Origin of the sequence: Bacillus sp. 220_BSPC, from assembly GCF_001054655.1 — a bacterium.
Taxonomy (GTDB): Bacteria; Bacillota; Bacilli; order Bacillales; family DSM-1321; genus Peribacillus; species Peribacillus frigoritolerans.
Window position 1 is genome coordinate 1 of the sequence record NZ_JVPL01000183.1, and the last position, 54,853, is coordinate 54,853.

A 54,853-nucleotide genomic window follows, 5' to 3' on the forward strand; every position below is an offset into this window, starting at 1 on the left:
AGGTGACAATGGAAAAAAAACAAATAAATTTCGAGCAGATGATTGAGGAGGACTTTATTTTTTATATAGATTTACAACAAATTCAACAAGTGCTTCTTAACTTGGTGTTGAATTCGATTCATGCCGTTGAAGAAACAAAGGAAAAGACCATTAAAATCACCATTGATAAAGTGAACGAAAAGACAGGGCGGATTACCATATCGGATACGGGAATAGGGATGAAGCAGGAAGAACTGAACCATATTTTTGAGCCTTTTTTCACGAATAAAGAAAAGGGCGTCGGTTTGGGACTTACGTTATCGTATAGGCTTATTAAAGAAAATAACGGAGATATCCATGTAAAAAGTTACCCTAATTCAGGAACGACATTCACCATTTTACTACCTATATATATTGAATAGAAGCCTGGAAAGAGGAGGAGTCATATGAAAATGCAAGTATTGGTGATTGATGATGAACCTGCTATTTGCACCGCTCTTAGCTTTGCATTGGAAGATTCTTATGTTGTCATGACAACTACAGACCCGGATGAGGGTCTACGGAAAATCGACAATCAGCACTTTGATATTGTGTTACTTGATTTGAGAATAGGAAATAAAAGTGGACTTGATGTCCTCCAGAAAATCAAACAAATATCACCTAACGTAACAGTCATCATGATGACTGCCTATTCATCCATTGAAACTTCCATTGAGGCCATAAAAAAAGGAGCCTACTACTATATTGAAAAGCCAATTAATATTGAAGAACTTTCTTTGCTGTTGATGAGGGCAGCCGAATTCAAACAGATGTCCAATCAATTGGAGACATTACATGAAGAATTAGAGATTCAAAAGAGATTTGGTAACTTCCTTGGTAACAGCAAGGCGATGCAGCGTATTTTCTCAATGATCGAAAGAGTGAAAGATATTGATTCCAGTGTTCTCATCACGGGTGAAAGTGGTACTGGAAAGGAGCTTGTAGCCCGAAATATCCATACTTTGGGAAGAAGGAAAAACAATCCAATGCAGATCGTCAACTGTGCAGCAATTCCTGAGATGCTGCTGGAATCTGAATTGTTCGGTTATGAGAAGGGAGCATTTTCAGGTGCAACTCAGAGGAAGGAAGGGAAATTCGTTGCTGCTAATGGAGGCATCCTTTTTCTGGATGAGATCAGTGAAATGCCCCTTCCACTTCAAGCCAAATTATTAAGGGTATTGCAGGAACGGGAAGTGACGCCTCTGGGATCCAATACAAAAATCTCATTGGACGTCCGTATTATAAGTGCAGCCAATAAAAACCTGGAACAAATGGTGATGGAAGGGGAATTTAGGGAGGATTTGTTTTTCAGGCTAAATGTCATTCCCATCTCGATGCCGCCACTAAGAGATAGAAAAGAAGATTTACCGATCCTTATGGATTATTTTATAAAAAAACACGCGAAGGATATGAATCGTGAAGAAAAGATGTTCTCGGCAACCGCACGTCGGATTTTACTGGATTATCATTACCCTGGGAATGTCCGGGAGCTTGGAAACATTATAGAATATGCTGTTGCCCTATCAAACTCAAAAAAAATGGAAGAAACCGACTTGCCGCAATATGTTCAAGAACAGAAGTTCATTCTCCAGCCGGATGGCACGGACGACGATTTTAACAGTTTCAGGATTCCCATTGGCATTTCCATGAAAGAGATAGAAGAAAAAGTCATAACGGCCACTCTTCAATATTGTAATAATCATCGGCAAAAAACAGCCCAAATCCTAAAAATTTCTGAAAGGAGCCTTCGTGATAAAATCAAGCTCATTTCAAAAGAAGAATAAAGGGTTCATCGTGTTAACCGGCAATTTTTTCTGGAAAACCGGAAAAAATTGCCGGTTTATCCTTGTATAACATGCTTGAAATCGGCAGGATTTGCGTTTTAAAGCAGAAAATCGACTTGGCATGGCATTTGCATCTAAATTCATTAAGAAAGGAGGATCACGATGAAAAATGGAGCACTCTTTATAAAAGTCGCTTTGTTATTTTGTTTCATGACAGGATGTTCTTTTATGAATGAGCAGCAGGAAATTTCTAAACCTGCTACTACCTTGATCCAGAGGCAACTAACTTCTGAAGGACAGGATTTAAATAATAGGATGTTAATCATCGGAACCGGAGATATGACAGGTGTTTACTTTTCATTAGGACAAAGATTATCAAATATGTATGAAAAATACAACGGAGCTGTGTCAGGTACCCAGGTCACCGATGCTTCCATCGAAAATACTGAATTGGTTAGCCGTCATCGGGCAGAAATTGGTTTTACCACAGTGGATGTACTGGATTTGCCTGAAACGGATAAATCCAAGTTAAGAGCTTTAACGGCACTATATTCCAATTATGTTCAAATTGTTTCTACTAAACAAAATGATATTGATTCCTTGGAAGATTTAGTTGGTAAACGCATTAGTGTAGGAACGGCTGGAAGCGGTACAAGGCTTATTGCAGAGCGGATACTGTTAGAATCCGATTTACCGACTGATCAATTGAATTTATCCTATCTTTCTTTTTCTCAATCTGCAGAAGCATTACGAAATGGTACCATTGATGCAGCTTTCTTTTCTTCGGGAATCCCTAATAATGAAATCGCTTTCATATCAAAGCAGACGGAACTAACTTTCATTCCAATACCGGGAGACATCATTGAACGCCTTCAAAAACAATATGGGGTTTATACCCATAATGAAATTCCCAGAGATACATACAGCGGGATGAAAAAAAATGTCCAAACGATTTCAATTAAAAATGTCCTGGTAACCTACAAGGAAATGTCTGATCCTCATGCTTACAATCTTGTAAAAACATTATATGAACATCTGCCTGAACTGCAGCATACACATCCAGCTGCTTCTGATATTTCAATAACGGAAGCAACTAAACAAGTTCCCTTGGATTTTCATCCAGGGGCCGTGAATTATTTCACCGAACAAGGAATTATTGGAAATCAATGAAAAACGGGAGGTAATGACTATGAAAAAGCTAATGAGTCTTTTATCAATAATAGTATTGATCGCTCTTGCGGGTTGTGGTAATCCCACTCCGCAAAAACCGGGGGAATCCGTTCAAACGGGTACAGGTGAAAAAGGAGAGAAAAAAATAACGATAGCCGGTAATGGTGGTGTCATCGAAAGTGCCATCCGAGATGTGATTGCCCCAAAATTCAAAGAAGAAACGGGAATCACGGTTAATTATATTTCCGGTTTATCAGGTGAAATCCTATCCAAAGTGGAATTACAGAAGAATGCTCCGCAAATAGATGTTGCCCTTTTTGTACCGGTTGACGTTATACGCGCTAAGGAGAAGGGACTGATCGAACCAATTGATGAGTCCAATGTTCCCAATATGAAATCGGTGGATTCACGGTTCATTCCGGTTGAAAATGCGGCCGCTCCAGCATTCGGTTTAGTCATTGCACCAGCTTATAATACGGAAACCTTTAAAAAGGAAGGCTTAAAATCAATTGAATCATGGAATGATCTTGTCTCACCTGATTACGAGGGTAAAACGGCATTTTCAGATATTACGAATGATTGGGGTTTCAATACCCTTAATGGTCTGGCGATTTCAAACGGCGGCAGTACGGAAAACATGGAACCAGGTCTCGAAAAGGCAAAAGATCTTGCAGCCTATTCCAATACATTTTATAAAAACTCAACGCAAATGATGCCAGCTATCCAACAAGGAGCTGCTGACGTAACGGTCATGGGAAGTTATTCCATAGGTGAATTAGCCGTTTCAGGTATTCCGATTAAGATGGCAGTACCTAAAGAAGGCGTGCCGCTTCAAGCTTTCAGCGCTGGTCTAGTGAAAAATACGCCAAATAGCAAAGAAGCCCTAGAATTCATCAACTATGTAATCAGTGAAGAAGCACAGGCATTAATTTCGGAAAAAGGATTTTATCCGACAGTGGAAGGCATGAAAATTCCAGAAAAATATGAAGAGTCAATCGGGCTTAAAGCAAGTGATAAAACATTCAAACCTGATTTCGCCAAGTTTGCTGAGATCCGTGCAGAGGTGTCAGACAGATGGGCGAAAGAGGTTACTCCTGAATTAGGGAAAAAACTCAAATAAAAAGGAGCGTGTTGATCACATGGAAGTATTAAAAAAAGATGTGGAAATTAATAGGCAACATCTGGAGGCAGTTCAGGGGGTTGGCTCAAAAAAAAATGATGTAGAGATAAAAGGCGCGTTTAAACAATTTGGAGCGAATATTGTCCTGAATGGCATTGATTTGGAGGTGAAACAAGGAGAGTTACTCACTCTTCTTGGTCCTTCCGGGTGCGGAAAGTCCACAACCTTAAACCTTATTGCCGGGTTCCTCGATCCGGATCGGGGCGAGGTCCATATTAAAGGCAATAATGTTACGAAGGTTCCGCCTTACAAGCGTGATTTAGGAATGGTTTTTCAAACTTATTCGCTTTTTCCCCATATGACAGTCTATGAAAATCTCAGTTTTGGCTTGAAACTGCGCAAAGTCGGGAAAGCTGAGCAAAAAAAGAAGATTAGTAAAGCGCTTGAATTAGTGAAAATGTCAGGATTGGAGAATCGTTATCCAAGGGAATTATCAGGAGGTCAGCGTCAGCGTGTAGCGATTTCAAGGGCACTTGTTGTTGAACCGGAGCTCCTTTTGCTTGACGAACCGCTTTCAAACCTTGATGCAAAGCTGCGTCATGAACTCAGGGCCGAGATTAAGCGTTTACAAAAGGAAATTGGCGTAACGACCATCTTTGTGACTCATGATCAAGAAGAAGCTCTTTCCATGTCTGATCGGGTCGTGGTCATGAATGCAGGGAAAATTGAACAAATCAGTACTCCGACTGAGATATACAATCATCCGAAGACAGAGTTCGTCTTTCAATTCATCGGGAAATCGAATTGTTTTGAAGGGAATGTGTCTGCTGTCGATAAGCGGAAAGTTGCAGTCAAGATCGGTTCTGATATCACTCATGTCGACACAAATAACGTCATGGGAAATGAAAGTGATCTGAAAACCGGGGATGAGGTAAAGCTTTATATTAGACCGGAAAAACTGCAAGTTGTTTCTCTTGATGAAAAATCTTCATCTCCATTGGATTTCCATCGTGCCAAGATCAGCCAAATGAACTATCTCGGTACCTCATGGGAAATCAATGTTCTGTTACAGGGGAAAAGTATTCAAGTATTGACTTCCGCTACCGATTCATCATGGCAAAATGGAAGTGAGGTGTTGATTGGATGGAGCCCATCAGAAGTTATGCTAGTCAAGAAATAGAACAGCAAACGAGTCCTATTGAGCCGCAAAAGAAGCCTAAAAGCAAGAAAAGGAAAGTCTGGGTGCCGGGGTTACTACTTTTAACGCCGATTCTGCTTTTCATATTTGGTTTCTTTGTCATACCGATGTTATACATTTTATATTTAAGCTTCATATCCACAGATAATCTTGGAGGAGCGGAGGCAGTTTATAGCATAAAAAACTATACCCAATTATTTTCCGATAGCTATTACTTATCTTCATTATGGCTGACAGTGAAGATCAGTTTATATTCGGTCTTGGTTGCTTTATTTCTTGGATATCCAGTAGCTTTGACAATGGCCAAAAGTTCAGCGCGGATCAGAGGGTATATCACTCTCTTGATCGTGTCACCGCTCTTGGTAAGTATAGTTGTCCGTAATTTTGGCTGGTACCTTTTGCTCTTGCCTAATGGAACGATTAATCAAACCTTGATGGCCCTTGGCATAATAGATGCACCATTGAAACTATTGTTTTCGGAAATCGGAGTTGTGATTGGGCTTTCCAATGCATATCTTCCTTTCATGATCTTATCCATCGTTGCAAGTCTTTATAATATCGATCCTTCTCTTGATAAGGCAGGAGCCATACTTGGGGCAAGCCCATTCAGAAGGTTCTTTTCCATTACATTGCCGCTAAGCATCCCAGGTATCGTATCTGGCTGCATTCTCGTATTCAGTTTGTCAATGAGTGCTTATGTTACGCCTGCACTAATGGGGGGAGCCAACGTGCCCGTGATGCCTGTTGTCATCTATGATCAAATTAATAACCTGCTGCATTGGACATTCGGATCTGCTCTTTCTTATATTCTATTAGCAACCACTGTCATATCGGTAGCCGTCTTTACCAGAGCGTTTGAAAAAGGGAAATTCAAGGAGGTATTCCGATGATGAAAACGTTTGGCGGCCTTCGGATTGCAGTAGCCGTTTTGGCCGTTATCTATATCTTGATCCCGCTCATTGTCGTTATTCCCGCTTCTTTTACAAGTGCCAATTATCCAAGTTTTCCGGCTGAAGGCTTTTCACTGCAATGGTATGCCAAGATCTTGGAGCGCCCTGAATTTTTGGAAGCATTTTTGAACAGTGCGAAGTTCGCAGCATTAGCTGCCCTTTTCTCCGTCATATTCGGTACTTTGGGTGCCCTTGGCATCGCAAAGTATGATATTCCGGGAAAATCGTATATTACGGCCCTTTTAACTTCTCCATTAAGTGTGCCGCAATTAGTCTTAGGGATTGCACTCTTAATGTACTTTACACCAATGATGCTTGCCGGTACGTCCACAGGATTTTTAATTGCCCATATCGTGATATGCATACCATATGTCATGCGGCTCGTATTAACCGGTTTAAGTGGATTTGATTATAATCTGGAAAGGGCCGCGGCCATACTTGGAGCCAATCCACTAACGGTATTCATGAAAGTGACACTGCCGCTAATTGGATCCGCGGCCATCTCAGGGGGATTATTCGCATTTTTGACATCATTTGATAATGTAACGGTCTCTCTTTTTATGGTATCACCTGAAATGAGAACGCTGCCGATCGAGATTTTCTCGCAAATGCAGGATGCCTACAATCCAATCGTCGCATCCGTGTCAAGCGTGGTTATTTTCATATCAGTCCTTCTGATTGTCATACTTGAAAAAATTCAAGGTGTAGGAAAAGTTTTTGGCGGTTCGCATCATACAAACGGTTAAAAAAAGATATATATGATGTGACAAACGATCATGCTCGCAAAGTTATGATTTTTTCGAAGAAAACTCATGTGTACATTCCATTCAAATGGGCCAAACACCTTTTCGCAGCCAATAACGGCGCCGTTAGGACAGGGACAGAGGGATTAACCTGCTTTGCGATATGTTCCATACTATATTGTGAAAGCAAAATCACGTCTGCCTTTCCATCCAATTGTTCCACCATCTTTTTAACCCGATCGTCATGTTCCTTTCTTTTTCCTTGTGATAATAAATGGATGATTCCGGGATCGACCAATGACTCGATCATACAGTCCGGTTTCTTATTTAATAAGTAATTTTGAAGGGCGATCGGCGTTTCTTTTACGGTAGAAACCAGGCCAATGCGAGTATAGCGAAGAGCTTCATCAAGCATGGCCTCATCTGAACGAAATAACTTTACAGAGTATAAAGGTTGTAAAATTGCAGTGATGTCATTAAAGGCAGAACAAGTAAGTTGGATGCATGAAACATCAGAATCATAGGCGATATTCACTAATGCAGAAAAGCGGCGGATGATTTCAGGAGTTAACTTGCCGCTCTTTTCCATCAAGGAGAGAAGAGACGTGTCCATGAAATGAAGGAGTTCAATGTTCGGTGCAACGGTCTGAAAGGCAATTTCAATTGGTTTTAGTGCAGTTGTGGTTGCATGAATCAGTGCGATTTTCAAAAAAAAACCTCCTTTTCTTTCATCATTATATCTAGCAGAATCTTAAAATGCCATTATATTACATACGGATAGACCTTTTCCAAATTTCTATTAAGAAAGGAAGTGAGAAGCATGGAGAAAGAAGCCCTGGTCGATCTTCGACAGGTAATTCCAGGTGACAGAATGTTTCTTGATTTGGCAGAAAGGTATTGTTATAGCTACGACGCTTCTTTTGGGGAATATTTACCCGAAATCGTCATCCAGCCAAAAAACGCGGAGGAAATCAGTGAAGTGGTTAAATTGGCTAATACTCACAAAATACCTGTTTACCCTAGAGGATCTGGAACTTCGCTAAGCGGCGGCCCTTTACCTGTTAAAGGGGGGATGGTTCTTGATATGACCCTTTTGCGTGATAAAATGATCATTGATCGGGAAAATATGCTTGCCATAGTCTCTCCAGGTGTGATTACGGCTGATATTCATAAAAAGGCTGAAGAAGCCGGCTTATTCTATCCGCCGGATCCAAGCAGTTCCAATGTAGCCACTATAGGCGGGAATCTATTAGAAAACTCCAGCGGGCCAAAGGGATTGAAATACGGAACGACAAAAGAATACGTGATAGGTCTGGAGGTGGTCACCCCGACGGGAGAAATCATTCGGACCGGCGGAAAGACCGTAAAAAATGTAACTGGGTATGATTTGACCCGATTGATCGTGGGATCGGAAGGTACTCTGGGCATCGTAACTGAGGCAATCATCCGCTTAATACCAAAACCTCAATCTAAACAAACATTTGTCGCCCACTTCAATCATTTGATAGACTCTGGCCATGCCATTACCAGCATTTTATCATCAGGAATTCTACCTTCTGCCCTGGAATTGATGGATAATGCGTGCATCCGTGCAGTTGAAAGCTACCGTCCTTCCGGATTGCCTCTACAGGCAGAAGCCATTTTGATCATAGAAATAGATGGACACCCATTGGCGATTGAGGAAGAAATCAATAAATGCGCCGATATATGCAGGGCAGAGGGTGCTTCCTACGTCAAGATAGCGGAGACAGAGGAGGAACGACAAACGATTTGGAGTGCGCGTAAATTGGTTTCCCCGGCCATTACACAAATGGGTCCTACAAAAATTTCTGAAGACGCGACCGTTCCACGCAGTCAAATACCGGCAATGATGGAGAGATTAAACAATATCCGGGAGAAATACGGGTTGAATTTGGTTGTATTCGGTCATGCAGGGGATGGGAATTTACATCCGAACATCATTACCGATAAAAGAAATATTTCGGAAATGAAAAAAGTGGAGCTTGCTGTCAGTGAAATTTTTGAAGCAGCAATCGAATTAGGCGGAACACTTTCCGGGGAACATGGAATCGGTACTTTAAAGTCACCATATATGGAAATGGAATTAGGAATAACCGGAGTGAATATGATGAAAAAAATTAAAGAAGCATGGGATCCCAATAATATCCTGAATCCAGGGAAGATTTTTCCTGATAAGGGACAGACAAGGGTCGTGTTGGTTACATGAATCTACCCGCCAAACAGAATGAGTCAAATGCTGCGGTCCAAAATTTATATTCAGATGCCTATGATTGGACAAACCAATGCGTAAAATGCGGATACTGTTTACCGGCATGCCCTACATATGAATCAATGGGTGTGGAATCCGCCTCTCCACGCGGTCGTATCAATCTAGTGAAAATGGCAGCCGAAGGAAAAATAGATTTCCAAAAAGATTTAGCTGAACCAATCGACTTATGCTTAGGCTGTCGTGCTTGTGAAACAGCATGTCCTGTTGGTGTGCCATACGGACATATACTGGAAGCGGCAAAAGAAGCCATTGAAAACTCCCCGTCAGCAAACCAAAAAAACAAAATGACAAGAATCAAAAAACTGGCATTGGTTCATCTTTTTCCATATCCAAAACGAATGAACAGAATTGGAAGTGCAGTGCAACTTTATCAAAAAACAGGCTTATCCAAGCTTATCCGTTCATCAAAAGTATTGCAGAAGGTTTCCCCTGCCCTTGCACATTTAGAACAGGCACTTCCAGACATCGAGACTTCCTCCAAACGTATACGGCCAGGTACGCTTATGCCGGCAAAAGGGGAAACGAAATTAAAAGTGGCATTTTTTACTGGGTGCATCATGGATTCCATGATGTCACGAATAAACCGTCTTTCCATTGAGCTGCTTACCATAGCAGGGTGTGAGGTCATTATCCCAGAAAATCAGAATTGCTGCGGTGCTCTGCATTCCCATCAAGGTGAAACAAAACAAGCGAAAGCATTGGCAAAGAGGAATATCCAAGCCTTCATGCAAACGGATGCTGATGTAATCGTAAATAACGCAGGAGGCTGCGGTGCTTCGCTTCTTGAATATGGACATCTATTGGCAGAGGATCAAGAATCGGCTGCGGCGGCAAGGGCTTTCTCGGAAAAATCAAAAGATATCAGTCAAATTCTTCATCAATTGGGGCCGCTACCCTTCACTGAAGAATGGCAAGGCATCGTTTCCTATCAAGATTCATGTCATTTACGTAATGTTCAAAAGGTCCAAAAGGAACCTCGTTTATTATTGCAATCCATACCAGGAGTTTCCTATGTCGAAATGGAAGGGTTTGACCGCTGCTGTGCATCTGGAGGCATTTACAATCTTCTCCACTTTGATGAATCCATGAAAATTCTTGATGAGAAAATGAAGAATTTTAAAGAAACGAAAGCAACTACCATTGTTACGGTTAACCCAGGATGCCAAATGCAAATGAGCATTGGCATCCAAAGGGAGGGAGCGGCAAACCAAATGAAAAGTTTGCACCTTGTTGAAATACTCGCCAAAGCTTGCGGCTTGGATTGACAAAAAGAAATACTTCAAACTTCATAGGACATTACTCGTCAGTATTTCCTGCACTAATGGGAAAATACTGACGTTATTGTTTTAAATGATGAAGGCGGAAAAATCTTTGCAGTCAATAATGCAGTGCCATATGTATGAATGAAAAAATATCGGTGCCGGTTCATAAATGAAAAAACCGTTCAATAATCTGAACGGATGGAATCAAATTAGATGTGGTAGTAAATGAATTTAAATTCCTGTTTTTATCCCAAAACCGATTAAAATTACGCCAGTTGATTTTTGGAATGCTTTCTGGAATTTGGAGTTGTTCATCCATTTTTTTGCGTAATCAATAAGATAAACAAGAAATAGAAACCACAGTACAGCTAGCAAGGTTAAGATGAAGGCTAATATAATCAATTGCTGGTTTACATTTCCGTTCAAATTGATAAATTGCGGCATGATTGTTATATAAACTAAAACGGTCTTGGGATTAAGAATATTATTAAGTAATGCTTGCATGAAGGAATCTTTATTGTGCCGGTTTGAATACTTCGCAGGTGTATTTGCTTGTGCTTGAATTTCTTTTAAGGAAAAAACGCTTTTAGCAAAAAAACTTTTTATCCCTAAGTAAATTAAGTAGGCGGCTCCCAAATATTTGATTGTACTGAAAAGAATCACAGACTTTGCAATGACAACAGATAGTCCAAGAATGGCTATAAGCGTCCAAAAAGTAAGTCCCGTTGCCATCCCAAGAACAGTATAACGTCCCGCTTTCGGACCATGGCTAAGCGTGTTTTTCACTAAGAGCATTGTATCTGCCCCCGGTATAATGACCATCATTGCCACTATTGATATGTATGTAAGTAAGCTGTCCATACTAATTACCCCTCCCGCTTTTATAGTGGTTACTAAAGTAACTACTTAGTAAGTATATTAGATGAAAATGGAAAACGTCAACAGATTTTGCTAAAATATTAGTTACAAAGGTAGCAACTACGGTTGTGTTGGAGGGTTTATGAAAGAAAACATTTTAGAAACATTAAAAAATCTGAATTTCACCGAATATGAAGCGAAAGCATATCTTGCCTTATTGGAAGAATCGCCATTAACAGGCTATGCAGTAGCAAAAAACTCAGGTGTACCACGTTCAAGAATATATGAAATTCTGGATAGTCTCGCCATACGCGGAGATATTCTGGTCAGTCCTGGAAACACACCACAGTATACTCCTGTTCCTGCAAAGGAGCTAATAAAAAACCGTCGGATGAAAGCGGAAGAGAATTTTGAACGGGCAGAAAAATCATTAGCGGAGTTCGAACGGTCTGCAAATGATCGTGAAAATATCTGGAATATCATGGGGCGCAATGAAATACTCGATAAGGTAAAAGCTTGTATATTATCTGCTAAAAAAAGAATACTCTTAGAGATTTGGGAAGACGAATTCGATGAATTAGAACCTGAACTAAGACAGGCCGCAAATAGTGGGGTCAATGTAACAATTATTGCCTATGGGGAAATCGTCTGTGATTTTGCAAATGTTTACCTCCATTATATGGGTTATGAAATTACAGAAGAGTATGGTGGACGATGGCTTGTTATCAGTGGAGATGATTCAGAAGTTGTCGCAGGTATAGTCTCTCTTGGTAAAGATAGCCGTGCAGCATGGACCATGCATGTAGGTTTAGTGATGCCCATTACAGAAGTCATGATTCATGATTTGTATCTCATGGAAATCATGGAGAAACATAGGGAACTTTTAGAAGAAAGTTTTGGTGTAAACCTCGTCAATTTACGGAAAAAATTTTCTATTCATCCAGATAATAAAAAACATTACGTGGACTAGATTTGTACATGTTCAATAATAAAAGCATCCTCCATAGCGGCATGAATCCAGGCAGGATTTATGCCTTTTTAAAGTTGAAGTTGATAGGCGCAGGTAAATTGAAGACAAAAAAAGCATCGCGTCCCCGGAACCCGGGTGATTGACGATACGGCAGATAAATTTAACTATATTAAAATATGGAAAAGGGTATAATGAAGAATGGAATAAGCCATTTTGGTAATGGGATTATCATATCGGATTACATGTTTGATATCCGGATCACTAAGACAGAAGGAGAAATGATTCATTTGAATAACAAGGAAACAAAGGGTATCGAGTTACCTGCCAACTATGAGGAATTAAAAAAATCTGCCAATCGAAAATCTAATTGGAGAGAACGTTTAGATGCAATCGAGGAATTAGGTCAAGCAAAAAATAAACAAGTAATCGACATTCTCACACATATCATGAATAATGATTCTGTATATAAAGTTCAAGAGGCAGCCTACCGTCAATTGAAAAGTTTAGGCGAAGATGTGCAATTGCCAGCAAGGAAAAAGGGCGAGTTGATCAAAGGTTTGACCAAAATCTTAGTGAGGATCAAAAAGAGTTTACCTGAAAATCACACATATCACGAATTCAAAGACAAACTCCAGAAGATGAGAATGGATATATATGATACATATGAGGGTGAAAAAGGAGCAGACTTTGATAAATGGCTTGAAAATACGTGGTCAACTTTATCGAAAAGATAAAAGTTTTTAGAAAAATAATTAATATGGATACAGGAGCAAAGTTTTTGCTCCTTTTTCTTATGTGTAAAACAAAGTTTTAGCTATGGTATGCTAATATATTTAAAAGAGGAAGTATTTGGCTGTTTGCTTTATTTTGAAAACCGATAACTACATACGAATTCAGGGGAGACAAGATGACAGATTATATTGAACTTTGGAAACAGGCAATGACAGATCATACAGGGAAGATACCTAACAGGCTAAAAGATGATGCTGCAGAAGAAGCTTTTTGGGCTTCCAAGGTTGCAGCGAAAAAACAACATAAAGCGGACCCTTATGCAAAAATTGTGCAGCAAGAGTTATTGGCATTATTAAAACAGGATGATCATGTTTTGGAAATCGGCCCTGGATGGGGCAATTATACATTTGATATTGCAAAAGAAGTCAGGAAGCTAACTTGTATAGATAGTTCCAAAAGCATTATCAGCTTTTTGGAATCCCAGGCAAACGAAAAAGGTTTCGAAAACATGGAGTTAATTCATGATAAGTGGGAAAGTGATAACAAAAAAGTCAAATATGATGTAGTATTTGGTTTTAATTGTTATTACCGAATGAGTGAAATCGGTCATACCTTATTAAAAATGAATAATTCTGCAGCACGTTTAGCAATAGTAGGTATGACAACCGGACCAGAAAAACCTCATTATATGGAATTGAAGCAACGAGGATATACGATTAATTTAAGAAGACGGGATTACATACACATCTTGAATGTTTTGTATCAACTTGGAATACTGGCGGACTGTAAGATCGTTAAATTGAAAAGCAAAAAAATCTATTCCAGAAGAAGTGATCCGAGATAATACAACAAAAATTCTTGATGAACATTTTTCCTATGATGAAGTAAAAACGATCCTAAATAAATATGTGGTGGAAAAAGAAGGAGTTTTCGAATACGAATATCCGTTTCATGCAGCTTTGATGTATTGGAATCCAAGGTTAAATTAACAATTTAGTACCTTTTTCTCTGGCCTTTCAGGAAAAAGGTATTTTTTCTGTTGGATATTCGCAAAATAATAGTAAGGCTACAAAAAATGATGAAAAAACGGAGTGTGAATGATGAATGAAAGAAATATCCGAAAAGAGATTTTGTGAAACTTGTAAAAAAGAGACAGTTCATACAGTAACTGAAGATGCATTGGAAATAGAATATTCATGTAATGAATGCGGTAAGCACCAAGATATTTTCAAGACATTTTTTTAGAAACACAAATTTCACTTGAAAATAATCAGTAAAGTGAAGAAGTATCCAGTTCATTCACGAAAAATATTCAATATTTGTTAATTCCGAAAGCAATAAACTACACATGCCGTTAGTCTCAATCTAGTGTACTAAGAATTTTAAAATACATACAATGGTATACATAAAAACAGAACTTTATTTTTAATCAGTGAATCGTTGTAAATCTAAAGCACGAGGACTCATGGTAGAAGGATTACTTTCATCATCGTAAAGAAGTGTTTTTACTATGGAAGGATTCCCTTTTATTATGTGAAAAGATGCTTGATGTTTTATTAAAGGGCCCAGATTTAAATTTTCTATAATTTCTTCCAACGGTATGCGATATGTGATATATTGCATATTATATATATCTGTATTTTAAGGAGGAATACCGTTGAAGCATTCAAATTCTTCACAAAAAATTAAACGTACGTCTGTACGTGAAGAAGCATACATGATATTGCGGGATTGGATAGTCCAGGGAATCCTGACACCAGGCCAACAATTACGCGACAAAGAATTAGCCGAACAATTGGGAGTAAGCAGAACCCCTATTAGAGAAGCACTTTTAAGGCTTGAGGATGAGGGATTTGTCGAGACCAAGCCGAGCCGTTCAACTATTGTTTCCCCTATTCGATTCGAAGGGGTATTAAACATATATTCCATTGTTTGGACACTGGAAAAGCTGGCTATGGAACAGGCTTTTGATTTCATTGAAGAAAGACACTTAATGGAGATGGAAGCCATCAATCATGAAGTGAAAAATGCAATCGACGGGGGAAATCAAATAGTGGCCGTCCAGAAGGATAATGACTTTCATTCCATTTACATCAATCTTTCTACAAATGATGAGTTGAAGCGGATTCTATCGGGACTCAAACAAAAACTTACACGAATGGAACTGTTTTATTTCAATCAGGTAAGTGATGTTCACTTATCCTTTGATGAGCATGATCAGATCATACAGGCAATTAGGGTTGGAAATCTCGCTATGGTGCTTAAGGTGATAGAAAAGAATTGGAAAGAAAGTTACTTTAGAATTCAAGCCCATACGGAACGTGTAAAAAGTGGGGAAGAAAAAAATGAATAATGATACTTTAGTTGCTATATCACCTTCAAGAAATAAAGGGATTGCACTGGTACTGACTGGTGCTGCGTTATGGGGAGTGTCAGGAACGGCAGCTCAATATCTATTTCAGCAGCAAGGTTTCAGTCCTGAGTGGCTCACTGTTGTACGCTTGTTGCTCTCTGGAATCATCTTATTGGGGATCGCTTATAAGAATGAAAGACTGAAAGTTTTTGAGATTTGGAAAACTAAAAATGATGCGCTTCAAATTATCCTTTTTGCCATTCTCGGAATGCTCGCTGTTCAATACACATATTTTGCAGCTATTGAACATGGCAATGCAGCCACTGCCACTGTCCTTCAATACTTGGCCCCGGCACTTATCACTTGTTATTTAGCCATTCGTTCCAGACGTTTTCCAAGCATTACCGTGAGCGTAGCTGTGATCATAGCGATTTTAGGCACTTTTTTGCTTGTGACGGGAGGAAGCATACGTACACTCTCCATTTCCGGGTGGGCAGTATTTTGGGGGGTAACATCAGCCTTTGCCTTGGCATTCTATACATTGCAGCCTTATAAACTCCTTTCAAGATGGGGTTCAATGATTGTTGTGGGTTGGGGCATGTTGATTGGAGGCATATGCTTTAGCGTGATCCACCCCCCATGGGCATTTGAAGGCAAATGGACGTTATCTTCATTTTCAGCGGTTTTATTCATCATCATTTTCGGTACGATCATTGCTTTTTATTTTTATTTGGAAAGCACAAAATTCATCTCTGCTTCAGAGGTAAGTTTATTGGCTTCCGTTGAGCCATTATCCGCAACCTTAATATCTATTTTCTGGTTGAATGTAACATTCGGTTTTGCCGAGTGGCTCGGCACACTCTGCATTATAAGCACCATTACGATACTATCCATCGTAAAAAACAAGTGATGTCATTGTAAACCTGGGAAAATCTGCTGTAGTTATTTTTACTTGGCGATAAAAAACCATAGTCTACCCTGTAAGGGGATAATCGAACATTAACGAAAGCTTAATTAGCATGAGTTATATCCATACACTTCTTTAAAAAGGCAATTACACTACATGTGAATTGCTTTTTTTGTATCTTACGAGTTTTACGCATACATTTTGCCATTCAAAAGTGGTTAATTAGCAACAATAAACGGATATAACGATTCACTTGTTGATCATATAAAGAGAGGAGAGGGGAAATGGAAATAGAGTAGCAACCGTTCTTTTTCCCTTTTCCAAATACATAAAAAGCTTCCTCTCGACATGGGCAAAAACGGCAATGGAATCGTAATGTATCTCTATTAGCAAGCATTGAGTTAACTCTCTCTTGAGACCCCTAAAAAAACAGCAACAACTTCGGAAATAAAGTTGCCGTCATAAATAGGTCTTATTTTAATAGGGAGGGCTTGGAAGTATCATTCCTTCTAAGACATGGATTTTCAAAAATGCTTTTCTACCTCTAGTAACTCTTATAGATTACGGCTGTTGTCGAGATGGTCTTACAATAAACTCATTAACGGTAACATCTTCAGTTTGATTTAAAGCAAACAGAATCGTTTCCGTAATACCGTCAGGACTAATCGCAAAAGCATCGTATAATTCTTCGAACGGGCCTTTCAAGTCTGTGTCAGTAATAGTTTGCGTCTACCGACCCAAATTAAAATATTATTGCTATAAATAGGGATAAGCCGTTAACAAGGATTACATGACCGAATAAGATGAAGGAAAATGTAATGACAACGGGGGGAAATACATGAAAGTAGTAATCCTATGTGGAGGAAAGGGTACAAGGATGAGTGAGTTGACAAATGATGTACCCAAACCATTAGCCCAAGTAGGAGGCAAGCCTTTGCTGTGGCATATCATGAAACTATATAAAAATTATGGTTTTGATGATTTTATTTTATTGCTTGGATATAAAGGAGATCAGATAAAGGAATACTTTATGAATTATGATTGGAAAAATCATAATTTTACATTAGATACTTCTACCGGAAACATTCAATTGTTGCAACATCCAGAAAAATGGAAAATCACCTTTCTTGATACCGGCTTAGAGACCATGACGGGAGGCAGAATAAAAAGAGCAGAAGAATATATAGGAAACGATACCTTTATGCTTACCTATGCTGATGGATTGGCCAATATAAATTTATTGGAATTATTGAAATTCCATAAAGGCAATGGGGCAATTGCGACCGTAACAGGAGTAAATAAAATTAGTCAATATGGTATTTTAACTGTTAATAAAGGAATAGCAGAATCATTTGCTGAGAAATCACGGAGCGAAGGGGTTATTAACGGAGGTTTTTTTGTATTAGAACCTAAAGTATTCGAATACTTAACCGATCATCCCAATTGCATTTTTGAAGAACAACCCTTGAAAAATCTGACACTAGATCGTCAATTGGCAGTGTATCTTCATGAAGGATTCTGGATGGGAGCGGATACCTATAAAAACGTGTTAGAACTAAATGAAATGTGGAAGCAAGGTATGAATTTTTGGGCGAAGTAACGAATTAAGATGGAAGGCAAAGAATGTGAATGAATAGTATGAATCCATTTTGGAAGGATCGAAACGTTTTAGTTACAGGATGTACAGGCTTTCTGGGAAGGTATTTAGTAAATGAATTGACAAAATCAGGTGTAAATGTAACAGGACTTATTCGAGGGAAAGGTTTGAACTCCTCTTCTTTTCACGAGGACCTATGTTCAAACATCAACTATGTTCACGGAACATTAGCGGATCTCCCAATGATCCAAGAGGCACTGGAGAAATATGAAATAGATACTGTTTTTCATCTGGCTGCACAATCCATCGTGGGGACAGCGAACCAGAATCCAGTTCATACTTTTGAAACCAATATACGTGGTACATGGAACCTATTAGAAGCTTGCCGGCATCATCCGGTAAAAAGAATAATCATTACATCAAGTGAAAAATCATATGGTCATCATACACGAGTCCCACTTGATGAAACCTTCCCCCTACAAGGGAGACAACCATATGATGTTTCAAAAAGCTGTGCTGACCTAATAGCCCATACCTATTTTTATACTTACAAACTGCCTGTATGTATCACAAGATTCGGAAATGTATACGGGGGTGGAGATTTAAACTTTAATCGGATCATACCTCAAACCATCCGCTCTATTATTCATCATGAATCCCCCGTAATAAGGAGTGATGGCACTTTTGTTCGCGACTATTTCCATGTTGAAGATGCCGTATATGCCATGATGCTATTGGCAGAAAAAATGGAGGAATTGGAGATTTCGGGAGAAGCGTTTAACTTCAGTAATGAAAAACCGTTAAGTGTATTGGATGTCGTAACTAAAATATTGACTGTTATGAATAGTGATTTACATCCAATCATTCTAAAATTAGCAAACAACGAATCAAAACAGCAATTTCTGTCTGCCCAAAAAGCAGAAGAGCTATTAGGCTGGAAACCAATCTTTAATTTTGATGCAGGTTTAAAAAGAACAATAGAATGGTATAAGGAATATTTCCGATTAGGAGAGTAGAATTGAACATTTTGAGAATGAAAAGAAGGTGTTAGTTTATGAATAAAGATTTTTGGAATAGAAAAAAAGTACTTGTTACCGGTCATACCGGATTTAAAGGTTCCTGGTTATGTTTGTTGCTTTATTCATTAGGCGCTAAGGTAACAGGATATAGTATGAGGCCCCCAACTTCCCCCAGTTTATTCGAATTATGCCGTATCGACCAGCTGATACCTACCCGATATGCGGATATTAGGAACATTCACACATTACAATCCACTATTTTAGAACTAAAGCCTGAAATTGTCATTCATATGGCAGCACAGCCATTAGTTAGAACCTCCTACTTAAACCCAGTTGAAACCTATGAAATTAACGTAATGGGAACCGTTCACCTACTAGAAGCCGTGCGAAATGCCATCCACAAGGGCATTCCCATCAAAGCGGTGATTAACGTAACCACTGACAAATGCTATGGAAATAAGGAGTGGTTTTGGGGTTACCGGGAAAACGATGTGCTCGGCGGATATGATCCATATTCAAGCAGTAAAGCCTGCTCAGAATTAGTCACTGAAGCTTATCGAAAATCATTTTTTAATTTGGAGGATTATGAATCGCACGGAGTAGGGGTCGCAACTGCAAGAGCCGGTAACGTCATCGGCGGTGGTGATTGGGCGGTTGATCGCTTAATACCGGATTGTATTAAAACCTTGTTAAGGGGAGAAAAAATTAAAATTAGAAATCCTTATGCTATTCGGCCGTGGCAGCATGTCCTCGATCCGTTAAGTGGGTACCTATTATTGGTAGAGAAATTATATAGTGATGGAAAGCAATATTCGGAAGGCTGGAATTTTGGTCCAGACGATGATAGCGGAAAATCCGTTGAATGGGTTGTGAAGAGTCTTTGTTCCAAATGGGGAGAGGATGCCACATATGAAATTGAAAACGGACGTCATCTACATGAAGCCCATCAATTAAGACTCGATTGCTCAAAAGCGAAATTCAAATTGGGGTGGTATCCGAAATGGAATACCGAATGTGCAATTGACAAAGTCATTGAATGGACACAGGCCTATCAATCTAATTCTGACTTGATGGCTGTATGCATGAAGCAGATTGATGAGTATCGTAATATTGATATGAAATCTATTTAACTCATAACATTCAAAATTTTTCAACATGTAGTTATATAAAAACTAAATTATCTTTAAAAAAGAAAATGAGGTGCTTCAATGGAAAATGTTTATTGTTCCATTTTATCGAAAGGCAGGGTATACCAATTCCTTGCCTTGGTTTTTTCCTTGCAAAAGACGTCAAAGGAGGATTTTGATCTATTCGCACTTTGCATTCAAGATGAGACGTATAACTTATTGGAAAAATTAAATATTAAAAATCTTCACGTCGTTCATGAAAAAGAACTTGGAGAAGAAGTTCTAGCTTTAAAAACAGAAAGAAAGATCCATGAATACTGTTGGACGTTAAAACCTATTTTTTTAGAGCATCTTATGATGAAACATCATTCGGCAAGTCGATTAACCTATCTTGATTGTGATTTATATTTTTGGAATGACCCTTCCATTATATTCAAGAATCAACCAGATTGCTCGGTCCTATTGTCTCCGGAAGAAAAATACAACCCCTCCTGGAGTTCCAACTTTAAGCGTTATATGCAAAAAATAACGGGAGTTTATAACTCTGGATATATAAGCTTCAAAAAGGACGAATTTGGTCTATCTTGTTTGCAGTGGTGGAAAAAGAAATGCATTGAACGATGTGAAATTGTACCTAGTGAGGGGTTTTTTGGTGATCAGAAATATTTAGATCAAATGCCAAAGTTATTTTCCAATGTTTGTGATATCACAACCCCAGGAGTCAATATCGGTATATGGAATGACCTGAAATTTCAATTCCATGAAGATGATGGTGCAGTTTATGTAAATAAAGATAGGCTTATCTTTTATCACTTTTGCGGTTTGAGAATTGTGAATAAAAATAAAATCGAGTTAATATTTAACCAGAAATATGTTCCATTTATCTTTGAGTATTATCAACAGAAGCTCCAGGAGTCAATCGATTTGGCAGAAAAAATTGATCCCACTTTCAACGGATATGCATCTGAAGAAGATTTGAAACGGTATTGGTAGCTGAATGGGTACTCGCAATTTGTCAATAATGGCTTTGGATGTATAAATGATTCCCATAACGAAATGAAGAAGGTGAAATGATGAAAGCAAGTATTATTATCCCCTCCTATAATGCAAAGGAACGGTTATATTTAAACCTACTCTCTCTATCGTACCAAGACTACCCACATCAGGATTTTGAAGTGATTGTGATCGACAATGGATCAACAGATGACACGATTGATATGCTATCCAAATTCGAAGCAAAATTCCCTCTTATAACATTACGAGTGGATCAGAATAGGGGAATCGCCTATGGGAGGAACCTAGGCATATTAAAGGCTAACGGAGATATTCTGATTTTTCATGATAGTGATATGATCGCGTCAAAAGACTATGTAAGAAAGCATATCGAGGCACATCAAGAAAAAAACAAGGTGGTTTGTGGATTATGTTGGCTGAGAATATACAGTTTTTATTATGAAAATTTTAAATCCTTTCACCAACAGCTATTTAAAAGGTTAAACAACCCATATACTGGGGTTCAACAAGTAAACGATATTGTCTATCAACTAATATCTGAAAAACAGATCAAAGACGGCTCGTTTATGAACTATAGCTTCGAATTTGATAACGTTGTTCTCTTTTCCTATTTAAAACAAACCCTTCAAACGTATAAGGAGAATTTAACGGGTTACCATTTTCCATGGAGGTATTTTCTAACAAATAACGCTTCAGTTGAACGAAAAAGGGTTTTGGAAATTGGTTTATTTGATGAAAAAAATGCAAATTGGGGATTCGAGGACTTTGACTTAGGCTATAGGCTCTACAAATCCGGTAGTGAATTTTCTGTCAGACACGATATTATAAGCGCACATCAAGAACATGAGCGAAATTATACGACCAAAGAAATTAAAGCAAGTACTGATTATTGGTTTGAAAAATATAATGAAATTGATTATATAGATATGCTTTTAAGCCTGCTATTTGACATCGCTTCTATTTTTCCACCCATGGAACCCATTATCGAATCAACGCATTTAAACAGTTTGATGGAAGAAATATACGAAATACGTAAACTCTCAAGGTACAGTGATCTATTAGATTCTTTTCGGGAAATGCTACAAATAGCCAAAAAGAAATATTTGAAACAAGAGGAGCAAATTCAATTAAATGATTTGGGTAAAAGTATAGATTTTAATATTGTTTTCCAAAAGGTAAACGAAATTCATGAAAAATTTGGCATGAGTCATTTTTATAACGCCTTTATTGCATTAAATAATTATAATTCAAATAGTTTTTCGACAAAGTGAAAGGGGTTTTCAACATGGACTTTCCATTAGGCGACCTCCAATCGATATGCAGGGAATTTGGAATTGGAGATCTGATAGCAGTTGAAGGCCGCCTTGGTGGGTTTGTAAATACGAATTTAAAGATCAAAACAGAAAAAGGCCTTTTTGTCATTCGAATCTATGGAGAAAAGTTTGAACCACAACGTATTCACTATGCACATGATATCATTTCGATTCTCCGTTCATCCAATGTACCAGCATTAATGCCTATACAAAATAAATTTGAAAACTATTATTCAACATACAATGATCATTTTATAGAAGTTACCCCGTTCGTACAGGCTAATCATTTCCAGTGGATTCCAAACCAAGCCTACTTCAGCGGCATCATGCTGCGAAAAATGCACCAAACACTAATGCATGTTAAAAAAGATCCTCCACCAAGACAATCTATATACGATTATTACAATTGGAGTGTGTTGGACGACATGTCTAAATTACAGCCACTTTACAACTGGACGAATCAGAACATATTGGAAATCTATCAAATAAATGAATTGATCCTGAATAATTCCCGAAATTTAGAAAGTGTTTCCATAGATCTACCTACAACGATTTTACATGGCGATTGGCACCCCGGGAATCAGCTTTACAAAAAAAACGGTGAAGTGTGCTGTATATTGGACTTCGATTCGATTCAGCGAGGGGAATGTGTCTTTGATGTAGCCTACGCCCTTTATTTTTATTTATTAAAAGATAAAAGCGAAGCATTAGGGAAGCCTTTTTTGCAAGGTTATGGCGTATTATCTGAACAAGAACAAATGGTACTCCCTGTTATGATTGCTAAACTTGGATTGTTTTTTGGGAGTTTTATTAATAAAGGGGATTTAGAGTTTTCAAAGCAAAAGGAATTAGTGGAATGGGTCCTCTCCCAAGAAGGTATCAAAACGCTGCAAGATATGCTCAGACCGGATATTGCACGCTAACACTGGAATTTTGCTTAACCTTAAACTAGCATCATCCCAATTGACATTATCCTTTTTGTTTTGTCATTTTGTTAGGATTTATAAGCTACATTAGCGAGGTGTACCTGTGTGAAAGCAAGTATTATTATTCCGTCTTACAATGCATGTGAACGTCTTTATTATAATCTGCTATCCCTAAATCTTCAGGACTATCCCCATGAGCAATTTGAAGTCATTGTCATCGATAATGGTTCTACTGACAGTACTGCCAAAATGCTATCGGAATTTTCAGCGAGTTTCCGACTTGAAACTGTTAGAGTAACTGAAAATAAAGGTATTGCATATGGAAGAAACCAGGGTATTTCAAAAGCGACAGGAGATATACTCATTTTTCATGACAGTGATATGATTGCTGAGAAAAATTTTGTCAGAAAACATTTGGAAGCACATCATAATGAGAATACGGTAGTTTGCGGATTCATTTGGAAGGAGATTTTCACCTATTATTACAAAAATTTTGAGGATTTCAGAATCTCCGAATTTAATAAAGTAAAAGATCGATTTCACTACCAATCCATGGATTTCGATCAAGATATACTTCAATTGATTCCTCCAGAAAAGATCACCGATGGCAGTTTCATAAAATATAGCTTCGGAAAAGACACGCCCTTTATCGATTCTTTAGAAAAAGTCATTCAAGAATTTGGATCAGACCTAAAACGATACCATTTGCCTTGGAGGTTTTTTATCACCAATAATTCATCAGCACCTAGAAAAAAAGTAATAGAAGTCGGCATGTTTGATGAAAAGATTGTGAATTGGGGTTTTGAGGACTATGATCTTGGGATTCAGCTATATAAGTCTGGTTGTAAATTTAAACTCTCGAATATTGTAAACGTCCATCAGGCACATCCAAAAAATTACATGAAAGGGGAGGCCCTTAAAAGCTTTGAATATATATGTAATAAGTATAACGATATTAGACATATTGATATTGTTCTCGCTTGCATATGCACATTTTTGCGTGGTTCCCTATCCATTGACGAAAAAGAGTTGAACCATATCGTGGAAGATCTTTATATTCTTCAAGAAATAGGTAAATACAATAGACTGTTGAGTTATTATCTAGAACTCCTCCAAATGAAAAGGAAATCCTATTTTAAAATGGGAGATAATAAATTAAAAGAAGCGCCAAGTGCTGGCATGGAGGAAAGTGAATTAGAGGAGCAGATCAATGAATTGTTGGAAACATATGAAATACGACATTTCGCACATGCACTTTTAGCCTTGCGAAGGGATTTAAAAAAGAATTTAACAGAAGGAGACAGAAGTTTTAGAGGGCACTATAAATCCGAATAAGGTAAAGGTTGACTAGTAAAAGTGATTATGTCATTTTCCAAATCTGATCAAAGAGAGGGCACTGCGCTCTCTTTTTCGCATGATTGCCGGGTGTAAGATCACGGAGGGCACACGTAGATTACTGGTCCTTTGTTCGAACTTATATGATCTAAGTTAGACCTAAACCTGTTTCTTCGTTTTTGGTGGAAAAGAACGTTGTTCCTAGCAGATTTAATTTATCTTCAGATATTCCTACTCCTGTATCAACTCACTTTTTTTATGAATCTCTCCATTTTTATAATAATGTTCAATTCTAATTTTCCCCTTGCCTTGAAATTCATCCATTGCCTCAATTGCATTCTTCAACAGGTTAAAAAAGGGTTTTAGAAATTTCTCTGTATCACTTAGAGCCCATTCTATTTCCACCTTATAAAGTTTTTCTTGGAATAAAAACAAAATAGAAGCTAACTCCTTACATAAATCACTGGGAACAAAGGGTTCCTCATGTAAATCAGGTTTAAAAACGGGTAATGGATTTTGCAGAGCTTCTAATGCTTTTTTCTAATTTAGCTTCTATCGTATCAAAATAAGGATGAGTTTAGCTCTTTATTAATAAAAAACTATAACTAAATAATTTGGATATTTTCTTATCCAACACAGGGGTTCGATTAATACATATTCAGGAGTAGCTAAGGTAAAATTTATTAGTCAAAGAAAAAATACAAAAGGGCACCTCTAAAGTTGCCCTTTCGAACTATTATTTATCTTGCCTACTGTCTATTGGGAATTAAAGTAAAAACAAGGTAAATATATGATTCTGAATCCAGTTTTACCAATCCAATAAACTGGCTTAAAAATGAATAATCATGGATGAAATGTAACAGAGAGGTGGAGAGTTGAGTTTACCTTATTTCTTTATAATGTTGCAGAACCCTTGGAGGGAAGAATTTGAGGGGCAATGGTCGTAAGGATACGATAATGGCAGGGGGCATAGTTAAATTCCGTTGTGCTTGCTTTAAACAGTTGTACATCGCTTTACCGCCAACTGAATTGGCAGAGTGAATAGTAATGCGATTAGCAAATAGTTTTTCTTTCACCATCTTTTGAACAAGCATAAAACCATTCCTGGTTTTATTTAATAAATCATGGTCCAAAGAGAGATGTTCAATATCAAAGTTTTGCAATAGCTCTAAACATTCGTCAATAGTCTCGACTAACACATAGCCATCCGGTGCTTTCCGATAGTCATCCAAAAAAACGCTGATTTTCTCCATTTCCTTCACTCCTTTGCTTATGCAAGTGTGACTAAGAAAAGTCAATTAAACCCAAGAAAATATGGTTTTATCTATTAAGTCTAACACAACAAAGTAAGAAGGGGGCATATTCGACGTTTAATACTACTATACGACAACCTTTTTTAATAAATATTCTATATAATGATCGTCGTGCTACTTCAACTAACGGATCTATATTATAAGAAGGAACTGTAACTGAGCAGTCCCTTGTGAATATAGTACAAAACATCCATTTATAAGTTAGTGATTGTAATAATTTGGGTAAAAGGTAATATCTTGACTAAAAGGAGAAGTGATATGTTACATCCAGAAGAGATTTACCTTATATTAAGGGACAAAACGCTGCTGTTGGAGTTAAAGGAACAAATTAATGACTATCATATGTCCTACTTATCAATGATTAATGATCAGCTTTCATTGATTGATAATGTTCTAAAAGAATGTAACATTGATTCCTTCACTATGTCAAAAGGATAAAACCAACATTTACTTATATAGGGATCAATTTTTTAACTATAATTAACCAGCTTAGCGCCCTCAGAGAAAGGCGCTTTTTTAATGGGCAAAACAGTGTCAATTAATAGGTCTTGTTTAAAAAATCAATTAGCTAATATTTCTGAGGTATAACTCCATGTTCTGGTTAGTTATATTGCAAGCGGAACTTTATTTTTCACCTACAGCATTGTGAGGCTGATCTTTTTCATTTGGATAAGCAGCAATTTTTGCTTCTTCTCCAATGCTTTCAAGTGTAGCCGCAGCCATCTGCTCTCTAATGCGAATGATATGGGTATTCATTAGTTGCTTGGCTTTGTCCGCGTCCTTTAATGCGATGGAATAGTAGATTTCTTTATGTTCTTGAAGCGTTTCTTGAAAATGACCTGGTTTTGCGAAACGATGCCGTCTGGTGGCACGAATCGTATTTTTCATTTGGTCACTTAGAGTATAAACCAATCCAGCATATATGGAATTATTTGTGGCTTGTGCAATACTATGGTGAAAAAGCAGATCTGCTCGCAAGCCTAATTCTTCATCATGTTCCGAACGTGCCATTTCTTTCAGAGCTTTAAGGATATTTTGTAAATCAAGAGAGTTTGCTCTCTGCGCAGCAAGTAAAGCACACTCCGTTTCAATTACTCGACGGACTTCAAGCATTTCATAGACCATGTTGTCCTCAGCCTTGATGATTGAGGTGGATAGCTGTTCAATCAGTGATTTAACATCAGATTGTCTGATAAATGTTCCATCACCTGGTCTAATCTCAATGACTCCGTTAATCTCCAATACTCGAAGGGCTTCCCTGATTGATGTTCGACTCACTTTAAAACGGTTGGATAATTCGCGTTCAGGCGGTAATTTATCTCCAGGTTTCAATTCACCGCTAATAAAAGATTCCTTAATCTGATTGAAGATGATTTCGTACACTTTGGGAGATTTAACTGGTAGTGAATCCATTACTTTCTTCACATCCTTCCATGACAACCCTTACAACATGCTGGTACGACTATTAGTGAAATCATTCTAACAAGCATTCATTTATGAAGCAAGGGGATAATCCGCAATATTAAAATTAAAATAAATAACTGTAGAAAAAATCTGATATTTTAATTGGTTAGACCAATATTGTAAAAATATAATGGTCTAGATTCAGTCAAATTATGTTCACATGGCTATTAAAGGTCATTTGGTTTTTGTTATAAGGATGGAAAATTAACTATAAATATTGAGAATAAAGCATTTTTTTATGGAGAAAAGTATAAAACGGATAATTGTTGAAAAAGTCAAAAAATTTAGTATAATGAAAATTGGTTAGACCAATTATCCGATAAATGGAAGCGTAATCATATAAAGCTATTAAGGAGGGGGATACCATCTCTTGATACTACAGTTGAAGAAAAGAAGAAGAAACTAAATCTTGGTATAGGTACGACCAAAGTTTTTGATATGGCAGAAACGGATGTTAAACCAGAAAGAAGGAGAATAGATGGAAGCGGCTAGTGTAAATTTAATCAACGATTTAAAGCAAATCCTTTCGGAAAGTCAAGTAACGGAAAACCAGACAGTAAGAGAATTGCATGCCAGAGATGAATCCTATCATGCTGTAAGTCTTCCTGATATCGTTGTATTTCCGGAAACAGCACAGCAAGTCAGTGAAGTTGTGAAATTGGCAAATAAGTACAAAATCCCGATGGTTCCTTTTGGGTTGGGATCAAGCCTCGAGGGACATGTCATACCGTATAACCATGGCATAACTATTGATTTTTCACTAATGAATAAAATCCTGGAAGTGCGTGAAAACGATTTTCTCGTAAAAGTTCAGCCTGGCGTAACGCGTTCGCAACTAAACAAAGAATTGAAAAAATACGGTTTGTTTTTTTCCGTTGACCCGGGAGCTGATGCTACTCTTGGCGGAATGGCAGCAACAAATGCCAGTGGAACGACATCAGTTAAATATGGTGTGATGCGTGATCAAGTCCGTGATCTTGAAGTGGTACTTGCAGATGGTTCGATTATACATACTGGCAATTTGGCCGCTAAATCGTCATCAGGCTACCATCTAAACGGCCTTTTTGTTGGTTCAGAGGGAACGCTTGGCTGCTTTACGGAATTGACGTTAAGAGTTTACGGAATTCCTGAGCACGTCATGGCGGCAAGAGCATCATTTCCGACATTGAACCATGCGGTGGAAGCTGTTGTAAGCATTTTGCAGTCAGGTGTTCCAATAGCAAGGGTGGAACTTGTCGATGAACCATCAATGAAACAGGTTAACCTTTATAGTGATACAAGCTATAACGAAGCAGCTACACTATTTTTGGAGTTTCATGGTAATGAAGCCGGGTTGAAACATGACGTAGAGTTCACTAAAGAAATAGTAGCTGAACATAATTGTTACGATATTGAATTTGAAACAGATAATGCTGCCAGGAACCGCCTATGGGAAGCTCGCCATAATCTTGCCTATGCTTATATTCATGGCAATCCTGGGAAAAAACTGATGGTGACTGATGTCTGCCTTCCGATTTCAGAGCTGTCCGGTGCCATTCACCATGCAAGGGAAGCAGTTGATTTACTGGGCCTTACCGGTGGGATCGTCGGTCATGTAGGCGATGGAAATTATCACGTACTCTTAATGATCGATAACAATAATCAAGAAGAGATTAAAAGAGCTGAACAGCTAAATGAACAAATTGTCCTGTATGCCCTTGAACGTAAGGGAACATGTACTGGCGAACATGGTGTTGGGGTCGGTAAACAAAAATATCAGGAAAAAGAACATGGGAACTCACTGTTTGTGATGGAAAAAATCAAATTAGCCCTTGATCCCGATAATTTATTAAATCCAAATAAAATATTAATGCTAGAAAGAGTGTGATGGAATGAAAGTATTAGAAGCATTAAGCACAGTAGCCGGAAAATATTTTGCTGTTTGGGTTATCTTAATATCCGTCATTGCCTTTATTTTTCCTGAGCCATTTTTGGGATTGGGCGGATATATTACAATATTGCTTGGCGTTGTCATGTTTGGAATGGGGCTCACTTTGAAGGCAGTTGATTTTAAAATAATCATTACTAAACCACTGCCCGTGATAATTGGAGTTTTCTCCCAGTTTATAATTATGCCATCTGTAGCATTCCTTATTGCCAAACTCATGAATTTGCCAGCCGAATTAGCTGCAGGTCTGGTATTGCTTGGCTGTGTACCAGGAGGAACAGCCTCTAACGTGATGGTATATCTTGCAAAAGGGAATGTACCTTTATCGATAGCTATGACTTCGGTATCAACTTTACTGGCACCAATCATGACACCACTTCTTCTGCTTTTGCTGGCAGGACAATGGATGCCGGTTGATTTTTTTGATATGTTTAAGTCCATTGTACAAGTCATCCTTCTTCCGATTGTTTTAGGATTGGCCATTAAGCGGTTTTTCCCAGTAGCAGTTGAAAAAAGCTTGACCGTTTTACCACTTATTTCGGTAGCAGCCATTATAACTATTGTAAGCGCAGTAGTCTCAGGCAACGCAGCTAGCATTGCTGCTTCCGGGTTCCTTATTTTTACTGCCGTGATGCTTCATAACGGATTTGGGCTACTTTTTGGTTACTTAGCAGCAAAAGTGCTTGGACTTGATGAAGTGAATAGAAGAGCGATTTCGATTGAAGTGGGCATGCAGAACTCCGGGTTAGGTGTTGCGCTTGCCACTGCACATTTCGGCCCGCTGGCAGCCCTTCCAAGCGTCCTGGCTGCTGCATGGCACAACATATCCGGACCAATTCTCGCGACTTACTGGTCAAAAAAACATGCTGGCGACAGTATAGAGAAAGCGCCAGTTCATCCGGCGGAGACCAAGCTTTAATTATATGTAATAGAAAAAGAGATCCCATGCTCCCAGCAGGGATTTTTTTGCTGTCTATAAAATCCCTGCACTAAGTAAGGGTTTTGATTTTCCACTAATTGCTTGTTACCATTTTGCTTAAACGCCTTTTGAAATATTGAAGTAGGTCATAAGAAATGTAAGACATCGTAATTATAAGGAGAGTCTCAAATAGTTTTAAGAATAAATTGTCAGATATATAATCCAGTCTTAGTGCCGATATAATTAAATCAAAAATATCGATGAAGACTACATGAACAATGTATATACCTAGAGCTCTTCCTCCTACTTTAGTAATGAACAAATCCTTCCCCAATGTTTTATTATTTAATGCAAATAAAAAAAGAAATGCAGTTAAACAGATAGTAGAAATAAAATATTCCCCATGACTTCCCGATAATATCTTTTCTAATAAGTATCCCTCTACCACTTGGATAATAAAGAAGATTAAAATTAATGATAAATTGGTTTTGGCTGTTATTGCTCCTGACTTTTTAAAGAATTTATCATCCGCAAAGAAGAATCCCAAAGTTGTATAAAAAAGACCAATGAATAAAGCATCCCGTGTACTCAGAGGAAGATCATAGAACACCGAATACGATTGTCCGAAAAGACCTAACAGGTTGAATATTAAGCTAATGGTTAAAAGAAGCCTTGCTTTTTTTAACTTAAAAAAACCGAATAGAATGATAACACTCCAAATTAATGCGGTTAAAAACCACAATTGGTATCCGCTAGTCCCAGTTCCGTAATATATAAGGTCAAGAAAAGAAAAATGATTAATGTATTGCGCAAATTCCTTTGGTACATCGGCAGCATCTTTATAAAGAATTAGAACATCATACATCATATAAAAGAAGAGCCAGCACAAATACAGTTTCAAGATTTTTATAATATACTTTTTAAAATAATCAAAGGAATCCCTTTTATGGATCATCTTTTGACCGAACAAATAACCAGATGCAGTAAAGAAGAATGGCACCGCAAACCTTGAGAAGTTATCGAGAATAAATAGACCAATTTGGCTATCCCTCGGGAACACATGAATGACTACAACAGATAATATGGCAAAAAATTTAATAAAGTCAATCGCGTTATTTCTTTCCATTTGTTCACCCTTTTCATAACACTTTTACTATCATTGGTTGTTCCCTATATTATGTACACCAAAGAAAAATTTATTTTTCTCTTTCTCTTTCTGATTCCAATTACAAGATACTGTAAAACTTAATTAATGAACGGCTAATCGTTCAGGAGGGTGGACTGTTTGTAGTAGTAGCTTCACTATACAGATAGTAATCAAATGAATGCCTATGTTCTTGTTAATCTGGCCCTTACAGAAGAAACCCCTGTAATCAAAGCCTTTTGACTAAGGGAAATGTGGGGACTTTCTGATTGCAACTTGCAAATCGCAACTTGCAAATTGGTATTTAATTATCATTGCTTGAAGCACTGCACACATGCTGGACCATAAGCCCTGCTGATATAAAAAACATTTAATTTTTGCCTCTAAAAGAAGGATGAAGGGGGAGGAGGCGTTCTTATTTTCTACTTTCTCTATTAACTTGCTCCCATATTAAATTCACTAATTCTTTGCGTCTCATTCCTGAATTTTCAAGTAATTTAAACATTAATTCATCATATTTCAAGCACCAATGCGACGTAGTTGTGTCTGTATATTAATATCATGATTGATGACCTGATTTTATACAAAACAGCTTACATTGGACGATGTGAGTCCATCTAATTCCAATTTAATATAAACATGGTAAGTACGAGCAATTTATGCATATAAAAATCGCATATATCAATAATAAAAAGGAACTTTTTAACTTTGGGAGGAGATGGTTTTATGAAAAAATTATTGTTGATGGGATTTATTTTATTATTTCCTCTAAACATGGTGGCCGGAACAACTAGCGCTTACGCTAAGCCACAAGTACAACGTATTAGCCAATCTGAGGTAAACTTCGAAAATGAATTCAGGAGACTTTGGATTGATCATGTATTGTGGACAAGTAATTATATAACAAGTGCAACCACCGCTGGAGCGGAGGATCAAACACAGGTACTGGCTAGACTTCTAAAGAATCAGGAGGATATTGGTAATGCTGTAAAGCCACTATACGGAGAGGAAGCTGGTAACAAACTTACGGATCTGCTTAAGGAGCATATTGTTATTGCGGGAAAGATTGTAGATGCGGCTAAAAGTGGAAATGATGCTTTGGTGAAACAGCTAAACAAGGAATGGTATAGAAATGCTGATGAAATTGCAGCTTTCCTTAGCGGTGCCAACCCCCATTTAAAAAATGAAGATCTAAAAAATTTCCTGTATATGCACCTGAAATTAGTGACAAATGATTTATCTGCAAGCTTAGCAAAAGAATGGAACGCTAGAATCATTGCAATTGACGAAGGGGTCACACATATAATCTTAATGGCAGATACTATCTCTGCGGGAGTTATAAAGCAGTTTCCGGATAAATTTAAATAATAATCTTAAGAATCCTCCAGCATTCTGTTGGAGGATTCTTTCATGTTGAGAGAGGAATTGATTATGTTTATATAACTGGTTCAATCAAATGCGCGCTGGTTGCGTAACTGCATTATTACACTGAACTGCACCGTTACTTTAAGAACATTCCTTCACAACCTCTTTTATAAAAGAGATTTCTTTAGCATCATGCCAGTGCATTATGAACGCTTTAATGACAACTGAAGAAAGGTAAATTTCACTTTTCGAATTATTAAGGGTATGGGGATATTTCTCATTAGTTAATAATCAGTGGAGTAGAAGCTAAAACAAATAATAAAGTAGATTAATCCAAAGACAGCAGGTTTGTGTTTGTGTCACTAAATTAATAAACACAAAATCTACTGTTTTTTTAATTTTTTGACATTATGACTCCACTAGTGTATAACCAAAACCAACACGTTCAGTAAATCGGAAAAAGCCCACAGCATTTAGGTGTAACATATAGGTATCCATCATTAGTAGTCACAAAAATCGCCAACTAGCTGCCAAAGTCATTAAATAGGAGCAAGAAGAGCCCTATACCGAACATAAAAAAACCTATATAAAACTGAGGAGAATGTGCTGTGAAATACCATGAAAATTAAATTCTGCAGTTATGGGAAAAAGGCAATATTTAGATTTATGAATGGGGTATTTTGTGAATATTTGTGAATTATTTCGGGAATAAGGAAATGAATCAAATAATAAACGGTTCAACAAGGATATTTATCAATTAGATAATAATTTTAAGAAGAAAGTCTTGACAGGAATTAGAATTAATCATAAAAGGAAAATAAAGAAGCTAAAACATTCGTAAAAATATTTTCCGTAATGGATGACTATAATCAAGGATTGTCGTTGTTAAAAATGTTTAATAGTTGAGGGGCGGTAGACATGAAAGGAAAGGAACATTTTTATTAAATATTTTTTCTAGTTTACATAATATATATTATAGGAAGTTTTATTTTTAATGTTTATTTTGTCTCATATCTTAAGAATACTTAACTTAGTGAGACAAGATGCAGATTTTTTATATTTAATCATTGCCATTATTTATCTATAATTTTTTTATTAATCAGTCATTGTTAACTTATACTTTAAAACGTAAATAAATATTGTTCCAATTAAAATGATTGATCTTCAATTAAAAATTCGGTTTAAATTCGCAATAAGATTTGGATTTAAGCTAATTTCACATCAGTTACGGTCATTAAAATTTTCTTGATTTATATATTGAATTTTAATTTATCTGCTAATTGTTAACATATTTCGTTTTCAGTCATTTTTATGCTATAGATCGGATTATTCAATTAGTATTTATCATTTTAGTCATTTCACTCTAAGGATCTCTAATTGCTTGGTTGTGGTAATTAAATCTATTGTATTATTTCCCTTCATGTATAAAACTGAAGCGCCCTCACTTTTCCCCTTTTTCCATCCATTCGCTTTAAGGGCCATTGCATATCCATATGGAATGCCGTCTTCTTCAGAAGCCCTTGACCATTCATATCTATTCCCTTGTTCATTTAACTGAACCAATTCAGCATTTTTAGGTACAGGGAATTCATTTAAATCTTCTGTAGCTGTGTATAAAGATATAGAAATTGAGTAATAAATGATTGCCCCTCCTATTAAAAAAGCAGCTAGGGTAAGTGCACAACTAATCTTTTTCTTCATATTGCTCCCTCCTTTCCTTTCCTAAAGACCTATTCAAAGAATCGTCATCTAATATTTCTGCTGTAATCTAAATATCCCTGCTTTATTTACATAATTTATCATTTTTATTATTCTTATATATAAATTAAATGGCTAAATGAGAAAAATCACGGGTTAACACTCAATAAAAATTATATAAATATAATTTACCTTAATGACAATTCAATAGGTTTTTTATCATGAAAGTTCCGCTTTCCACCTGAAATTGATGATAGATCCTCCATTTAGCCACACATAATCTCCTATAAGCTTTCTTAATTAACCCCATAGCAGCCTATAGCATGAATAACCTTTAAAAAATGTTTTAAACTTAATGATGCTCAATCCGCCATCGAGTTTTGCTGTACAATAACAAGCATTGACCGCTTTCATATGTGCAGCAAACGTTATAAGGCAAATCAAATTTGTTTAGAGCCACACCTACTTTCAGCAATCATTTCTTGTTTCTCATGAGAGAAATAATATCGTAAAAGTCGATTTTTACATTTTATATAAAAAGGTTTAAAAGTTTCAGGAATTAAATATGCCAGAAGAAATTAGAATGGTTTTAAGATCTCAAGCTTTAATAAAAATGTTATGTAAACACTCACGAAATGTTAATTACCTTTTTCTTTGGTTTTTTACTTGTGAAAGTCTTTATTAAGAAGCTGCTGAAAGTTAGTTAGCAAGTAATTGATGGGCTATGTAGCTTTATTCTATTGAATTGACCTTTCTCGTTAGCGTTATAAATCATTCTTCTGATATAAATAACGGTCATGCATTTTTGAAAAAGTCTATTCTTGACCACGTATGGAACTTTATGTTTAATAGATAAAAAAAGGAACACGAAATCACTATTGATCGCATGTTCCAGTTAGGTTATTTATGTTCGAATGGATTCGATACGGCTTTGGACGAATTCGAACGAGTTTTTTGCTTCTTGGACGATTTGTTTGATCAGTTCATTGACGGTCAATATTTCTTTTATGAGTCCTACGGATTGACCGCATGACCAGATGCCTCCGTCTAAATTTCCTTCAAAGTAAACTTTCTTGCTTCTTTGTCCCGTAATTAGCGGAATCAATTCCTCTATAGTGGCACCTTCATTTTCAAGTTTGTCCACTTCTTTACTGACGGCATTTAATGCTACACGCGAAGGACTGCCTATATTCCGTTGGATGACGACCGTATCCGTTTCATTGGCCGATACCATCCACTGCTTCACGTTTTCATGAATCGGTGCTTCTTGCGTTGCCATAAAGCGAGTCCCCATGACGATACCTTCAGCACCGAGTGATAAGGCGCTGATAAGGCCCCTCCCATCCGAAAATCCCCCTCCAGCTATTACTGGTATATTTACAGAGTCAACGGCTCTAGGGAGCATGACAAGCGTTCCTACATCCCCCATGCCTGGATGTCCTCCTGTTTCATTCCCGACAATAATAATGGCATCGACTCCTAATTTCTCTGCAGACACAGCGTTTTTGACGTTCGCTACCTTATGTAACACGGTAAAGCCGTGCTCTTTAAGTCTGGGCATTAAACTTTCTGGGCTTCGGCCACTCGTTTCAACAATTTTCACATCTTCCTCAATTAAAATATCGATGAACTCATCATTCGGGGTTGCCGTTTGACTTGGAAACAGGTTCAGGTTGACAGCAAAGGGTTTCTTGGTCAAAGTTTTAACTTTGCGTATTTCATCACGGAGACCCTCTGGTGTCACCTGTGTTTTCGAAGTGATGATACCAAGTCCCCCCGCTTCTGAAACAGCGGCTGCGAGCGGGGCTCGGCCAACTTGAAACATCCCGCCGCAAATAATCGGATATTCAATCCCCAATAATTCTGTCATTCTCGTTTTCATTTGCCATACCCCTTTCATTTTTCAAGGATTTCTATAAGTCTGCTTTTCTTACATAATGTACACACGCATGTCTATATACCATACTTATGGAGCCGCTTGTAAAATGTACTTCTTGGTATATCCATCAGCTTTGCTGCAGCAGTGACATTTCCTCTTGATTTTTGTAATGCCTCTATCATTAGATCCCGTTGAATTTTTTCACGGATCGTCAGTTCATTTCCCTTGATTCCTTTTTTACCACCAGGTTCCTCCCATGCAGGGAAATCATCATGCTGTGTAACCGGCTGTGAATGCATGGAATTCAACACTTTAACATAATCCAGAGGTCCTTCTGCTAGTAAGATGGTCAATCGCTGAAGTACATTCTGCAATTCTCTAATATTGCCTGGCCAATTGTACTCCTTTAAACGATTCAATAATTCTTCCGTTAATGGACTATTCCAATTATTCTTCGAACACAAGTAGTTGACTAGATAAGGAATATCTTCAATCCTTTCCCTTAAGGGAGGTACATGAATGGGGTAAACGTTCAGCCGATAGTATAAATCCTTCCGAAAGGACCCTTCATTGACAAGCTCTTCAAGATTACGGTGTGTTGCAGTGATAATGCGAATATCCAATGATATGCTTTTTGTGCCGCCGATCGGAACGATTTTTCTTTCCTGAAGAACACGCAGTAAGGCAACCTGCATCGCTGAAGGGATTTCACCGATTTCATCGAGAAAAATGGTTCCTCCATTTGCCTGCTCGAACTTCCCTTTGTGACCTTGCCGTTTAGCACCTGTAAAAGCGCCCTCAACATACCCGAATAGTTCACTTTCCATTAAATCCTTAGGTATGGCTCCGCAATTTATCGTGACGAACGGTCCTTTTTTGCGGATGCCATTATCATGAATAGCCTTGGCAATAAGCTCTTTCCCGACACCTGTTTCACCGGATATATACACATTTGCTTCTGTCGGTGCAACAAGCTTCACTTTACGTAATGTGTTATGAAAGGATTCACTAATCCCTCTTTCCCCTTCGAAGGCAAATCTTTCTAAAGGCATTGAAGTAGGAAAAAGCCTATTGGCTTCACGACCATGATTCTCCGATAAGAATAAACACTTACCGGAAATCCTATTATCCTCTTTGGATAGAAGCGGATTTTCCTTTACGATTCGATATCCATGATTTAACAGATCGGCCAACGCCATACCAATGGATTGAGGAATTTTTTTGCGAACCTGTTTACTGGCGGAGATTATCATTTGTTTATGATTACATACGATAAAAGGCAAATCTGGATAGGTTTCTGCAAGTTCTATCGAGTGCTGGGTCAGTGCCAGCTCCTTTTTATAGGAACGCATTCCCATTTCCTGTTCGATCGTATATGCCAAATTGGCTACCATCCCCAGCATGGAGGGATGGAAATATTCTACTGGACATGATATATCCAAAACTCCCAATATCTTACCGTCTTCATTTAATATGGGCATCGCAGAGCAACTCCATTTGTGCGAGGCAATCGAATAGTGCTCGGTACCTTGGATCATTACGGCTTCACCCGTTTTCAAAGCTGTTCCAATTGCGTTCGTTCCGACCTCACCCTCCGTCCAGCATACGCCCTCCACAAAATTTATTTTTCCTGCCTCATCGAGGATTTTCTCGTTTCCGGAAAGTGAAAGGACATACCCATCCGGATCGACCAATAAAGCCATCATTCCAGATTCTTTTATCGATTGATTCATCCTGGATAATTGGGGTGATGCCACTTCTAATAGGAAGGAGTTTTTTTCTCTTTGAATGTCCAATAATTCATCCGTCAAAATATGTTTGCCTTTATTAAGGTATGGGTTGACTTGATCTTTTTTGCAGCGATACCAGGATTCCATTATTCGCTTGTTCAGACGATTTGAATCGAGAACCCCTTCACTGACAAAGCGTTCCCATGTACGTAGATAACAACTGGTGGATAGCATATAATCCTCCTCTAATCATTTGGTTTGAACCTTCATTTGACCAGTCAATCTAGAGGAAAAATACCATGGAGTAATAAAATAGGATGTTATTCGAGGTCTTTTTAATTATAGTAGATTATGTATTCGCTTACAATATATAGATTGAGTTTACAAAAAAGCATCATGTGATCATTCACATGATGCTTCTCCATTTAAAACAATAAAGTTTATGAAAAAATAACTCCTCCATCAATCATGATGGATTGACCTGTCATATAATCCGAATCCGGTGAAGCGAGGTAAGAGACGAATTTCGCTACGTCTTCTGGGGTTTCGGACCGTCCTAAGGTTATGGAATCTGTAAACTTTTTAAATGTTTCCCCTTTAGCAAGATTCATATATTGACCCATTTTTTCATCGATTAAATCCCACATTTGCGTCCCGACAATTCCTGGACAGTAGGCATTCACCGTAATGCCAAACTGGGCTAATTCCTGTGCAGCCGCTTGTGTAATTCCTCTTACGGCAAATTTCGTGGCCGAGTATGTACCTAGTAAGCTAAATCCTTTATAACTGGCGATGCTGGCAGCACTTATGATTTTCCCGCCTTCTTGCTTTTTCATTTGTTCTGCCGCGGCTTGCAGGCAAAAGAGGACACCATTTACATTTATATTGAAAATCTGTTCAAGATCTTCTTGAGTTACTTCCAATAGAGGCTTTATTTGTGCAATTCCTGCATTTGAAACCATAACATCCAGTTGTCCAAAACGTTCCACAACTTGATTCACCATTTCGAATACTTCCCGTCTATTGCTTACATCCGCTTTAACGGCAAAACTTTCACGTCCAAATTCCCTTATCTCATTCACGACCGATTCAGCCGTATCCAGATTGACGTCGTTAATGACCACATTCAATCCATCTTGAGCTAATCTTAAAGCAATGGCACGTCCGATACCACGACCTGCACCAGTGACTATCGCCATCCGTTGACCGCTAGCCATACAAATTCCCCCTTCAGTTTTAGCAATGCACAGCTTGACCAACAACATTTAAAAGAGCTTCATGTATGGCTTCCGACAAGGTTGGATGCGCCGCCACTAAATCTTCCATCATATCTGCCGTTATTTCTGCATGCAGCATGATCGTTCCTTGTCCAATCAATTCTGTTGCATGCTGACCAACAATGGAAAAACCTAAAATTTCATTATATTGTGGATTCACTAGGATTTTGACCTTTCCTACCGGTTTATTGGAAAGGACAGCTTTCCCATTTGCCGAAAAAGCGAATTCACCTACTTTTATTTCACCATATTTTTGACGCGCTTCTTTTTCGGTCAAGCCTACACTCGCAATCTCGGGGGAGGTATAAATGCAGCGAGGGATTGCCCGGTAATTCACTTGTGCAAATTGACCGCAGGCATTCAGGGCCGCCACACGCCCTTCATGAAAAGCTACATGGGCAAGTTGGATGCCCCCTATCACATCACCGCAGGCATAAATCGATGGATTGCTTGTTTGCATTCGATCATCCACCGAGATGCCAAGTCGGGAAAAATCAATATCGTTTTCCTCTAAGCCTATTCCGTTCACTCTTGGTCTTCTCCCTATAGATACGAGTACGTAATCAGCTTGCATTTCTTCCAATTTGCCATCGCTATTCTCTAAATATACTGTTTTACTGGTTGCATTGATGTTTTTGACAGCTGTGGAGGTATGGACCGTAACGCCTTGGTTTTTCAATTCTTCATGCAGTATGCTCGTGATATCCTCATCTTCCCCTGGAAGCAGCTTTTCCCCCATTTCGATAACGGTAACCTCGGCGCCCATCCTGCTATAAATGCTGGCAAATTCACATCCGATGACGCCCCCTCCGACAATTAGCAGGGAATCGGGAATGGCAGGAAGTGACATGGCATGACCACTGTGAATGATCCATTCACCATCAAACGGCGCAAAAGGTAGTGGAATCGGTTCAGAACCCGTTGAAATGATGATCTTACTTGCATCAATCACTTCATTTTCATTTCCGTTCTCGATCCGCAGTCGATTGCTTGAAAGGATAGAAGCTCTGCCCTGTATAACTTTTATTTTATTCTTACCCATTAAATATCGAATGCCGTTCACTAGTTTAAAGATGACCTCTCTTTTTCGTTCCTGTACGGTATCCCAATCGACTTCAATCGAATGGGGGGAAAGGCGAATTCCCATTTGCCCGGCATTTTTCACCAAGTCATACGTATCGGCACTTTTCAATAATGATTTCGTTGGCATGCAGCCTTCGTTTAAACAGGTTCCGCCCAATGGCCCATCGACTACCAATATGACCTCCTTATCCTGCTGGGCAGCAGTGATTGCCGCTACATACCCTGCAGGACCACCGCCTATAATAACTATACGATTCAAGGCTTTCCCTCCTTTTCTATAAAATAACGGTGATCGGCTCTTCTAAATACCGTTTTAGTGTTTGTAAAAAGGCAGCAGCGGGTGCTCCGTCCAGTACACGGTGATCAAAAGTTAAACTGAGTGGCAAGATCGTTCTCCTCTCCAATTCTTCACCAATATAAAGCGGGGTATCGTAAGCAGAGCCAATTCCAAGTATCCCCGTTTCCGGAGTATTGAGAATGGGTGTAAAATGCTCAACGCCAAATGCCCCGAGGTTACTGATTGTAAAAGTGGACCCTTGCATGTCTTCAATTGGCAATTGACCGTTACGTGCGCACCGGGCCAACTCCTTTCCCTTATTCGATAACTGTCTTAGGGTACAATTTTCGGCATTTCTTATGACGGGAACCACTAGTCCATTCTCCAATGCCACCGCTAATCCAAGATGGATATGCTCATACAAAATGATGTTATCTTCAATATAGGCACTATTCATTTTAGGGTGCTCTTTAAGTGAAAGCACGACAGCCTTGGCAACAAAGTCCGTTATAGTCAATTTAGTTGAGTCGTGTTTTTGCAGTGTTTCTGTAGCCTGTTTTTGCAAAATGACTAGATCAGTGACATCAACTTTCATCGTTAGCGTTAATTGGGCACTGCTTTGCAAGCTCTCTTTCATACGTTTGGCAATGATGTTCCTCATTCCCATAACAGGAATCTGCTGCTGACTCTCTATAGCAGGTTTGGGCGGAACTATTCTTTTTTCTGTATTTACCGGGATGGAATCCCTTTCCTCAATTACTTTCTGGACATCTTCTTTAGTGATTCTTCCTCCTGGCCCGGTGCCTTCTATCTTTTCAATGTCAAGATTCGCTGCCTGTGCCATTTTTCGTGCAACCGGAGTGATCATCAATCGATCTCCCATTGGCAAAGTGGGGGACTCTTTTGTTTTCGGCTTTTCTTGTTCATCAATTTTCAACTGGGTCTCTACAGCAACAGGTTCATCGATCTTTATTTTTTCATTCGGATCTCCGATATGACAGATAACGGTTCCTGGAGGTACTCCTTGTCCTTCTTGAACAGCTATATTCAGAATCGTACCTTCCGCTGGAGATTCAATATCCATTTCTATTTTCTCTGAATTGATGCTGGCTATTGCTTCACCTTTTTCGACTGGATCCCCAACAGCCTTACTCCATAACGAAACAGTGCCTTCTTTCATTGCCATGCCCAATTTCGGCATTACCACTTCGACAGCCATATCTAATTTCTCCCTTCATAATGGTTTGTTTGTCCATCATTGGTTTTGTTGCTCCAACTTTTGCAGTTCAATGCAAAAAAGCTGGAGCATGCATCTGGATTTATTTACACTCCTAGAATGGAAGGTTCCCCTAATAATTCTGAAACGACTTGTATCACTTTTTCTGATGTAGGAAGGTACAAATCTTCAAGCGGTGGAGAAAAAGGGACAGGTGTATGTGGTGCCGTAATCCTCTTAATTGGCGCATCGAGCGTATCAAACCCCTTATCCGCCACCAGTGCGGCAATATCCGTTGCAACGCTGCATCTTGGGTTCGCTTCATCGATCACGATCAAACGATTTGTTTTTGCCACAGAGGAGAGAATCGATTCTTCATCCAGTGGTGACAAGCTCCGCGGATCGACAATCTCAACTTCAATGCCTTTAGCTGTGAGTTTTTCAGCAGCCTCCATCGCGGTGTGAACTTGTTTACCGATGGCAACGATTGTCAAATCCGAGCCTTTCCTTTTCATTTCAGCTTTACCGATTGGAATTGTATAGTAGCCTTCCGGAACCTCCCCTACCATGTTGTATAGCGTTTTATCTTCAAAAAAGATGACGGGGTCATTATCTTCAATGGCTGAAAGTAAGAGCCCTTTTGCGTCATAGGGGGATGAGGGAACGACGACCTTCAATCCAGGAATGCTGGTGAACAAGGCATAAAGGCTTTGTGAATGCTGAGCTGCAGCCCTGAACCCTGCACCATGCATCGTACGGATCGTCACGGGAACCTGTGCTTTACCGCCAAACATATAGCGGAACTTCGCACCTTGATTCAATACTTCATCCAAACAGCTGCCAATGAAATCGTTGAACATTAACTCGGCAATCGGTCGCAAGCCTGTCGAAGCGGCTGCCATGGCCGCTCCCATATATCCTGCTTCCGCAATGGGTGTATCAAGGATTCTATCCCGGCCAAATTCTTGAACCAATCCTTTCGTGACACCTAAAACCCCCCCCCATGCTTCGTCATCCTGCAAATGATCGACCTCTGCACCGCCGGCTACATCTTCTCCCATAAGGATGACATTTTCATCTTTTCTCATTGCCATGGCCATTGCTTCATTTATTGCCTGTGACATACTGATTTTTCTACTCATCTCAATTCCTCCTTTTATACTTTAATAAGATACATAAACATCGTTTAATAAATCGGATGCCTCTGGATATGGGCTATCTTCACTGAACTTGACTGCTTGTTTAATAGATTCCGCAACGGCATTCTCAAGAGAAATCAGTTCTTTTTCCGCCAGCAGATTCTGATTCAGCAAGTAATTCCTAAATAGGGCAATCGCATCTTTCTCTTGTTTATGCTCCTTTTTGTCTTGTTCCTTTTTATACTTCTGTGCATCTCCCTCGAAGTGGCCATAATTACGATAAGTAACGCATTCGATCAATGATGGGCCTTCTCCCCTGCGAGCCCTCTGAACGGCTTCTTCAGCAGCCTTATACACAGCCAATACATCTTTCCCATCCACCCGGACACCCGGGATATTGTAGCTTATCGCACGATCGGCTATCGTTTTACAGCTAGAAGCATAGTCGAAAGGCGTGGCTTCCCCATACCCATTATTTTCAGCGATGAATATTACGGGCAGCTTCCAGATTGCCGCCAGATTTATCCCTTCATGGAATGTCCCATGATTATTGGCACCGTCACCAAAAAAACATACACTAACGTGATCGGTCTTTTTATATTTGGCAGTTAATGCTGCACCGCATGCGAGCGGAAAGCCTCCACCGACTATCCCGTTTGCACCTAACATCCCTTTATCCAAATCGGCAATATGCATGGAACCGCCTTTTCCTTTGCAAAGCCCGGTCACTTTCCCATAGATTTCAGCCATCATCCCGTTTAGGTCGCATTCTTTTGCAATACAGTGGCCATGGCCTCTGTGGGTGCTTGTAATGCTGTCCTTTTCGGATAGATGGGCACATACACCAACAGCAACCGCTTCTTCCCCTGCATATAAATGGACAAACCCAGGTAAAATCCCTTTTGCAAAAGATTCATGAACTTGGTCTTCGAATTTTCTGATCTCCAGCATTTTCTTGTACATCCAATAAGCTTTGTCCTGTGATAACTTTATTTCATTCGATTGAACCGTTTCCATTTTTCAGCCCCCAATCAGTAATAGCGAGTCAATCTTATATAGTGCAATTGCCGTGCCAAAATGGGAGGCGATAAAATTAGGACTTTAGCTATTTTCAGCAGAAACAAAACGAGACAAAATGAGATTGCTGTCTCGTTTTGTCTCGTTTTGTTTAAAATATACGATCCGAATTCACTTATCACTGAAGTGAAAAGATGGTTTGAATGTAGAGGCAGCCTGTTTAAGGAGTAAGCTCTTTATGCACCATTTATTTAGGTTTCAGTACTTACTAACATGAATTTTTGTTAAATAGTTAGAGAGGAAGGACCTAGCTAGTAAACTATCAAGCTTAACGTAAATTTTTTAGCGCACCGCTCCATGCAATTGTTTGATCTAGCATTGCATGGACATTACCAAGGTGTAAATCAGCTGGTTTAAACGTTTTGAAGTTTTCAAAGTCTGTAAATAGCGATAATGTTGGATTTACACGAACGTCCGCAACTAGTAATTCCCCTAATATGCCACGCAAATGTTCGGCTGCACGGGCTCCGCCAGTTGAACCATAGCTTACGATGCCCGCAGCTTTGTTGTTCCATTCATCACGTGCGGAATCAAGTGCGTTTTTTAATGCCCCTGTAATGCTGTGATTATATTCTTGTACGATAAACACAAAACCATCCAAGCTAGAGAGTTTTTCTGACCAAGCTAATAATCCTGGTTCTTTACCAGTGCCTTCTCCAAAAAACGGCAATTTGAAATCTGCGATATCGACGATTTCATAAGTTGCATCTTCTCGTTTATCAGCTATTTCTTTAACCCAATTTCCCACTTGTGGACTTACGCGTCCTATTCGTGTGCTTCCTAAGATAATTCCAATCTTTAATTTTTCCAATGTTTTCGCCTCCTCGTAAAAACTGACTGGCCAATTAATTGTTTTAAGAATATAACCTTTATAAGTTGATGGATTTACATATTTTCAATCTCTTCCACTAACGTGTAGTACCCACCTTCTGTATCTTCAATCAGATGGTTTATTTTGTTAAGATGTTCTCTGAATTCACTTTTTTCTAACCAATTTTTATGAAAATCAATACTCTCAAAGGTCGTTACCATAATTGCCTTATCATTATCTACAGAACGATGCCAACGGCTGCTGATCCAACCGGGAACACCTTGTGATCCCTTCTTGAAATTGAGCAGTTCTTCAGCTTGGATAGCAACCAATTCATCTAGTTTGCCTGGTTTAGCTGTAAATACATTAATCCATACTATTGTATTACTTGATTTCATATTCATAATCTCCTGTCATTTAATCTATTTTTTTAGTTCATTAAAAATTGGCATTTCCTTTACAATCACAATGGTACGTCAGTACTAACTGTCATTATAATTATTCAAAAACTAGGGAGTCAAAGCCCTAGTAAATGTTTGCACACTCTCCATGATAAATGCCTCCAGGGACACGGTTGGATAGTTCTCATCGGCATCAAGATTGTTCATAAAGGCACCAAAATTCATCATCATGAACGACAATGCCTGAAGCTCTGGGTCTGTGGGAATAAGCTTTCCTTTTTCATGCATCGTGTTAAAATAGTTTGTCAAAATTCCCAGTAACTGTCGGGGATGCTTTTGTGTTTTTTCTCGAAAACCAGGTAAATTGCCTTCCTCCTTGATACTTATCATAATCATTTTCCGGTTACGATTCATGATTTCATGATATGTTCGACTGATCAGTTGTAAATCTGAATGCAAATCCCACACGATTTGCTCTTCATTAAAAAGTTTGGTCATCTCTTCAGCATAATGATATCGGTCAAATGCCGTTTCTAAAAGATTTTGCTTGCTTCCAAACCGACGGAATAGTGTTTTTTCACTAAAACCTGCGGAACCAGCAATTTCCTGAGTAGAAACACCATTGTACCCTTTCTCTGCAATTAGATCGATTGCCGCCAACAGCAGCTTATCATCGGTACTAAGCTTATTACTGCTATTCATGCTCTCACTTCCTCCGAATGGACTGTCAGTACTTACTGACTTTCCATTTTATTCTATTCATCTGTTTTTAAATTGTCAAGAAAATATTTCCAACAGTAATATATTTTTTACGATGGCAGGCCACTCCAGAAGAGTGAACCTTATTGGGGAATTAACACCAAGGCCATTCAGGAAAAACAAATAAAAGACGGAGCTTTTCTGCTCCGCCTGAATTCTAGAATATTTTTTTCTCATTCAACTCGAGTGCCAATTCTTTAAAATACTGTAGCGATTCTGGATTTCCCATGGAGTCTGCATTCACTACTTTATCAAACTCGAAACCTAATAATACTTTACGTATCGGGACTTCCATCTTCTTTCCGTTCAACGTTTTAGGAATTTGTCCAACGACATGGATTTGGTCAGGGATAAAGCGAGGGGATACATGCCCTCTGATTTGTTCCTTGATTTTTGCCGTCAATGCTGGATCCAGACTTTCCCCGGGCTTTAGGACTACGAACAACAGCAGTGAGGAACCGCGGCCAAGCACTTCCCTATCAATGACTAGGCTTTCCATCACCTCGTCTATCGCTTCGACGACCCGGTAGATATCGCTAGTTCCCATCCGTACACCAGAACGATTGATGGTCGAGTCGGAACGTCCATAAATGATACAGCTGCCCTTGTCGTCGATCTTTATCCAATCACCATGTTTCCATATACCAGGATACGTATCGAAATAACTCTCGTAGTATCTTGTCCCATCTTGATCATTCCAGAAATATAGCGGCATGGACGGCATCGGTTTGGTAATGACCAATTCCCCGACTTCATTAATCAATGTTTGACCATGCTCATCAAAGGCTTCCGCACAAACACCCAATGCCCTTCCTTGTATCTCTCCGATTCTCACGGGCAATATTGGAACTCCGCCTACAAATCCGGCACATACATCGGTCCCGCCACTGGATGAACTGAGCCAGATATCCTTTTTGACATTTTCATACACCCATATATAACCGTCTCCAGATAATGGAGCTCCAGTGGAAAAAAGAGCCTTCAATTTCGATAAATCATATTTTCCCAGAGGCTTGTTTCCTAACTTCATGGAATTCGTAAGGAATGGTGCACTTGTTCCAAAGAAGGTCATGCCTGTATCTTCCGCCAATTCCCAAAGAACCTCCATATTCGGAAAAGAAGGACTGCCGTCATAAAGGACGATGGTACCTTCATTTAGCAAACCACCCATAAGGAGATTCCACATCATCCAGCCTGTCGTCGTAAACCAGAATACGGTATCCTCGGAAGTCAAGCCTTGATGGATTCTTGTTGATTTAAAATGCTCCAATAATATACCGCCATGCCCTTGTACAATCGGTTTTGGCATCCCGGTTGTACCTGATGAATAGAGAATCCAAAGCGGATGATCGAAAGGAACACTTTCAAAAGATAATTCTGCCTTTTCTTTTAAAAGGTCATCCCACGGAATCGTATCTGTCAGACTCACTTCCAAAATCTTCTTTTCTATGTAAGGAACCAGCACGGTATGCTTAACAGAGACCAATTCCTGTTTAAGCTGTGAGACGACTGGTGTTTTATCATGTACATTTCCATTGTATTGATACCCATCAACCGCCAGTAATACAACCGGTTCAATCTGTTTGAAACGATCTATGACACTTCTTGCCCCAAAGTCAGGTGAACAACTGGACCAGATGGCACCAATGCTCACAGTTGCCAAGAAAGCTATCACCGCTTCGGGTATGTTTGGCATATAGGCAACAACACGGTCACCGGATTTCACACCAAGTTTCCTTAATGAATGGGCGACAGAGGCCACTTTTTCTTTCAACTCTTTCCAGCTAACCTCTTGCTGCCTAATATGTTCGGAACGAAAAAATATCGCCGTTTTCTCTTCTTGATCATTCAATAATGCATTTTCAGCATAATTAAGCCTTGCCCCCTCGAACCATTTCGCACCTGGCATAGATTGCTCCGCTAAAACCCTGTCATATTTCCTGCCGGCTTTTACATCACAATAATCCCAAATTGAAGCCCAAAATTGCTCCAGTTCATCTACCGACCATTTCCATAATTCATGATAATCATGAAATGTTAAACCTTTCTTTTCTTTTAACCATTTCACATATTGCGTCAATACCGTTTGCTCGATTTGTTCCTTTGTCGGTTCCCAAATGATTTGTCCATCTGTAAGCGATTTCATTCAATCATCTCCCTTAGGTATCAAATGCGTCATTGAATTATTTCATAATAATTGGTAATTTACTTAAATTGTAATCTATGAGTTTTAAAACTGTCAATTTACACTAAACTCAATTAGGCTCGTATTTATGTATGGGCAGGTTAATGGAGAAACATGTCCCTTTCCCTTGTACACTTGACACATGTACCGTACCATCCATGCTTTTGATAACGCTATATGAAACCATCATGCCCAATCCCGTCCCTTTATTTTTTGTCGTGAAGTAAGGCTCACCTAAACGATATATTTGTTCCTGTGTCATTCCAATTCCCTGATCTTGGATCTTAATTTGGATGGTGGAGGCAGCATGAATCAAATGTACGTATATTTTGCCATCATGGTCCATCGATTCTATGCCATTCTTTAAGATATTGAACAAACTCTGCTGGAATTTCTTCCTTTCCCCCATGATATAATAAGCTCCATCTTCGAATAAGGATAACTTCAATTCTGTTCCATTATTGTCAGCCAGGGGTTTTATGCTGTTCACGACATGCTGAATTTCCTCCGATACCTTTAATCGCTCCGTGTTTTCAGGGCTTATGGCAGCAAACGTCAAATAATCATTAATGACATCCGTGGCCCGATCTAATTCCTTCAATGCAATATTTGCATATCTGATCTTTGTATGGGAAGAAACGTCTTCGCTTAACATTTGTATATAGCCCCTGGTAACTGTAAGGGGATTTCTGACTTCATGAGATATGCTTGCAGCCAGATGGCTAACGATTTGCAATTTTTCCGCTTTCACTAATTTTTCGAGAACCTGAAAATTAGTGAGGATGACCTCCCATAGTAAGATTACAACAACGATTCCAATGACTTGGATCGTGAAGTATTGTTTCCATAGACTTATGCCGATAGTAAGTTCAAATACTACTGTTGAAATAAACTGCGTGAGAATATGTACAATGAAGATTAATGATATACCGATGAGAATTTTTTTACTGACAGAGAGTTTCAAATAGTATTTAGATATAAAAAACAAGGAAACACCCACAAGTGGAAAAGTGATGCATGATATGTAAAATCCATTATCACCCCCTGATAAATAACGGATAATAAGAGTGATGACTATCAATATGATTCCTAACCGATAGCCTCCATATAAACCGCCTAACAGAAAAGGGATCCATCTAAGGTCCCAAACAAAATCCTCTTCTATTACAACGGGAAATAGCATGCATAGAACAAGTGAAAGAATAGGGAAAATCGATAGGAAGGATCCTTTTAATGCATCTAAACGGTATACGTACTTCACTAGATAGCTCATTTGCAATAAAAAGATCGGAAAAAGGATAAGTAAAAAGTTAATCAGTAAATCTTTGGTCATAAGATTCATTTCTACACCGAACTTTCGATATTTTTCGAATATTTAGACAGGTATATCAATCATAACAAGATAGATAATGATAAGCTAGTGAAATTATTATGAGGAAAATAAAAGTTACCTCTTCCTCCATCCAGGAAAGAAATTGAGGTAATGTTATATAAAAAATACCCGTTCTTAAAGATCGGGTAGGTACTTTTTTCCATATTGGTAAAACTGTTGAATTTTCCAAGAGAACAATTTTCAATTACCATTATTTTCAATTAGTATTAATGGGGAGAATTATCGACTGATTTGTTAAAAATGATCAGTCCACTGAATATCGAAATTTTTTTCTTCCAGAAAAGCGTCCTATACAGAAACCCTTTTTAGATATAGAAGTGAGATGTTACAGTTCATTCACTCTGCTGGTTCTTGAATGTTTTCCCATCATGGTAATAAAGTTCAGAACCTAGATGAACATTGTCATTTTCTTTCAATTGACGAATAAGTTCTTTACTTTTTGTTTTATTCATTTCTTTATACCAGGTTCCTTGTGGATATAGAACAGCAATCGGACCATGCTTGCATTGGCCGTTGCATAATGTTTTTGTTGTGTGAATCTCCTTTTGTAGTTCTAAGTTTTTCAATTCCCCTCTAATCGTCTCTGTTACTTCTTCTGCTCCATTTTTCGTACATGTTTTCCCGTTGCAAATTAATAGATGTTTGCTAACCCCATCTAAGTTCATATAAATTCCCCTTTTTCCTTATTATTTGGCCTCTATAACGAATGGATAGCACTAGACTTTACCATAAAATTTAAATTCTCCTCAAATTTTTATCAACCTCAAACTCTATGGGACTAACCTGATAGCAAGGTTTCCGGGTTTACTATCAACAAACACATTATAAGAGTATTCAGGCAGTCGAATTTCAGAGTATAAACGCCATTTCCTTTTTCCTCAGGATTGTATGGAAACAATTAACGACCAGGGTAATGATAAACCATACAAATTATAAACCATACCCCGGTAAAGTATATGTTACTCTAAAAGAAATCGTACTACAATTCGCACGTTCTTTTTTTAATGTTATGGTACATGTCTGGATTAAATTCCACTTCAAAGGTTCTTTTCTCTACACTACCTTCAATCGCTTTATTGCACTGCCCATAAAACATAAAAAAGCCAAGCACCGATTCAGAGATTTTCTAATACTATTTTTCTCCCGAATTCTAGAAAAAATAAAGGTTGTATAAGTGACAGAGAGTTGGAATATGGATTAGCGGCACAAAATAAGAAAAATGAAGAAAAACTCTGTAGAGACTCATTCATTCATTCAGATGTTTGTTCTTAAGTTTGTGAATACCTGGTTTTTTCAACCTTGACTTTTGTTCTAGTTTTCCCCACACTCTAGAAGTCTTACATGTGTACGAAAAAAGACTACACCTAAAAACTGTACTTAAAACGAAAACACAAAATAATGTTAGAAAAAGAATAGAAAAAAACACTGAAACGATCATTTCAGTGCCATCAAAAAAATATTTGAATAAGTATTAATAAAGAGCTGATTTTGCGAGCATGGTGATTGTCGCATCATCCATCGGAGGATTATGAAGTCCTGCGCGTACATCCCTATAGTAGCGTTGCAGGGGATTGTTTCGTTGTAAACTTTTGGCTCCGACGACTCTCATCGCTTTATCGACGATGGAAATCGATTTGTTGACGACCGATAACTTAACTGCCCCCAATTGCTTCGATAATTCATCATGATTTTCAGGCTGCCGCACCCATTTTTCTGCGACAGAGTAGAGGAAATGGTGTGCTTCACCCAATTCCAGTTCCATCTCCCCAATTGTGCGTTGAACATTCGGAAGGTCCCTGATTGGTCCTGGTAAGCTATTCGGAGAATAGGTTTTCGCAAATTCGACTGCGTAATTTCTGGCAGCCACTGCGATTCCCAAGTAGCAAGCCGGTATATGTAATAGCCACGCTTCAGGTTTTCTTTTTTCACCAGGATTGCTTTTCATGACATAATACTTTTCAGGCAGGCTGACATCTTTTAACACCAGATCATGACTTCCTGTCCCCTGCATGGAAATCATATCCCAAGTTTCTTCTATACTTACACCCTTTACATCACGATGAACTAAAAATGTGCCAAGTCGCTCATCCTCGGGTACCCATGCCGTTACTAGAAAAATATCAAGGACGGGAGAGAGTGTAGTAAAAGTCTTTCTGCCATTCAAATTCCATTGATTACCCTTTTTGATCGCGATGGTTTCCGGTCGGCCTCCGCGCGTCGGGCTCCCCGTTCCAGCCTCAGATGCTGCCGTATTGATTAGTGCACCTTTTGAAACTTCATCATACAATTCTTTCATGACTCCTTTTTCCCATGGTCTCTTCTCCGATAAGGAAAGTACCGTTCCGACATGCCAGCCTATTCCTAAGGCTGTTGGGCCGCAAAATTGAGCTATTTTTTCTTGGCATAGGAGAAAATCATATAAGGAACCGCCATATCCGCCATGCTCTTTAGCTAAAGTTAATAGGGGGTATCCGAATTCCTTTAACTCCTGAATGTTTTCATAAGGAAATCCCTTTGAATCATCAAGTGCCTCAGATCGGCCGGTAAAGGACTGAATCGCTTCCTCTAATTTTTGTATATATTCTTTTTGCTTCTGTGATTGAAAAAACGACATGAAGATTATCCCTCCTCTAGTAAACAAAAATCTTGAACCATCCAGCAGCAGAAACAGAACGGCTAACTCCACTTTATCATATCACCTTAGTGTAGTTTATGGTTCGAATCTGCACATTAAGAGTCAATGTCTTCATTTTTATATTCTTTGTTCGCGTTCTTGTAAGCCTCCTTCGCCTGATCAATATTTTTGTTTTCGAGAAAGTAAGCTATCGCGGCTTGCCCGATTCCATAAGTGACGGCACCCGCTACCGCACCGGAAACGACTAGACCAGCTCCTGGGATGAAACGGACTGCAGCCCTGACACCTTCCCTGACAAGGAGTCCGATGCCAACATTGATTCCTAACGCTGCAATGAATTCACTTGCCGTTTTCGTATTGATTTCTTTATCCGCGATAAAACCAATCACCACAATCATCAAACCCTGAATGCCGGTCAAAATGGGAAAATCGGCAAAAGGTATTGGCTCTGCACCGATTAGACCTGCGATTGCCGTAAACGTTCCCACTATCGTCCGCGCGAATTTCTTCTTAACGAATTGGCTCTGCATCGCTTTGGCAGTCTTCAGCTTCGCCTCACTGGGTAAGGCCTCAATTAAGTAATCAGAAAGCAAATCTATGTTCCAACGCATATCATATTCAATATTTCCGCTTTCATCAAAATCAATATACGAACAAGTAGGAATAATGTTCAAAAGTGGTATTTCACTATCTTTAAATCGTTTTGACATCAAAACGATGGCTTCATCAATATTCTTTTTTTTCTTAGGATTGGCATCAAAAGGTACTTGTTTATAATGTGGCGGATCTAATTCATCCACTTGTGTGACCACACAGATGACAGGAACATCATAATGGTGATTCTCTTTAACGATCTTGCGCAGCTTATTCAATTCTTGTAAATCTTCTTCAATTCGTGAATCCGCTTCTTTTGCTTTAATCAAGAAAAGAAACACATCAGGCTGTTCTTCAGTCACCGCTTTTATCAATTCATCCAATGGTGTATCTTCTTCGAACTCTTCCGTAGGAGCTTCACTCTCACCCAGCCCGCGTGAATCCAGTAAACGAATTTTGGGTTCGGCATCACTCGGGTACCATAACCATTTCCCCTTACCCGTTCCAGATTTAACGGAACTGACATATTGCCGTTCCTGACCAAACATCGCATTGATCAGTGAGGATTTTCCAGACCCTCTTCTTCCGACAAGAGCGATTCGCGGTTCCCTTGCATCAACAGTCATCGTTTTCAGCTTTAAGAGCTGGTCGAGCATTTTGGTTTTTTTCGATTGTGAAATTGGGAGCTTATCTACCTGGCCTTTAATGAAACTGAATATGCTTCCCATTTCATCTTGTTTTTCCGCCATCACTCATTCCCCCTTTTTAAGAAGTGTCTTAAGTAACATTTACCCTTGAGCAATTCAATTTAAGCATGTAACTTCATTCTCCTTGCAAATTAAGGGGTTCCATTTCTCTAATCAATAACTCTTTTCTTTTAAGAACATAACGACACTGGCCATGTATTTTTGAATTTCCTGGACTTGAAAGGCCGCAGAATCCGCAATCTGTTTGTAATGATGCTGTCCTTCATCGGTTATTCGTAAATACCGTTTAGTTCGTTTTTCACTTTCCCACCTGCCGACAAGTAGGCCGTTCTCTTCCATTTCATGAGATAAATCGTATAAATAGCCGTTAGAAGCGATCCAACCGAACTGATTTTTAAGCAGATCGCCAATTTCCCCCATATAAATGGGTTTCTTAGTGAAAGCGGCTTTTAAAGTTACATAACGGACAAGATCCTTCACCGATATTATTTTCGAGAAATAAGACCTGTATTCTTCTGGAAGCTCATTTACAACCGGTGGGTTTTCACCAGATCCCCTTAAATCGAACATGAAGCGATCAATGACCTTTTTCACTTCGGAAAACCGTTCCAGGAAATTTTCTTGATACCATATGTAAAGCTCTTTGCCTTTTTCCGTTATTTGATAATAATTTCTTCCCTTATTCGTATATAATGATAAATGATTGGATTCGACTAGCGTATTCGATATTTTACATAAATAGTCATAGCTATGCACTTTTCCAGTGAACGTATTTTTCAGGTCCTGATGAATCGCCCTTGGATAATTCGCTTTTATCCTCAAAGAGTGAAGTAAGAAAATCGTTAAAAATTCGCGCTGGCTCAACCCCACGGTTTCTACCGTCGCAGACAGTTTCTCCCCTTTCTTCACAGTCATTCCCCCCTTAATACTGTATATAATTAAATATTTCTTCCTTCCCCTTATTATCCTGTGCTGCCACATAATAGTAAAGTTTTTAATGCCAAACTGCCTAGTACCAATTTTTTGGATTCGATCTATTGTGGGATAGGAGAATTCCGAATATTCTGTCGAGGTTTATTGTGAAATAGTTTAAAACTAAAAAAGAAACGGCCTATGATAAGGCCGTTTCAGTTTGTAGACAAAAGGGGTTCGGAATTAAAAAATTCTGAACCCC

General features: G+C 38.6%; 47 protein-coding genes. 25 read left to right on the forward strand and 22 right to left on the reverse strand.

Features of this window, described 5'->3' with window-relative positions; all coding sequences use genetic code 11:
• The 7 genes from ADA55_RS12865 to ADA55_RS12895 all read left to right on the forward strand — a co-directional run.
• The coding region (locus ADA55_RS12865; RefSeq protein ID WP_048684413.1) for a sensor histidine kinase at positions 1-401 on the forward strand (401 nt) is incomplete at its 5' end.
• Positions 402-425: 24 nt separating this feature from the next.
• Positions 426-1,802 carry a sigma-54-dependent transcriptional regulator gene (locus tag ADA55_RS12870; RefSeq protein ID WP_226990466.1) on the forward strand — a complete coding sequence of 459 codons (1,377 nt, stop codon included), beginning with the start codon at positions 426-428 and terminating at the stop codon, positions 1,800-1,802.
• 162 nt (positions 1,803-1,964) lie between these two features.
• Positions 1,965-2,972, forward strand: coding sequence for a TAXI family TRAP transporter solute-binding subunit (locus ADA55_RS12875; RefSeq protein WP_048684415.1), 1,008 nt, complete (start codon positions 1,965-1,967; stop codon positions 2,970-2,972).
• A 19-nt stretch (positions 2,973-2,991) separates the two neighbouring features.
• Positions 2,992-4,092, forward strand: a complete 1,101-nt coding sequence (locus tag ADA55_RS12880) for an ABC transporter substrate-binding protein (protein ID WP_048684418.1) — start codon at positions 2,992-2,994, stop codon at positions 4,090-4,092.
• Between the two features lie 19 nt (positions 4,093-4,111).
• A complete protein-coding gene (locus ADA55_RS12885; RefSeq protein ID WP_053087404.1) occupies positions 4,112-5,272 on the forward strand; it encodes an ABC transporter ATP-binding protein in 1,161 nt (386 codons plus the stop codon).
• Positions 5,236-6,180, forward strand: a complete 945-nt coding sequence (locus ADA55_RS12890; protein ID WP_048684420.1) for an ABC transporter permease — start codon at positions 5,236-5,238, stop codon at positions 6,178-6,180. The genes ADA55_RS12885 and ADA55_RS12890 overlap by 37 nt, the downstream gene beginning before the upstream one ends.
• A complete protein-coding gene (locus tag ADA55_RS12895; RefSeq protein WP_105718853.1) occupies positions 6,180-6,986 on the forward strand; it encodes an ABC transporter permease in 807 nt (268 codons plus the stop codon). The genes ADA55_RS12890 and ADA55_RS12895 overlap by 1 nt, the downstream gene beginning before the upstream one ends.
• 64 nt (positions 6,987-7,050) lie before the next feature.
• On the opposite strand, the gene ADA55_RS12900 is transcribed toward ADA55_RS12895, so the two are convergent.
• Positions 7,051-7,692 carry a hypothetical protein gene (locus tag ADA55_RS12900; protein WP_048684426.1) on the reverse strand — a complete coding sequence of 214 codons (642 nt, stop codon included), beginning with the start codon at positions 7,690-7,692 and terminating at the stop codon, positions 7,051-7,053.
• A gap of 111 nt (positions 7,693-7,803) precedes the next feature.
• Here ADA55_RS12900 and ADA55_RS12905 point away from each other — a divergent pair, with 111 nt between their 5' ends.
• Positions 7,804-9,210 (forward strand): FAD-binding oxidoreductase, encoded by a 1,407-nt coding sequence (locus tag ADA55_RS12905; protein WP_048684428.1) that lies wholly within the window; start codon positions 7,804-7,806, stop codon positions 9,208-9,210.
• Positions 9,207-10,538 (forward strand): (Fe-S)-binding protein, encoded by a 1,332-nt coding sequence (locus ADA55_RS12910; protein ID WP_048684430.1) that lies wholly within the window; start codon positions 9,207-9,209, stop codon positions 10,536-10,538. Before ADA55_RS12905 ends, ADA55_RS12910 begins: the two co-directional genes overlap by 4 nt.
• Before the next feature lie 228 nt (positions 10,539-10,766).
• Here ADA55_RS12910 and ADA55_RS12915 read toward each other — a convergent pair whose 3' ends face one another.
• A complete protein-coding gene (locus ADA55_RS12915) occupies positions 10,767-11,396 on the reverse strand; it encodes a homoserine/threonine efflux transporter (RefSeq protein WP_048684432.1) in 630 nt (209 codons plus the stop codon).
• Between the two features lie 139 nt (positions 11,397-11,535).
• Here ADA55_RS12915 and ADA55_RS12920 point away from each other — a divergent pair, with 139 nt between their 5' ends.
• The 12 genes from ADA55_RS12920 to ADA55_RS12975 all read left to right on the forward strand — a co-directional run bounded on the left by ADA55_RS12920 (position 11,536) and on the right by ADA55_RS12975 (position 24,686).
• On the forward strand, positions 11,536-12,363 hold the full coding sequence (locus ADA55_RS12920; RefSeq protein ID WP_048684436.1) for a TrmB family transcriptional regulator: 828 nt from the start codon (positions 11,536-11,538) through the stop codon (positions 12,361-12,363).
• Positions 12,364-12,641: 278 nt separating this feature from the next.
• Positions 12,642-13,097, forward strand: coding sequence for a HEAT repeat domain-containing protein (locus tag ADA55_RS12925; protein ID WP_048684503.1), 456 nt, complete (start codon positions 12,642-12,644; stop codon positions 13,095-13,097).
• Between the two features lie 173 nt (positions 13,098-13,270).
• The gene (locus ADA55_RS12930; RefSeq protein WP_226990467.1) at positions 13,271-13,939 is read left to right on the forward strand and encodes a methyltransferase domain-containing protein; all 669 of its coding nucleotides are present in this window, start codon (positions 13,271-13,273) and stop codon (positions 13,937-13,939) included.
• A gap of 813 nt (positions 13,940-14,752) precedes the next feature.
• Positions 14,753-15,448: a GntR family transcriptional regulator gene (locus tag ADA55_RS12935; protein ID WP_048684437.1), complete on the forward strand. Its 696-nt coding sequence runs from the start codon at positions 14,753-14,755 to the stop codon at positions 15,446-15,448.
• Positions 15,441-16,358, forward strand: a complete 918-nt coding sequence (locus tag ADA55_RS12940; RefSeq protein ID WP_048684439.1) for a DMT family transporter — start codon at positions 15,441-15,443, stop codon at positions 16,356-16,358. Before ADA55_RS12935 ends, ADA55_RS12940 begins: the two co-directional genes overlap by 8 nt.
• 835 nt (positions 16,359-17,193) lie before the next feature.
• Entirely contained in the window at positions 17,194-17,955 is a 762-nt protein-coding gene (locus tag ADA55_RS12945; RefSeq protein WP_048684440.1) for a sugar phosphate nucleotidyltransferase, read from the forward strand.
• Positions 17,956-17,993: 38 nt separating this feature from the next.
• The gene (locus ADA55_RS12950; RefSeq protein ID WP_048684506.1) at positions 17,994-18,968 is read left to right on the forward strand and encodes a GDP-mannose 4,6-dehydratase; all 975 of its coding nucleotides are present in this window, start codon (positions 17,994-17,996) and stop codon (positions 18,966-18,968) included.
• Between the two features lie 38 nt (positions 18,969-19,006).
• Positions 19,007-20,101: a CDP-glucose 4,6-dehydratase gene (rfbG, locus tag ADA55_RS12955; protein ID WP_048684441.1), complete on the forward strand. Its 1,095-nt coding sequence runs from the start codon at positions 19,007-19,009 to the stop codon at positions 20,099-20,101.
• A 78-nt stretch (positions 20,102-20,179) separates the two neighbouring features.
• Positions 20,180-21,091, forward strand: coding sequence for a hypothetical protein (locus ADA55_RS12960; protein WP_048684443.1), 912 nt, complete (start codon positions 20,180-20,182; stop codon positions 21,089-21,091).
• Positions 21,092-21,171: 80 nt separating this feature from the next.
• Positions 21,172-22,383: a glycosyltransferase gene (locus tag ADA55_RS12965; protein ID WP_053087405.1), complete on the forward strand. Its 1,212-nt coding sequence runs from the start codon at positions 21,172-21,174 to the stop codon at positions 22,381-22,383.
• A gap of 14 nt (positions 22,384-22,397) precedes the next feature.
• Positions 22,398-23,348, forward strand: coding sequence for a phosphotransferase (locus tag ADA55_RS12970; RefSeq protein WP_048684447.1), 951 nt, complete (start codon positions 22,398-22,400; stop codon positions 23,346-23,348).
• 108 nt (positions 23,349-23,456) lie between these two features.
• Entirely contained in the window at positions 23,457-24,686 is a 1,230-nt protein-coding gene (locus ADA55_RS12975; RefSeq protein WP_048684449.1) for a glycosyltransferase family 2 protein, read from the forward strand.
• Positions 24,687-25,567: 881 nt separating this feature from the next.
• Here the strand turns inward: ADA55_RS12975 and ADA55_RS12985 are convergent.
• Positions 25,568-25,939, reverse strand: a complete 372-nt coding sequence (locus ADA55_RS12985) for a cyclic-phosphate processing receiver domain-containing protein (RefSeq protein WP_048684454.1) — start codon at positions 25,937-25,939, stop codon at positions 25,568-25,570.
• Between the two features lie 318 nt (positions 25,940-26,257).
• On the opposite strand from ADA55_RS12985, the gene ADA55_RS12990 reads away from it, so the two are divergent.
• Positions 26,258-26,437: a hypothetical protein gene (locus ADA55_RS12990; RefSeq protein ID WP_048684456.1), complete on the forward strand. Its 180-nt coding sequence runs from the start codon at positions 26,258-26,260 to the stop codon at positions 26,435-26,437.
• A 186-nt stretch (positions 26,438-26,623) separates the two neighbouring features.
• Here ADA55_RS12990 and ADA55_RS12995 read toward each other — a convergent pair whose 3' ends face one another.
• Positions 26,624-27,412, reverse strand: coding sequence for a FadR/GntR family transcriptional regulator (locus ADA55_RS12995; protein ID WP_065421152.1), 789 nt, complete (start codon positions 27,410-27,412; stop codon positions 26,624-26,626).
• Between the two features lie 529 nt (positions 27,413-27,941).
• On the opposite strand from ADA55_RS12995, the gene ADA55_RS13000 reads away from it, so the two are divergent.
• Together ADA55_RS13000 and ADA55_RS13005 are read left to right on the forward strand one after the other, a co-directional pair.
• Positions 27,942-29,330 carry an FAD-binding oxidoreductase gene (locus ADA55_RS13000; RefSeq protein WP_048684458.1) on the forward strand — a complete coding sequence of 463 codons (1,389 nt, stop codon included), beginning with the start codon at positions 27,942-27,944 and terminating at the stop codon, positions 29,328-29,330.
• 4 nt (positions 29,331-29,334) lie between these two features.
• On the forward strand, positions 29,335-30,309 hold the full coding sequence (locus tag ADA55_RS13005) for a bile acid:sodium symporter family protein (RefSeq protein ID WP_048684461.1): 975 nt from the start codon (positions 29,335-29,337) through the stop codon (positions 30,307-30,309).
• 94 nt (positions 30,310-30,403) lie between these two features.
• On the opposite strand, the gene ADA55_RS13010 is transcribed toward ADA55_RS13005, so the two are convergent.
• Positions 30,404-31,435, reverse strand: coding sequence for an acyltransferase (locus ADA55_RS13010; protein ID WP_048684463.1), 1,032 nt, complete (start codon positions 31,433-31,435; stop codon positions 30,404-30,406).
• 744 nt (positions 31,436-32,179) lie between these two features.
• Between ADA55_RS13010 and ADA55_RS13015 the strand changes: the two genes are divergently transcribed.
• Complete coding sequence (locus ADA55_RS13015; RefSeq protein WP_048684465.1) at positions 32,180-32,821, forward strand: glycosyl transferase; 642 nt, start codon at positions 32,180-32,182, stop codon at positions 32,819-32,821.
• 1,350 nt (positions 32,822-34,171) lie between these two features.
• Here the strand turns inward: ADA55_RS13015 and ADA55_RS13020 are convergent.
• The 17 genes from ADA55_RS13020 to ADA55_RS13100 form a co-directional block, all read right to left on the reverse strand.
• On the reverse strand, positions 34,172-34,519 hold the full coding sequence (locus ADA55_RS13020) for a hypothetical protein (RefSeq protein ID WP_048684466.1): 348 nt from the start codon (positions 34,517-34,519) through the stop codon (positions 34,172-34,174).
• A gap of 901 nt (positions 34,520-35,420) precedes the next feature.
• Entirely contained in the window at positions 35,421-36,398 is a 978-nt protein-coding gene (locus ADA55_RS13025; RefSeq protein ID WP_048684467.1) for an NAD(P)H-dependent flavin oxidoreductase, read from the reverse strand.
• Between the two features lie 71 nt (positions 36,399-36,469).
• Entirely contained in the window at positions 36,470-38,359 is a 1,890-nt protein-coding gene (locus tag ADA55_RS13030; RefSeq protein WP_048684468.1) for a sigma-54-dependent Fis family transcriptional regulator, read from the reverse strand.
• Positions 38,360-38,565: 206 nt separating this feature from the next.
• Positions 38,566-39,342: an acetoin reductase gene (locus tag ADA55_RS13035; protein WP_048684469.1), complete on the reverse strand. Its 777-nt coding sequence runs from the start codon at positions 39,340-39,342 to the stop codon at positions 38,566-38,568.
• Positions 39,343-39,361: 19 nt separating this feature from the next.
• On the reverse strand, positions 39,362-40,744 hold the full coding sequence (lpdA, locus tag ADA55_RS13040; protein WP_048684471.1) for a dihydrolipoyl dehydrogenase: 1,383 nt from the start codon (positions 40,742-40,744) through the stop codon (positions 39,362-39,364).
• Positions 40,745-40,760: 16 nt separating this feature from the next.
• Positions 40,761-41,981, reverse strand: a complete 1,221-nt coding sequence (locus ADA55_RS13045; RefSeq protein ID WP_048684474.1) for a dihydrolipoamide acetyltransferase family protein — start codon at positions 41,979-41,981, stop codon at positions 40,761-40,763.
• 104 nt (positions 41,982-42,085) lie between these two features.
• A complete protein-coding gene (locus ADA55_RS13050; RefSeq protein WP_048684476.1) occupies positions 42,086-43,120 on the reverse strand; it encodes an alpha-ketoacid dehydrogenase subunit beta in 1,035 nt (344 codons plus the stop codon).
• A 21-nt stretch (positions 43,121-43,141) separates the two neighbouring features.
• A complete protein-coding gene (locus ADA55_RS13055) occupies positions 43,142-44,134 on the reverse strand; it encodes a thiamine pyrophosphate-dependent dehydrogenase E1 component subunit alpha (RefSeq protein WP_048684478.1) in 993 nt (330 codons plus the stop codon).
• Positions 44,135-44,462: 328 nt separating this feature from the next.
• Positions 44,463-45,005, reverse strand: a complete 543-nt coding sequence (locus ADA55_RS13060; protein WP_048684481.1) for an NADPH-dependent FMN reductase — start codon at positions 45,003-45,005, stop codon at positions 44,463-44,465.
• Positions 45,006-45,079: 74 nt separating this feature from the next.
• The gene (locus ADA55_RS13065) at positions 45,080-45,403 is read right to left on the reverse strand and encodes an antibiotic biosynthesis monooxygenase family protein (RefSeq protein WP_048684483.1); all 324 of its coding nucleotides are present in this window, start codon (positions 45,401-45,403) and stop codon (positions 45,080-45,082) included.
• A 111-nt stretch (positions 45,404-45,514) separates the two neighbouring features.
• Positions 45,515-46,108 (reverse strand): TetR/AcrR family transcriptional regulator, encoded by a 594-nt coding sequence (locus tag ADA55_RS13070; protein WP_048684485.1) that lies wholly within the window; start codon positions 46,106-46,108, stop codon positions 45,515-45,517.
• 214 nt (positions 46,109-46,322) lie between these two features.
• A complete protein-coding gene (locus ADA55_RS13075; RefSeq protein ID WP_048684488.1) occupies positions 46,323-48,311 on the reverse strand; it encodes an acetoacetate--CoA ligase in 1,989 nt (662 codons plus the stop codon).
• A 109-nt stretch (positions 48,312-48,420) separates the two neighbouring features.
• The gene (locus ADA55_RS13080) at positions 48,421-49,683 is read right to left on the reverse strand and encodes a sensor histidine kinase (protein WP_048882898.1); all 1,263 of its coding nucleotides are present in this window, start codon (positions 49,681-49,683) and stop codon (positions 48,421-48,423) included.
• Between the two features lie 392 nt (positions 49,684-50,075).
• A complete protein-coding gene (locus ADA55_RS13085) occupies positions 50,076-50,408 on the reverse strand; it encodes a (2Fe-2S) ferredoxin domain-containing protein (RefSeq protein WP_048684492.1) in 333 nt (110 codons plus the stop codon).
• An 806-nt stretch (positions 50,409-51,214) separates the two neighbouring features.
• Positions 51,215-52,357, reverse strand: a complete 1,143-nt coding sequence (locus ADA55_RS13090; protein ID WP_048684493.1) for an acyl-CoA dehydrogenase family protein — start codon at positions 52,355-52,357, stop codon at positions 51,215-51,217.
• A 116-nt stretch (positions 52,358-52,473) separates the two neighbouring features.
• Positions 52,474-53,721 (reverse strand): GTPase family protein, encoded by a 1,248-nt coding sequence (locus ADA55_RS13095; protein ID WP_048684495.1) that lies wholly within the window; start codon positions 53,719-53,721, stop codon positions 52,474-52,476.
• A 111-nt stretch (positions 53,722-53,832) separates the two neighbouring features.
• Positions 53,833-54,594, reverse strand: a complete 762-nt coding sequence (locus tag ADA55_RS13100) for a helix-turn-helix transcriptional regulator (protein ID WP_054395858.1) — start codon at positions 54,592-54,594, stop codon at positions 53,833-53,835.
• Between the last annotated feature and the right edge of the window lie 259 nt (positions 54,595-54,853).

Bases quoted from the DNA above. Each gene is read 5' to 3' on its own strand.
- ADA55_RS12870 (WP_226990466.1), top strand. From the start codon at position 426: ATGAAAATGCAAGTATTGGTGATTGATGATGAACCTGCTATTTGCACC.
- ADA55_RS12875 (WP_048684415.1), top strand. From the start codon at position 1,965: ATGAAAAATGGAGCACTCTTTATAAAAGTCGCTTTGTTATTTTGTTTC.
- ADA55_RS12880 (WP_048684418.1), top strand. From the start codon at position 2,992: ATGAAAAAGCTAATGAGTCTTTTATCAATAATAGTATTGATCGCTCTT.
- ADA55_RS12885 (WP_053087404.1), top strand. From the start codon at position 4,112: ATGGAAGTATTAAAAAAAGATGTGGAAATTAATAGGCAACATCTGGAG.
- ADA55_RS12890 (WP_048684420.1), top strand. From the start codon at position 5,236: ATGGAGCCCATCAGAAGTTATGCTAGTCAAGAAATAGAACAGCAAACG.
- ADA55_RS12895 (WP_105718853.1), top strand. From the start codon at position 6,180: ATGAAAACGTTTGGCGGCCTTCGGATTGCAGTAGCCGTTTTGGCCGTT.
- ADA55_RS12905 (WP_048684428.1), top strand. From the start codon at position 7,804: ATGGAGAAAGAAGCCCTGGTCGATCTTCGACAGGTAATTCCAGGTGAC.
- ADA55_RS12910 (WP_048684430.1), top strand. From the start codon at position 9,207: ATGAATCTACCCGCCAAACAGAATGAGTCAAATGCTGCGGTCCAAAAT.
- ADA55_RS12915 (WP_048684432.1), bottom strand. From the start codon at position 11,396: ATGGACAGCTTACTTACATACATATCAATAGTGGCAATGATGGTCATT.
- ADA55_RS12920 (WP_048684436.1), top strand. From the start codon at position 11,536: ATGAAAGAAAACATTTTAGAAACATTAAAAAATCTGAATTTCACCGAA.
- ADA55_RS12925 (WP_048684503.1), top strand. From the start codon at position 12,642: ATGATTCATTTGAATAACAAGGAAACAAAGGGTATCGAGTTACCTGCC.
- ADA55_RS12930 (WP_226990467.1), top strand. From the start codon at position 13,271: ATGACAGATTATATTGAACTTTGGAAACAGGCAATGACAGATCATACA.
- ADA55_RS12940 (WP_048684439.1), top strand. From the start codon at position 15,441: ATGAATAATGATACTTTAGTTGCTATATCACCTTCAAGAAATAAAGGG.
- ADA55_RS12945 (WP_048684440.1), top strand. From the start codon at position 17,194: ATGAAAGTAGTAATCCTATGTGGAGGAAAGGGTACAAGGATGAGTGAG.
- ADA55_RS12950 (WP_048684506.1), top strand. From the start codon at position 17,994: ATGAATCCATTTTGGAAGGATCGAAACGTTTTAGTTACAGGATGTACA.
- rfbG (WP_048684441.1), top strand. From the start codon at position 19,007: ATGAATAAAGATTTTTGGAATAGAAAAAAAGTACTTGTTACCGGTCAT.
- ADA55_RS12960 (WP_048684443.1), top strand. From the start codon at position 20,180: ATGGAAAATGTTTATTGTTCCATTTTATCGAAAGGCAGGGTATACCAA.
- ADA55_RS12965 (WP_053087405.1), top strand. From the start codon at position 21,172: ATGAAAGCAAGTATTATTATCCCCTCCTATAATGCAAAGGAACGGTTA.
- ADA55_RS12970 (WP_048684447.1), top strand. From the start codon at position 22,398: ATGGACTTTCCATTAGGCGACCTCCAATCGATATGCAGGGAATTTGGA.
- ADA55_RS12985 (WP_048684454.1), bottom strand. From the start codon at position 25,939: ATGGAGAAAATCAGCGTTTTTTTGGATGACTATCGGAAAGCACCGGAT.
- ADA55_RS12990 (WP_048684456.1), top strand. From the start codon at position 26,258: ATGTTACATCCAGAAGAGATTTACCTTATATTAAGGGACAAAACGCTG.
- ADA55_RS12995 (WP_065421152.1), bottom strand. From the start codon at position 27,412: ATGGATTCACTACCAGTTAAATCTCCCAAAGTGTACGAAATCATCTTC.
- ADA55_RS13000 (WP_048684458.1), top strand. From the start codon at position 27,942: ATGGAAGCGGCTAGTGTAAATTTAATCAACGATTTAAAGCAAATCCTT.
- ADA55_RS13005 (WP_048684461.1), top strand. From the start codon at position 29,335: ATGAAAGTATTAGAAGCATTAAGCACAGTAGCCGGAAAATATTTTGCT.
- ADA55_RS13010 (WP_048684463.1), bottom strand. From the start codon at position 31,435: ATGGAAAGAAATAACGCGATTGACTTTATTAAATTTTTTGCCATATTA.
- ADA55_RS13015 (WP_048684465.1), top strand. From the start codon at position 32,180: ATGAAAAAATTATTGTTGATGGGATTTATTTTATTATTTCCTCTAAAC.
- ADA55_RS13020 (WP_048684466.1), bottom strand. From the start codon at position 34,519: ATGAAGAAAAAGATTAGTTGTGCACTTACCCTAGCTGCTTTTTTAATA.
- ADA55_RS13025 (WP_048684467.1), bottom strand. From the start codon at position 36,398: ATGAAAACGAGAATGACAGAATTATTGGGGATTGAATATCCGATTATT.
- ADA55_RS13030 (WP_048684468.1), bottom strand. From the start codon at position 38,359: ATGCTATCCACCAGTTGTTATCTACGTACATGGGAACGCTTTGTCAGT.
- ADA55_RS13035 (WP_048684469.1), bottom strand. From the start codon at position 39,342: ATGGCTAGCGGTCAACGGATGGCGATAGTCACTGGTGCAGGTCGTGGT.
- ADA55_RS13045 (WP_048684474.1), bottom strand. From the start codon at position 41,981: ATGGCTGTCGAAGTGGTAATGCCGAAATTGGGCATGGCAATGAAAGAA.
- ADA55_RS13050 (WP_048684476.1), bottom strand. From the start codon at position 43,120: ATGAGTAGAAAAATCAGTATGTCACAGGCAATAAATGAAGCAATGGCC.
- ADA55_RS13055 (WP_048684478.1), bottom strand. From the start codon at position 44,134: ATGGAAACGGTTCAATCGAATGAAATAAAGTTATCACAGGACAAAGCT.
- ADA55_RS13065 (WP_048684483.1), bottom strand. From the start codon at position 45,403: ATGAAATCAAGTAATACAATAGTATGGATTAATGTATTTACAGCTAAA.
- ADA55_RS13070 (WP_048684485.1), bottom strand. From the start codon at position 46,108: ATGAATAGCAGTAATAAGCTTAGTACCGATGATAAGCTGCTGTTGGCG.
- ADA55_RS13075 (WP_048684488.1), bottom strand. From the start codon at position 48,311: ATGAAATCGCTTACAGATGGACAAATCATTTGGGAACCGACAAAGGAA.
- ADA55_RS13080 (WP_048882898.1), bottom strand. From the start codon at position 49,683: ATGACCAAAGATTTACTGATTAACTTTTTACTTATCCTTTTTCCGATC.
- ADA55_RS13085 (WP_048684492.1), bottom strand. From the start codon at position 50,408: ATGAACTTAGATGGGGTTAGCAAACATCTATTAATTTGCAACGGGAAA.
- ADA55_RS13090 (WP_048684493.1), bottom strand. From the start codon at position 52,357: ATGTCGTTTTTTCAATCACAGAAGCAAAAAGAATATATACAAAAATTA.
- ADA55_RS13095 (WP_048684495.1), bottom strand. From the start codon at position 53,721: ATGGCGGAAAAACAAGATGAAATGGGAAGCATATTCAGTTTCATTAAA.
- ADA55_RS13100 (WP_054395858.1), bottom strand. From the start codon at position 54,594: ATGACTGTGAAGAAAGGGGAGAAACTGTCTGCGACGGTAGAAACCGTG.